General features: G+C 62.6%; 42 protein-coding genes and 1 pseudogene (1 of these 43 running past the window's edge). 15 read left to right on the forward strand and 28 right to left on the reverse strand.

From position 1 onward, the window contains the following. From KY084_RS09620 to KY084_RS09680, 13 genes and pseudogenes are all read right to left on the reverse strand, one after another. Positions 1-174: pseudogene (locus KY084_RS09620) on the reverse strand (IS701 family transposase); the annotation flags it as partial. Positions 175-254: 80 nt separating this feature from the next. After that, positions 255-1,256 carry a LacI family DNA-binding transcriptional regulator gene (locus tag KY084_RS09625; protein ID WP_219238254.1) on the reverse strand — a complete coding sequence of 334 codons (1,002 nt, stop codon included), beginning with the start codon at positions 1,254-1,256 and terminating at the stop codon, positions 255-257. A gap of 9 nt (positions 1,257-1,265) precedes the next feature. Continuing rightward, a complete protein-coding gene (locus KY084_RS09630) occupies positions 1,266-2,588 on the reverse strand; it encodes a sugar MFS transporter (RefSeq protein ID WP_219238255.1) in 1,323 nt (440 codons plus the stop codon). Positions 2,589-2,719: 131 nt separating this feature from the next. Further along, on the reverse strand, positions 2,720-5,233 hold the full coding sequence (locus tag KY084_RS09635) for a glycoside hydrolase family 31 protein (protein ID WP_219238256.1): 2,514 nt from the start codon (positions 5,231-5,233) through the stop codon (positions 2,720-2,722). 67 nt (positions 5,234-5,300) lie between these two features. Next, positions 5,301-7,118, reverse strand: coding sequence for an alpha-amylase family glycosyl hydrolase (locus KY084_RS09640; protein WP_219238257.1), 1,818 nt, complete (start codon positions 7,116-7,118; stop codon positions 5,301-5,303). Beyond that, positions 7,115-8,626 (reverse strand): tryptophan halogenase family protein, encoded by a 1,512-nt coding sequence (locus tag KY084_RS09645; RefSeq protein WP_219238258.1) that lies wholly within the window; start codon positions 8,624-8,626, stop codon positions 7,115-7,117. The genes KY084_RS09640 and KY084_RS09645 overlap by 4 nt, the downstream gene beginning before the upstream one ends. Positions 8,627-8,694: 68 nt before the next feature. Then, a complete protein-coding gene (locus tag KY084_RS09650; protein WP_219238259.1) occupies positions 8,695-11,481 on the reverse strand; it encodes a TonB-dependent receptor in 2,787 nt (928 codons plus the stop codon). A gap of 164 nt (positions 11,482-11,645) precedes the next feature. Continuing rightward, positions 11,646-12,728, reverse strand: coding sequence for a YeiH family protein (locus KY084_RS09655; RefSeq protein ID WP_343227992.1), 1,083 nt, complete (start codon positions 12,726-12,728; stop codon positions 11,646-11,648). 89 nt (positions 12,729-12,817) lie between these two features. Continuing rightward, a complete protein-coding gene (locus KY084_RS09660; RefSeq protein ID WP_219238260.1) occupies positions 12,818-13,705 on the reverse strand; it encodes a LysR family transcriptional regulator in 888 nt (295 codons plus the stop codon). A gap of 61 nt (positions 13,706-13,766) precedes the next feature. After that, the gene (locus KY084_RS09665; protein ID WP_219238261.1) at positions 13,767-14,732 is read right to left on the reverse strand and encodes a glutathione S-transferase family protein; all 966 of its coding nucleotides are present in this window, start codon (positions 14,730-14,732) and stop codon (positions 13,767-13,769) included. A gap of 77 nt (positions 14,733-14,809) precedes the next feature. Further along, positions 14,810-15,571, reverse strand: coding sequence for a MauE/DoxX family redox-associated membrane protein (locus KY084_RS09670; protein ID WP_219238262.1), 762 nt, complete (start codon positions 15,569-15,571; stop codon positions 14,810-14,812). Beyond that, on the reverse strand, positions 15,568-15,840 hold the full coding sequence (locus KY084_RS09675; protein WP_219238263.1) for a metal-sensitive transcriptional regulator: 273 nt from the start codon (positions 15,838-15,840) through the stop codon (positions 15,568-15,570). The genes KY084_RS09670 and KY084_RS09675 overlap by 4 nt, the downstream gene beginning before the upstream one ends. Before the next feature lie 92 nt (positions 15,841-15,932). After that, entirely contained in the window at positions 15,933-17,795 is a 1,863-nt protein-coding gene (locus KY084_RS09680; RefSeq protein WP_246587036.1) for a methyl-accepting chemotaxis protein, read from the reverse strand. Positions 17,796-18,087: 292 nt separating this feature from the next. On the opposite strand from KY084_RS09680, the gene KY084_RS09685 reads away from it, so the two are divergent. The 6 genes from KY084_RS09685 (at position 18,088) to KY084_RS09710 (ending at position 30,210) form a co-directional block, all read left to right on the forward strand. After that, positions 18,088-22,692, forward strand: a complete 4,605-nt coding sequence (locus KY084_RS09685; RefSeq protein ID WP_219238264.1) for a PAS domain S-box protein — start codon at positions 18,088-18,090, stop codon at positions 22,690-22,692. Positions 22,693-22,784: 92 nt separating this feature from the next. Then, positions 22,785-23,396 (forward strand): TetR/AcrR family transcriptional regulator, encoded by a 612-nt coding sequence (locus tag KY084_RS09690; protein WP_219238265.1) that lies wholly within the window; start codon positions 22,785-22,787, stop codon positions 23,394-23,396. A gap of 362 nt (positions 23,397-23,758) precedes the next feature. Further along, the gene (locus KY084_RS09695; RefSeq protein ID WP_246587037.1) at positions 23,759-24,166 is read left to right on the forward strand and encodes a hypothetical protein; all 408 of its coding nucleotides are present in this window, start codon (positions 23,759-23,761) and stop codon (positions 24,164-24,166) included. Next, positions 24,163-25,431 carry an efflux RND transporter periplasmic adaptor subunit gene (locus KY084_RS09700; RefSeq protein ID WP_246587038.1) on the forward strand — a complete coding sequence of 423 codons (1,269 nt, stop codon included), beginning with the start codon at positions 24,163-24,165 and terminating at the stop codon, positions 25,429-25,431. Before KY084_RS09695 ends, KY084_RS09700 begins: the two co-directional genes overlap by 4 nt. Before the next feature lie 162 nt (positions 25,432-25,593). Then, positions 25,594-28,773 carry an efflux RND transporter permease subunit gene (locus KY084_RS09705; RefSeq protein WP_219238266.1) on the forward strand — a complete coding sequence of 1,060 codons (3,180 nt, stop codon included), beginning with the start codon at positions 25,594-25,596 and terminating at the stop codon, positions 28,771-28,773. 12 nt (positions 28,774-28,785) lie between these two features. Further along, on the forward strand, positions 28,786-30,210 hold the full coding sequence (locus KY084_RS09710) for an efflux transporter outer membrane subunit (protein WP_219238267.1): 1,425 nt from the start codon (positions 28,786-28,788) through the stop codon (positions 30,208-30,210). A gap of 366 nt (positions 30,211-30,576) precedes the next feature. Here KY084_RS09710 and KY084_RS09715 read toward each other — a convergent pair whose 3' ends face one another. After that, on the reverse strand, positions 30,577-30,852 hold the full coding sequence (locus KY084_RS09715; protein ID WP_219238268.1) for a DUF3175 domain-containing protein: 276 nt from the start codon (positions 30,850-30,852) through the stop codon (positions 30,577-30,579). Positions 30,853-30,910: 58 nt separating this feature from the next. Then, the gene (locus tag KY084_RS16595; RefSeq protein WP_219238269.1) at positions 30,911-31,453 is read right to left on the reverse strand and encodes a hypothetical protein; all 543 of its coding nucleotides are present in this window, start codon (positions 31,451-31,453) and stop codon (positions 30,911-30,913) included. A gap of 103 nt (positions 31,454-31,556) precedes the next feature. On the opposite strand from KY084_RS16595, the gene KY084_RS09725 reads away from it, so the two are divergent. Continuing rightward, positions 31,557-31,976, forward strand: a complete 420-nt coding sequence (locus KY084_RS09725; RefSeq protein WP_246587039.1) for an alpha/beta fold hydrolase — start codon at positions 31,557-31,559, stop codon at positions 31,974-31,976. Between the two features lie 9 nt (positions 31,977-31,985). Here the strand turns inward: KY084_RS09725 and uvrB are convergent, their stop codons facing one another. Then, on the reverse strand, positions 31,986-34,184 hold the full coding sequence (uvrB, locus tag KY084_RS09730) for an excinuclease ABC subunit UvrB (protein WP_219238378.1): 2,199 nt from the start codon (positions 34,182-34,184) through the stop codon (positions 31,986-31,988). Between the two features lie 60 nt (positions 34,185-34,244). Continuing rightward, the gene (locus tag KY084_RS09735; RefSeq protein WP_219238270.1) at positions 34,245-34,661 is read right to left on the reverse strand and encodes a hypothetical protein; all 417 of its coding nucleotides are present in this window, start codon (positions 34,659-34,661) and stop codon (positions 34,245-34,247) included. A 253-nt stretch (positions 34,662-34,914) separates the two neighbouring features. Here KY084_RS09735 and KY084_RS09740 point away from each other — a divergent pair, with 253 nt between their 5' ends. Beyond that, the gene (locus KY084_RS09740; RefSeq protein ID WP_246587040.1) at positions 34,915-36,207 is read left to right on the forward strand and encodes a chloride channel protein; all 1,293 of its coding nucleotides are present in this window, start codon (positions 34,915-34,917) and stop codon (positions 36,205-36,207) included. Here KY084_RS09740 and KY084_RS09745 read toward each other — a convergent pair whose 3' ends face one another. The 4 genes from KY084_RS09745 to KY084_RS09760 all read right to left on the reverse strand — a co-directional run bounded on the left by KY084_RS09745 (position 36,208) and on the right by KY084_RS09760 (position 40,154). Then, positions 36,208-36,543 carry a hypothetical protein gene (locus tag KY084_RS09745; RefSeq protein ID WP_219238271.1) on the reverse strand — a complete coding sequence of 112 codons (336 nt, stop codon included), beginning with the start codon at positions 36,541-36,543 and terminating at the stop codon, positions 36,208-36,210. It abuts the gene before it with no gap. A gap of 57 nt (positions 36,544-36,600) precedes the next feature. Then, positions 36,601-37,773: an MBL fold metallo-hydrolase gene (locus tag KY084_RS09750; RefSeq protein ID WP_219238272.1), complete on the reverse strand. Its 1,173-nt coding sequence runs from the start codon at positions 37,771-37,773 to the stop codon at positions 36,601-36,603. A gap of 29 nt (positions 37,774-37,802) precedes the next feature. Then, positions 37,803-38,552, reverse strand: a complete 750-nt coding sequence (locus KY084_RS09755; protein ID WP_219238273.1) for an SDR family NAD(P)-dependent oxidoreductase — start codon at positions 38,550-38,552, stop codon at positions 37,803-37,805. A gap of 78 nt (positions 38,553-38,630) precedes the next feature. Beyond that, complete coding sequence (locus tag KY084_RS09760) at positions 38,631-40,154, reverse strand: fumarate hydratase (protein ID WP_219238274.1); 1,524 nt, start codon at positions 40,152-40,154, stop codon at positions 38,631-38,633. Positions 40,155-40,294: 140 nt separating this feature from the next. Between KY084_RS09760 and KY084_RS09765 the strand changes: the two genes are divergently transcribed. Continuing rightward, positions 40,295-42,364: an EAL domain-containing protein gene (locus tag KY084_RS09765; RefSeq protein WP_219238275.1), complete on the forward strand. Its 2,070-nt coding sequence runs from the start codon at positions 40,295-40,297 to the stop codon at positions 42,362-42,364. 8 nt (positions 42,365-42,372) lie between these two features. Here the strand turns inward: KY084_RS09765 and KY084_RS09770 are convergent, their stop codons facing one another. The 3 genes from KY084_RS09770 to KY084_RS09780 are packed head-to-tail and all read right to left on the reverse strand — an operon-like array spanning position 42,373 to position 43,791. Continuing rightward, a complete protein-coding gene (locus KY084_RS09770) occupies positions 42,373-42,690 on the reverse strand; it encodes a winged helix-turn-helix domain-containing protein (RefSeq protein ID WP_343227993.1) in 318 nt (105 codons plus the stop codon). Further along, a complete protein-coding gene (locus KY084_RS09775) occupies positions 42,683-43,312 on the reverse strand; it encodes a hypothetical protein (protein WP_219238276.1) in 630 nt (209 codons plus the stop codon). Before KY084_RS09775 ends, KY084_RS09770 begins: the two co-directional genes overlap by 8 nt. Positions 43,313-43,371: 59 nt before the next feature. Continuing rightward, positions 43,372-43,791 (reverse strand): DUF2141 domain-containing protein, encoded by a 420-nt coding sequence (locus tag KY084_RS09780; RefSeq protein ID WP_219238277.1) that lies wholly within the window; start codon positions 43,789-43,791, stop codon positions 43,372-43,374. Positions 43,792-43,896: 105 nt separating this feature from the next. Between KY084_RS09780 and ligA the strand changes: the two genes are divergently transcribed. The 4 genes from ligA (at position 43,897) to KY084_RS09800 (ending at position 51,648) form a co-directional block, all read left to right on the forward strand. Continuing rightward, on the forward strand, positions 43,897-46,023 hold the full coding sequence (gene ligA, locus KY084_RS09785) for an NAD-dependent DNA ligase LigA (protein ID WP_219238278.1): 2,127 nt from the start codon (positions 43,897-43,899) through the stop codon (positions 46,021-46,023). A gap of 149 nt (positions 46,024-46,172) precedes the next feature. After that, the gene (locus KY084_RS09790) at positions 46,173-49,586 is read left to right on the forward strand and encodes a TonB-dependent receptor (RefSeq protein WP_219238279.1); all 3,414 of its coding nucleotides are present in this window, start codon (positions 46,173-46,175) and stop codon (positions 49,584-49,586) included. A gap of 161 nt (positions 49,587-49,747) precedes the next feature. Next, positions 49,748-50,851, forward strand: coding sequence for a sensor histidine kinase (locus KY084_RS09795; RefSeq protein WP_425516731.1), 1,104 nt, complete (start codon positions 49,748-49,750; stop codon positions 50,849-50,851). Then, positions 50,848-51,648: a LytR/AlgR family response regulator transcription factor gene (locus tag KY084_RS09800; protein ID WP_219238280.1), complete on the forward strand. Its 801-nt coding sequence runs from the start codon at positions 50,848-50,850 to the stop codon at positions 51,646-51,648. The genes KY084_RS09795 and KY084_RS09800 overlap by 4 nt, the downstream gene beginning before the upstream one ends. A 43-nt stretch (positions 51,649-51,691) precedes the next feature. Here KY084_RS09800 and KY084_RS09805 read toward each other — a convergent pair whose 3' ends face one another. Together KY084_RS09805 and KY084_RS09810 are read right to left on the reverse strand one after the other, a co-directional pair. Continuing rightward, positions 51,692-51,988, reverse strand: coding sequence for a DUF3297 family protein (locus KY084_RS09805; RefSeq protein WP_219238281.1), 297 nt, complete (start codon positions 51,986-51,988; stop codon positions 51,692-51,694). 95 nt (positions 51,989-52,083) lie between these two features. Beyond that, positions 52,084-52,440, reverse strand: coding sequence for a hypothetical protein (locus KY084_RS09810; RefSeq protein WP_219238282.1), 357 nt, complete (start codon positions 52,438-52,440; stop codon positions 52,084-52,086). A 209-nt stretch (positions 52,441-52,649) separates the two neighbouring features. Between KY084_RS09810 and KY084_RS09815 the strand changes: the two genes are divergently transcribed. Continuing rightward, positions 52,650-53,060 carry an EVE domain-containing protein gene (locus tag KY084_RS09815; RefSeq protein ID WP_343227994.1) on the forward strand — a complete coding sequence of 137 codons (411 nt, stop codon included), beginning with the start codon at positions 52,650-52,652 and terminating at the stop codon, positions 53,058-53,060. Positions 53,061-53,134: 74 nt separating this feature from the next. On the opposite strand, the gene KY084_RS09820 is transcribed toward KY084_RS09815, so the two are convergent. Then, positions 53,135-54,331, reverse strand: a complete 1,197-nt coding sequence (locus KY084_RS09820; protein ID WP_219238284.1) for an MFS transporter — start codon at positions 54,329-54,331, stop codon at positions 53,135-53,137. Positions 54,332-54,611: 280 nt separating this feature from the next. After that, positions 54,612-56,426: a translational GTPase TypA gene (typA, locus tag KY084_RS09825; protein WP_219238285.1), complete on the reverse strand. Its 1,815-nt coding sequence runs from the start codon at positions 56,424-56,426 to the stop codon at positions 54,612-54,614. A gap of 144 nt (positions 56,427-56,570) precedes the next feature. On the opposite strand from typA, the gene KY084_RS09830 reads away from it, so the two are divergent. After that, positions 56,571-57,671, forward strand: the 5' portion of a protein-coding gene (locus tag KY084_RS09830) for an alkaline phosphatase D family protein (RefSeq protein WP_219238286.1). Its footprint extends 462 nt past the window's final position; only the first 1,101 of its 1,563 coding nucleotides appear in the window; its start codon is at positions 56,571-56,573; the stop codon falls past the right edge of the window.

A 57,671-nucleotide genomic window follows, 5' to 3' on the forward strand; every position in this document is an offset into this window, starting at 1 on the left:
CGTCTTGCGCCGCTCATCACCCAACAGGCCATCAAGGAACAGATTGGCCGATGCCGCTACCCGAGCCTGTGTGAACAGGCTGCCCATCCGCGCCTTCACATCGCGCAAAGACGTTGCCCATAGCTCCAGTGTCGTCTCGATTGATGCGCCCGTCATCCACGGCCCCCTCACCATGGAAACCTATTGATTCAGAGTTCCAATCAATATGCAACTGTAATGTTAGGCAATGGCGGACGCCGATGAAACACGCCGGATCACGCGCTGGTTCGCCGGATCAGGCGGAGCGGAATTTTCACCGACCCCGCATCCCGCCCCTCCATCCGCGCGAACAACCGGTCGAGCAGCGTTTCCGCCGCCACTTTCAGGTCCTGCCGGATCGTGGTGAGCGGCGGAAAGCTGTAAGCGGCGAGCGAAACGTCGTCATAACCGACCACCGCGACATCATCGGGCACCCGGCGACCCAGTTCCTGCATCGCACGCAAGATTCCCATCGCGATCATGTCCGATGCCGCAACGATGCCGTCGACCGGTTCGAGAGATTTAAGCGTTTCGCGAAGCATCGGCGAATTGTGATCCAGCGCCAGCGGCACCGCGATTGTCGGCCCCGCATCCACGCCATGTTCGCGATGCGCCTCCAGATACCCGGCATAGCGCGCCGACAGTTCGGGAATGTCGTGCATCCCGGCAAAGGCGATACGGCGGCGACCCTGCGCAAGCAGATGATCGGTGGCCAGCCTGCCGCCAAGCACATTATCGGTGCCGACGCAGCAATAGCTGCTATCCGGACCCGCCTCCCCCCACACCACAAGCGGCTGATAGTGCTTGCCGATACCTTCGAGCACCGGTTCCTGATTGGACTGGCAAAGCACGATCACGCCATCGACGCTTCCCCCGCGCGACAGGCTGGTGAGCCAGTTTTCATCGGTGGGGGTGACGGCGGAAAGCAGCATATTGTGTTCGCGCTGCGCCAGCCCGTCCATCAGGTTGCCGATCAACGCGGTGTAGAAAGGGTCCGATACGCGCTGGGCGCTTTCATGGCCGAGCGGAATGACGCAGGCGATCGAACGGGTCCGCCCCATGCGCAAATTGCGCGCGGTCTGATTGATGTGAAATCCGTGTTTTTCGGCAAGCCCCCGGATACGCGCGCGCGTCTGCTCGCTGATCCGGGGGCTGTCGGCAAGCGCACGTGAAACCGTGGCGGGAGTGACGCCGGCCAGCGCCGCGATATCCGCCAAGGTTTCGACCGGTTTCGACATCGCCCTGTCCTATGCGCGCGACGCGGCTAGCCCGCCAAGCTCGGGTGCCGGACGACGGGCATAAAGGCCGAAGCTGGTAATCACCAGATAACAAAGCGCAGGCAGCAGCAATGCGAACTGCAGGCCGTTCACATCGGCGAGCAGGCCGGTAAGCGGCGGCACGATAGCCCCGCCGACGATCGCGACGCAGATGATGCCCGATCCTTCGGCGGCGCGCGCGCCGAGCCCTTCGCTTGCCAGGCTGAAAATCGTCGGAAACATGATCGAATTCATCAGTCCGACCGCGAGCAGCGTATAGCCCGCGACGATACCGCTGCTGTTCGCCGAAATGAGCACCAGCGCGATCGCCCCCATGCCGAACGTCGCCAGCACCTTGCCCGGCGAAAAGGCACGAAGGATTGCGGCGCCAAGGAAACGTCCCAACAGCGCACCGCCCCAGTAAAGCGGCACATGCTGCCCCGCCGCCTGCTCACCCAGGCCCAGAACGTCGCTTTGCATCAGATAGTTGACGATGAGCGAGCCGATCGTCACCTCCGCCCCGACATACAGGAATATGCACAGCGCGCCGAACGCGAAGCGCGGGCGGCGCAGAAGCTGGAACGCGGCACCCATCGGTACGCGCGCCTGCCGTTCCTGCAAGCGATTGCGGCGCGTCCACACCACCGCCGCTACGATCAGCAGCGCGATGGCAAGGCCGATATAGGTGTGCACGACGACCTGCGATTCCTGCGCGCGATAGGCGGCAAGCCCGGCGGGCGACAGCGTCGAGCGATCGACATCGGCAAGCGAACCCAGAATCACGATCGAACCGACAAAGGGAAAGATCGTCGTGCCGAGCGAATTGAACGCCTGCGCAAAGGTCAGCCGGCTGTGCGCGGTCCGCGGGTTGCCGAGCAGCGATATCAGCGGATTGGCCACCACCTGAACGATGGTTATCCCCGCCGCCAGCACGAACAATGCCAGCAGGAACACCCCGAAGATGCCCATTTTCGATGCCGGAATGAAGAGCAGACAGCCCGCCGTCATCGTCAGCAGCCCCACCACCGCGCCGCGCATATATCCGACGCGCTGAACGATGCGCGCACCGGGCAGCGAGATGAAGAAATAGGCAGCGAAAAAGGCGGACTGCACCAGCATCGCCTGCGCATAGCCGAGCGTGAACAAATCCTTCAGCTTCGGAATGATCACATCGTTCAGGCTGGTGATGCCGCCAAAGATGAAGAACAGCGCGAAAACGAATATCTGAAGGTCGGGGGCGTTCACCCCCTGTGCCGGAGCATCGTCGCCGGGAACGGCTTCGGTCGAACTCACATTGCCGGTATCAATCTGCATCGCTTCGTTTCTTTCGTTCGGCCCCGACAGGCAGGGCACGGAGGTTTTCGCGCGAAGAAAGCGCAGGCGCCACCGAACCGCGTTGGTCACGACGCGGCTTGGCGGCAGGGATTCGAAATACCGTGTAGCGATCAGCGCGCGGCGATACGAATCTCTCCTCGCGCCTGCGCAGCGGGAATGGAAAAGGTCAGGGTGTGTGCATCGGCATCGGCATTCGCCTGCACCGTGCGCCCGGCGCGGGTCACGCCGCTGCCGCCATCCCAGCCGTGCACGGTCACCGCGATCGTTTTCCACCACGGCGAATAGCTGCCCTGCGGATCGTCGAACGCAATGGTCAGCCCGCCATCGGCAGCGCGCGTACAGCGTACCATCTGGCGGAAATACTGCCCCTTGCGGTAATCCACCGTCACACCGTCATCGGCATATAACGTGCCATGACAGTCATCGCCGGGATACACGTCGAGCGACAGCGGCCCGTCGGGCACCTCGGCCGTGCTCTGGACCACCGGCTGGCGCGGCAGGATCGTGCCCGCCCGTACGAACACCGGCAGATAGTCGAGCCTGGGCGTTTCCTCGACCCGCGAAACACCCTGCTGATCGCCCTGAACATCGCCGGCGGCCAGCTTCGCACGGCTTTCCGGCCCCGCCACCCCGGCGGCAGGCTTTCCGGTCCAGTAATCGTACCAGCCGCCCGCGGGCAGGCACACGTCATAGCTTCGCGGCGATTCCGGATTGGGCGGCGGCGCGATCAACAGATCGGCTCCCATGGTGAACACCATCGACTGGTCGCATGGCGAATTGATCGCTGCCGGATAGTCGTAGAAGACCGGCCGCATGATGGGATCGCCGGTGCGCGCATTCTGTTCGGCCAGCCCATACAGATAGGGCATCAGCCTGTAGCGTTCGTCGACGAACCGCTTGCGGATCGCAAGATGCTTTTCCCCGTCGACCCAGGGTTCGGCACGCGGCGTTCCCTTGGCCGAATGGTCGCGGAACACCGGCATGAACGCGCCGATTTCGAACCAGCGGGTTAGCAGATCGGCACTCGGCCCACCGGCAAAACCGCCCGCATCCGCCGCACTGTATGAAAAGCCTGACAGCCCCAGATTGATGAGCTGGTGTACGGCCAGCTTGAGATGGTCCCAGGTCGAACTGTTGTCGCCCGTCCATGTCACCGAATAGCGCTGCCCGCCGGCATAGCTCGCCCGCGTCATTACGAAAGGACGCATGTCGGGCCGCAGCTTTTTCAGCCCCTCGAACGTAGCGCGCGTATTTTCCATGCCGTAGACATTGTGAATCTCCGCATGGCTGGCGTCGCGGGTCGCGAAATCGTCGCTTTCGATCCGATGGATATTGTCGAGCGGCATGGTCTTGGTGGGCGTATCGAAAATCGCAGGTTCGTTCATGTCGTTCCAGAAACCGGCGATGCCGTCGTTCAGGAACTCCTTGTATAGCCCGCCCCACCACGCACGCGCCTGTTTCGTGGTGAAATCGGGGAACACGGAATCGCCCGGCCATACTGGCGCGACATAGGTCGATCCGTCGGCGTTGCGCACCCAGCGGTCGTTGGTTTGATAGGGCCTGTAACTGCCGTCATCGACCTTCGCGATGTGAAGATCGGTGATCGCGACCAGCTTTATCCCGTCATCGTCCATGTCGCTCGCCAGACCTTTCAGGTCGGGGAAAGTCTGTTTGTTGACGGTGAAGGGGCGGTTACGATCCTGAAAATCGATATCGAGCCAGATGACGTCGGTGGGAATTTGCTCCTTGCGCAGCCGCTCGGCGATGCCGCGCACCTCGTCGGCGCTCATATAGCTGTAGCGCGACTGCTGATAGCCCAGCCCCCATTTGGGCGTCAGCGGCGCCTTGCCCGTAAGGTCGGTGTAGCGGCGAACGACTTCGGCCGTGCTCGGCCCGTTGATGATGTAATAATCAATCGGCCCGTCAGGCCCGCCGAACGCCAGCGTATCGGCATCGCGATGCCCGAAATCGAACCATGTGCGCCAGGTGTTGTCGAGGAAGATGCCGTAGCTTCCGCCCGCCCCGCCGACGCCGATGAAGAAGGGGATCGATTTGTAGATCGGATCGGCGCTGCTCGAAAAACCGAACGCATCGGTATTCCAGTCGACATAGCTGTAACCGCGCCGGTCGAGCTGCCCCGTCTTGTCGCCCATCCCGAAATAATGTTCCGATTGCGGCATCGCCTTGCGCAGGGTGAAGCTGCTGCCGTCCAGCGTGACCGGATCTGCCTTGTCGGCGGTGATGACCTTGCCCTGAAGGTCGGTGACGGTCAGCGCGCCGGTGGCGGGATCGATATGCACGCGCATGGTCTTCGTCGCGAACCCGTCGGCGAGCGGCGATACCCGCACCGACTGCGCGCGCGCATCGGCGGGCACCGCCCAGCTCGCATCCTCGGCGAATTTGCCATCGCGCGCGATCCGCACACGCACAATGTCCTGAGTGAGCGCAGTGACTTGCATCATCAATTCGCCGCGCGCGAATGTCACCCCGTTGGCAAGCGGGCGGAACGCTCCGTCCGCCTGCGCGCTCGCCTGAACCGGCGCGGCCTGAACACATGCGGGCGCAACGACCAGGGCCACCGCCGCGATGCCCGACAGAAATGAAAATTTGCCGCTGATGGTCATGATACCCTCTCTTTGCGCATGAATTATATCGGTTAGCCGTCGATCGGCGTACTTCGCAATTCGCATGTCACTTCGCCGCGCACACCGCATAGCCGAAGGCGGGAAGTTTGGCGCGCACGCTTCCCGGCGCGGCGGATGTCGGCGCACAGTCGCCCGCCAGACCCTGCCAGCGCTGCGAGGCGGTTTCGACATGGACAAGCCGGTCGACGGGTTGGCGCGCGGTGTTGAACAGCAGCAGCACCTCCTTCCCGCTCTCCGGATCGAATCGTGAAATGGCAAGCAGCCCCGGCTTGTCGCCGCGTTCGCGCAACACCTGCCTCCCGCGCCTCAGCGCCGGTGTGGCGGTGCGCAGATGCGCCAGCATCGCGATTTCACGATAAAGCGGGTGCGTCCTGTCGAAATTATCGGTGGCGGTGGTAGCATCGGTGCCGAGCAGATCGTTGTCGTTATAGCTTGCGACCTTGCTTGCGAACATATCTTCGCGCGCGCCCTGATCACCGCCGTCGCCGACAAAGCCTTGTTCATCGCCCGAATAGATGGTCGGTACGCCGCGAAGCGTCAGCAGCATCGCGTTGGCGAGCTTGACGCGCGCCATGACTTCCGCCGAATCCGCATCGGGAAAGTTCTTTTCGATGAACATGGGCAACCGCCCGAAATCGTGATTGCCGGTAAAGGTCGGTAGCGTGACCGCGGTATCGAAACCGTGATCGTACAGCGCATCGCCGTCGAAAAGCTTTTCCCACACGTCAGTGGCACCATCGCTGGCGACCGTGTCAACGATCGCCTGACGAAAGGCGAAATCGAGTACCGCGGGAAGGCCGTAACGGGTGTAGATCGCGATCCCGCCCGGATCGCTCGATAAAAGCGCCACTTCGCCGAACATCGTGAAATTGGGAATACCCTTCGCTCGCGCCCTTTCCTGCATGGCGGGAACGAAGCGTTTCCAGAAGCCCTTGTCGACATGCCGGGCGGTATCGATGCGAAACCCATCGACGCCGTACGTATCGATCCAGCCGCCGAAAATGTCGATCATGCCATCAACCACGCGCGGATTTTCGGTCATCACATCGTCCAGACCCGAAAAATCGCCCATCGTGCTGCTTTCGTCGGCAAATTTGGAATCGCCGCGATTATGATAATAGATTGGATCGTTGAGCCAGGCGGGCACCTTGACCGATTTCTCCGACGCCGCCACGAACGGGGTATAGGCGAAGTCCGGATCGGTCAGCTTCGCAAAGTTTTCGCGCGTCGCAACGCCATCGCCCGCAAAACCGGGATTGATCGGCGTGCCGTCCACCCCGCCTTTCGTACCATAGGGATAGTCGGCGATGCTGCGATAATCGCATGGCCCTGTTCGGCATTCGCGATACTGGATGACATCGGCGGTGTGGTTCACCACGATATCCATATATACTTTCATGCCCCGCGCGTGCGCCGCATCGACCAGCGTCTTGAAATCTGCGTTGCTGCCGAAATGCGGGTCGATCCGGGTGAAGTCGGTGATCCAGTATCCGTGGTAGCCGGCCGATCGATGGCCTTCGCCGCCTTGCACAGCCTTGTTCTTGAATACCGGCGCCACCCAGATCGCGGTGATCCCCATATCCTGCAGATAGCCGAGCCGCCCGATCAGCCCTTTCAGGTCGCCCCCATGATAATAGCCGGTATCGGTCGGATCATAGCCTGTCACATCCCGTTCGCCGCGCAATCCCCCGCGATCGTTCGCGGTATCGCCGTTATCGAACCGATCGGGCAGCACGAAATAAATCACCTCGTCCTGTGGCAGACGGTCACGAAACCCGGTCGCTTCACCATCCCCGCTTTGCGCCTGCGCAGGAGCGGCGAGCGCGCAGCCGAGCGCGAAAAGACTGAGGAACGCGGTTTTCATGACATCTCTCCGGACGGTGTGGCGGGTGCATGGCGGCGCAGATAGTCGGCATGGCCAGGCATGCGCTCGACAAGGCTGGCGACGTGCCGCCGCGCCGCCCCGAGAAACTGATCGAGGTCGGCAATCGGCAGCGCCTGCGCGATCGGATGACAGCCATCGGGCATGATCCCCTGCCCCAGCAGCACCTGAAGCCAGCCGACTTCGGTGAACAATTCATCGCCTTCGCGGAACAGGCGACCATTGGCGCGGAACAGCGCAATGCGCTGCGCGAGTGCATCGGGCAACGCACGTCGGCGATATTCGGCCCAGAAGGGTTCGGGCCGCGCATTGGCGTGATAATGCAGGATCAGGAAGTCGCGAACCGATTCCCATTCGCGTTGCGTCTGGCGATTATATTCCGCGATTTCCGCTGGATTCGGCGTGTCGGCGGGAAACAGCTGGAGCAGCCGAGCGATACCAGACTGGATAAGGTGAATGCTCGTAGATTCGAGCGGTTCGAGGAAACCCGCTGAAAGGCCCAGCGCGACGCAATTGCTGCGCCATGTTGCACACCGCATGCCGGTGGTGAACCGCAGCGGTTTCGGGTCGCCCAGCGCATCGTCATCAAGATTGGCGAGCAGCGTGTCGGCCGCCACGCCATCGTCCTGATAGGCGCTGCACCATACCAGACCGTTGCCGGTCCGGTGCTGCAACGGAATGCGCCATTGCCACCCCGCCTCGCGCGCAGTCGCTCTGGTATAGGGGGTTAGCGGCGTCACGGAAGCGCATTGCACCGCCAGCGCACGGTCGCAGGGAAGCCATTCGCGCCAGTCGTCATAGCCGACCCCAAGCGCCCCCCCAATCAAAAGCGCGCGAAAGCCGGTGCAATCGAGAAAGAAATCGCCTGCGATGTTTCGGCCATCCTCCAGCCGCAGCGATGCGATTGCACCGCTTCCGTCGAGCATGACATCGCCTATCCGTCCTTCGACCCGCCGCACCCCGCGCTTTTCGGCATAATCGCGCAAAAAAGCGGCATAGCGGATCGCGTCAAACTGATAGGCCCAGGCTAGACCGCTGGGGAGGTCGGGCCGACCGGGTTCGGGGGCAAACCGATCCGCAGCAGCAGCCTGCGCCGCAACGCTATAGTCCCACAGGCTGGTGTTCCCGCCGGCTTGCGCGTGGCGCAGCCAGTAGTGGTGAAACGGAACGAGCCCAAGCGCGCGGCCGATCGTGCCGAACGCATGGATGTAGCGGCTGCCCTTCCCCGACCAATCGACAAATTCGATGCCCAGCTTGATCGTGCCGTTCGTGGCGCGCAGCAGATCGCCCTCATCAATTCCCAGATTGCGGTTGAACAGCCGGATTTGCGGAATCGTCGCTTCACCGACGCCGACCGCGCCAATGGCATCCGATTCGACAAGCGTGATCGCCACGCCGCGCGGCAAAAACCGGGCAAAGGCGGCGGCCGCCATCCAGCCGGCGGTGCCGCCCCCGGCGATCACGATATTGGTGTGCGCGCTGTCCGCCATGACCGGATCCCCCCGCGATCGCAGGGCGGGGCAATATTCATGGCATACCCCCGCCCCGTCGTGGCAGATCAGAAGCGGACGCTGGCCCCCGCCAGAAAGCGGCGACCATAGCTTTGATAGTCGATCACTTCCATGTCGTTGGTGCCGTTGATCGTCACGAACGGCTCGTCGGTAAGATTCTGCCCCTGCAGGAACAGCGACACATTCTGGAACGGGCCGGTCTTGAAATCATACCCGATCTGCGCATCGACGATCGTTTCGTCGCGCGCCCGGCGACGGACCCGCTGCGCACCGAAGCCCGACAGTTCGCCGACAAAGCTCGAGCGATAACGCACGCTGCCGCGAACGTTGAGTCCCCATTTTTCAAAGAATATCGTGCCGTTGGCCACCCATTTCGAATAGCCGGGAATATCTTCGGGATCACTGTCGGGATCAGGGCGGATCTTGGTCTTGGTATAGGAAAGACCGCCGGTCGCACCAAACCCGTCCAGCGCGCCGACAAGTTCGCCGAACTGCAACGTTCCGGCAAGTTCTGCACCGTAAATCTTTCCGCCATCGCCGTTAATGGGAATCGTGTTGCGGCCGATCCGCGACACCAGATCATCCTCGCTGATGCCGGTGGGCAGCGGGTAGCCCGAAAAGTCGTAGCTCACCTCCTGGTTGTACACGAAGCTCTTCAGGTCCTTGTAAAAGGTCTGAATTGCAAGATAGCCGGTATTGCCGAAATATTTTTCGACCGTGAAATCGGCGGAGTTCGATCGGATCGGACGCAGATAGGGGTTACCACCGCCACCGGTGAGAATCATCTCCTGCGTGTTATAGCCATAGCCGTTGGCGACGCGCATATCGTCGAGCCGCGGGCGCTGCATCTGGCGAGCAACCGCCAGACGGAATACCCAGTCAGTCGGCAGGCGCAGCGACAGGTTCAGGCTGGGCAAAACATCGACATAATCCGTTCCGCGGGTAATCGGATTGAACTCGCTGCCATTATAGATCAGGCCCGAGGACTTCTGCTCGGTAAACACCGCCTGCACGCCAACATTCCCGGTCAGCCGAGCGGCTCCGATCATCTGATCGATATCGCCCTGAAGATAGGTGGTCATCACATCTTCGCGAACGCGATAGCCCGAAGCGATGACATCATTGCTGTTATTCGCCACCAGCGAATAAACCCCGCCGTCAAGCAGGTCGCGCGGATCATAGCTGAGGATCGGCCCCAGACCCAGATAGGTGATGCTGGTGGGGCTGAGCTGATATTGTTCGGGCAGCGTCTCTTCATTGGCGCCGCTGGCCAGCACAAGGAAATATTGCGTCGGTGTGAGCTGCTTGGTCCGCTTGGTATAGTTCATCCCGAAGCGCACTTTCGAGATCGGACTGCCGAAAGTTTCCTTCTCGACCTCGAGGCGATACTGGCTGATCTCGTCGGTGATCTCGCGATCGTTGTAATAACCCGCCTGCTCGGTGTCGCCACCCCAGCCCAGCGAGTCCGTCAGAAAGATCTGGTTCGGGTCCGAATAATCGAGATTATGGGTAAAGACGGTGCCGGTGCTTCCGGTGGTGAAGCCGATATCGTCGGTCGCGCCATTGCCAGCGCCGTAGCCGGTGCCGCTATAGCTTTCGAGGACGATCTCTTCACGGTCAGTGCGCGAATAGCTTAGATCGGCCTGCGCGGTCCAACCGTTGTCGCCTTCCCATTTGGTATTGTAGCCGAATGAATAGAGCTTCGCCTTGCGCTGGAAACTGTCGTTGCGCACCACGCCTTCGACATTGTTGAACGTGCCGGAAGTCACTAGACCGTTTTCCACCGTGTCGGCGGTGAGCAGCGATGTGCCGTTCGCGCCGTAACCTAGTGGTAGTTCAATGCCGCGCTTGATCTGATCGTCGTTGAAATCGGAATAGAACCCATCGACCGTCATGGTGAGTTGCGGCGTCGGCCGCCATTCCACCGTGCCCTGCAGGCCAAGGCGTTTCAGTACCGTCGACGTGACATAGGATTTGGATCCGCCGATTACATCGTTGCCGTCATCGGTCTGGGCATAGCCCCAGCTGTTGAATTCCTGAATCTGATAGGGTTCGTGCAGATATGCAGCGGCGAACGACACACCAAGCGTGTCGTTGAAGAACTGATCGACATAGGTCGCGTTGACGCGATAGCCCTTGTCATCCGATCCGGCATTCAGCTTGCCGATATCGGCATAGGTGCCGCGCGCGCCGATCGACACGACACTCTTGCCGTATTCGAGCGGGCGGATCGTGCGCAGATCGACCGTGCCCGACAGGCCCTGACCGATCAGCGCGGCGTTGGCGGTTTTGTAGACCAGCACCTGATTGACGACTTCGGAGGGGTATTGGTCATATTCGACCGCGCGATTGTCGCCGGTCGAGGTCTGTTCGCGGCCGTTGAGGAGCGTGGTCGAGAAATCGGGCGAAAAACCGCGAATTGAAATCTGGTTCGACCGGCCGCTCACGCGCTGCGAGGTAAGCCCCGGCAGGCGCGCGATCGATTCAGCGATCGAGGCATCGGGCAGCTTGCCAATATCTTCGGCGGTCACTGATTCGACCACCTGATTGCTCAGCCGCTTTTCGGCCACGGCGCTTTCAAGCGACTGGCGGAAGCCGGTCACCACGATATCGTCGCCGGTCGTTGTGGTTGTCGTCGCAACGCCGTCCTTAGCCGTCTGCGTCTCGGTATCGCCCTGATCCGAATCGCTTTGCGCCGGATCGGTCTGTTCGCTCGCAGTCGAACCGGTTGCGGTCTGCGCCCAGACGGGTGCCGCGATGATAAGCGCGAGCGAGCTTGCCCCGACGAGAAATGCTTGTTTTGCGCGGATATCGGAAGCGAAATCACGCTTCATAAACTTCCTCCCCTTTGGCTCCCCCGCCTGTCGCGAGTGGATTAATCTGTTTATGTCGCCGTGAAGCGACGCCCAGCGCTTTACGTGCAATCGATTACGCATACAATCGATTGCACGAATTTTTTTGATTCGTCACGGGACGTCGTTTTGCGCCTCGCGCCGCATCAGGCGAGGCCAAGCACGTGGATGAGGCCGAGGCTGATACCGCCGAGAACGAGTAGCGACAGCACGACCGCGGCGGTGACCCGGCCCCCGGCATGCGCGACCGTCCGGATATCCACGCCGAGGCCGAGCGCTGCCATCGACACCACGGTGAGCAGCGTCGCGATCCGGTTCGCGGGGGCGAGTGCGGCGTTGGGAATCAGGTCCATCGAACGCAAGGCCACGAGGATGAGAAACCCGCTAATGAACCAGGGCACGAAATGATGGATCGGGGGGTGCCCCCACGCCGGACGCTCTCCAGTCGTGACTTGGGGCAACGGCTCGTCCGGTTCCTCGCGCAGCTTCGCAGCGACGAGCGACAGCATGAGGCAGACCGGGCCGAGCATCAGCACCCGGACGAGCTTGACGAGCGTGCCGATCCGCACCGCCGCCGCCCCGGCGGGCGTGGCCGCCGCAATCACCTGTGGCACGGCATAAACGGTCAAACCGGCAAGCGCGCCATAGGGAATCGCACCAAGATGCAGCGCGAAACCGAGCACCGGAAGTCCCAGCACCACCGCCACACCCAGCACGGCGGTGAACCCGATCGAGGCGGCGACATCATCGCCGTCAGCGCCGATCACCGGCGCGACCGCCGCGATGGCAGAATTGCCGCAGATCGAATTCCCGCACGCGACCAGCAACGCCATGCGCGGCGGCAGACGCAGCAGCCGTCCGATGGCGAAACTGGCCATGAGCGCGATCATCACCACCCCGGCGATACCCAGCAAAAGGCCCGGCCCTGCCGCAAATATCGTAGCGCCGCTGACCGTCGCTCCCAGCAGTACCACTGCAAGCTCCAGCAGGAATTTGGCGCTGAACGCGATCCCCGGAAACCAGCGACGATCGGGCGTCCACAGGCTGCGCAAAAGCGTTCCCGTCACGATTGCGAGTACCAGCGCCTCCAGCCACACCCGACCGAACAGCGCCTCTTCGACCCGCTGGAGCGCGAACGCCACGCCGGTCACGGCGATGCACAAGATCAGTCCCGGCAACAGCTTCGTGCCGTTCATCACGCGGCGAGGGGGCAAGATGGCGTCGGTCACGGTATGGTCTCCTTCACGAAGAAGGAGATGAAGCGTGACAACGCCTTAATCCAACGATCAGATCATATGATTCCGATCACCTGAACCAATCAATCGGTAATCGATCCCGTCTCGACATCCTGGATCACGTTCAGCAACGCGTCGGCTGCCTTGCTTCGATAGCGCTCCTTCTGGCGCAGTCCGAAAAACGGCCGTGCGGGCAGGTCGAGCGGCAGGGCGGTAAGCACTTTCGCATCCAGCGCCGACGTCACGACGAGCCGGGAAAGGACGGCGCAACCGACGCCCGCCCGAACCGCCGCCAGCACCGCCTCGTTCGAAGGCAGCGTCAGCACGATGTTGAGCGCCTGCGGATCGACGCCGCGTTCGCGCAGCGCCGCTTCCAGCGTCGAACGCGTGCCCGACCCCGGTTCGCGCATGATCCATGGCGCAGCACGAAGCCACGCATCGGTAATCGCATCGGCGCCGGACCGACTGACCAGTATCATTTGATCGGATGCGACGGGCCAGTGCGCCAGCGCCGGATCGTCGATATTTCCCTCTATAAAGCCAAGCTCCGCCTCGCCGTCATGCACGGCCCGCGCCGCGCCTTCGCTATTGGCAATGGCGACGGACAGTTCGATTGCCGGATAGCGGCGATGAAAGGCGGCAAGCCGTTCGGGCAGCCAGTAGGCGGCGATCGTCTGGCTGGCGACGAGGCGCAGATGGCCCCGCTTCAGCCCGCCAAATTCGCTTAGCGCGATCTCCGCCTCGGCGGCGCGCGCCAGCACCGTGCGCGCCTCGCCTAGAAAGAACCGGCCCGCTTCTGTCAGTTCGATACCGCGACCCACCCGGCTGAACAGCTTCGCGTCATGGCGCGCCTCCAGCATCGCGATCGCGCCGCTCGCCGCGGATTGGGAAACGCCCAATGCCTCCGCCGCACGCGTGACGTGCTCGCGTTCCGCAACGGCTACGAAGATGCGAAGCTGTTCGAGCGTCATTCGGCCAGCGTAGCGGATTTCACCCGATTGTCATTACCGGCGGGTGAGCGCCGTTATCTGCCTATGGCGCGCTGCCGGGGATCAGGGGATCTGGGCCGCGCGGAACGATGCCGTGCGGGTTAATATGGGTATGGCTTTCATAATAATGGTGGCGGATGTGGTGAAAATTCACCGTCTCCGCCACGCCGTCGAGCGCATATAGCCGACGGGTAAAGGCGGCGAGGTTCGGATACTCCGCAATCTGCCGTATGTTGCATTTGAAGTGTACGTAATAAACGGGATCGAACCGGATCAGCGTGGTCCATAGCCGGATATCGGCCTCGCTCAGCCGGTCGCCGACCAGCCAGCCTTTGCCCGCCAGCCGTTCTTCCAGTTCGTCGAGCATTGCGAACAAGGGCGCCACCGCCGCGTCATAGGCGCGCTGCGTCGTCGCGAAACCCGCCTTGTACACGCCGTTGTTGACCGCATCGTACACGCGCTGGTTCAGCGCATCGATCTCACCGCGATGCGGCGCCGGATACAGGTCGAGATCGTTCGCGCCACACCCGTCGAACGCGCTTCCCAACATGCGCACAAGATCAGCGCTTTCATTGTTCACGATCGTCGCGCGTTGCGTATCCCACAGTAGCGGCACGGTTACATGGCCCGAATAATCGGCCTTGGCGGCGGTGTATATCTGGTGAAGATACGCTGCGTTCATCAGCGGGTCGGGCGTGACGCATTCACCGTTTCGAAACGACCAGCCGCCTTCCTTCATCCGCCAATGAACGACGATCAGTTCGATCGTTTGGGTCAGCCCTTTCAGATGACGAGCGACATTGACACGGTGCGCCCAAGGACAGGCGAGCGAGATATACAGGCGGTATCGGCCCGGTTGCGCCGCGAAGCCGCCCTCGCCGTGCGGACCGGGCGCGCCGTCGGGCGTCACCCAGTTGCGGAAAACGCTTTCGTCGCGTTCGAACGCGCCGCTTTCGCTGTCGTTATGATCCCATTCGTCATGCCATTCGCCGTTCTTCAGATAGCCCATGCCGCCTCCTGTCGCGATGCCGCCAACAGCGAACCAGTCCTGCGGCGCGTTCCCGGACCCAAGCAAATGTGAAGCGGTCAGGTGAAGAGCATCCACAGCCCCATCGCAACCATCATGACATTTTCGGTCAGCGACACAAAGCCGAGCGGCACATTCGATCCGCCGCCGACACAGGCGCATTTCAATTCGCGCTTCTGAACATAGACGGCGTAGAAAACCGACACCGCACCGACACCGCCGATGAATAGCGCGATCGGCACCGAAATCCAGTCGAGCGCATGTGCGATCATCAACACTCCGGCCAGCGCTTCGCCGAATGGGTAGAGATAGGCATAGGGCACCCAGCGCCTGGCAAGCAGGTCATAGCCCAGAAACATCGTCGCAAAGCCGTCGACATCCTGCAATTTCTGTACGGCAAGCAGGCACATCGAAATCGCGATGAAAAGCTCGACCGCCATCGCCGTGACCAGCGCGCCGCTGACAAGCCAGCTTACGCCCAGCGCCATTGCCGCCGCCATGCCAAAAATCGCAAGGACCGGCCGGTAGCTGGTGGCTTTGGGATCCTTTACCGGCTTGTCGAAAAAGCGGCGAAGATCGTCGTAACCGCCGATACGCTCCCCGCCGACAAAGGTTTGCGGCGTTGTCTTTACGTCGTATTTTTCCTTGAAAGCATCGGTTTGCGCGCGCGTTTCAAGATGATGGTCGTCTATCCGATAGCCCTGACTTTTCAACAGATGGAGCGTTTTCAGGCCGAACGGGCAGACATGCTTGTCCATCACCATCCGATACACGCTCGCGATCCTGTCGCCCGTTTTCGCGGCGGCGCTTTTGTCGTTCATCGCTTCACCTTTTCGAACAGATCGACCAGTTCGCCGAACTTGCGCTGTTGTTCGGCAGGGTCGCCGGAGGCGATGGCATCGGCAACGCAATGCGCGGAATGGTCTTTCAGCACCGCGCTTTCGACCTTGCCCAGCGCGGCCTTAACCGCCTGAACCTGGTGAAGAATGTCAATGCAATACCGGTCTTCCTCCAGCATCTGGGCAAGCCCGCGGACTTGCCCCTCGATCCGTTTCAGCCGGTTGACGGTTGCCTTGCGTACTTCGTTCATTCGCCGCTCCAGATACCCTTGGGGGGTATAAATGGAGCGGTGAATGACGAATTACAAGCGCACGATCATTCCCGGTGCGCGTTCAATGGCGATCAGAACGATGCCCAATCGCCATTGTTCGGCGCCTTGAGCGCGGGAAGCGCGGCGGCGGGAAGCGGCTTGATCGTTTTCATATCGGGAAGCGCCTTATCGTCGCGCGTTGCAGAGCCGGCCGGCGAACGCCCCGCCACGCGGAACGCGCCGGCGCGTGCGGAAAGCGTATCGACTTCCTCATCAAGCCTGCGCGCCGCGGCGGACATTTCCTCGACCATCGCGGCATTGCGCTGGGTCGCCCCGTCCATATCCTCGACCGCCGAGGATACTTCCCCTATCGCCGTCGATTGCGCGTGGTTGTCGCTTGCCAGCGCGTCGAGCAGGCCGGTGACGCCCTGCACATCCTTGGTGATGTTGGCCAGCGCATCGTCGACCTTGCGCACCGCATCGACCGCGACTCCCACTTCGGACTGGGTGACGGTCAGTTGTTCGCGAGCGCGCTTCGCCTCTTCCTCCGCACGCATGGCCAGCGCGGAGACGAGGTCGGCGACGACCGCGAAGCCACGGCCCGCCTCGCCCGCCCGGCCGGCCTCGACCGCGGCGTTCATCGCCAATACGCGCGTCTGGAACGCGATCTTGTCCAGTCCCTCGATCACCGTATCGATACCTTCGGCGCTTTCGGCGACCCGGCCCATCGCCTGAACCGCCTGATCGACGACGCTGCGTCCGCTGCCAACGGTGGTCATCGCCTGACCGGCGCGATCGACGGTCTGCGTCGCCGCCGATGCGCTTTGCCGCAGCCGCTGGTTCATCTGGCTGATCGCCGCCGATGTCTGTTCCAGGCTGGCGGCGTTGTTCTGGGTACGCGCGGCAAGATCATCCGACGCGCTTGCAATCTCGATCGAACCGTTGCGAATTTCGGCGGTGCCCGCCACGACGGCGCTGATCAGTTCGCACAGGCTGTCCAGCGCGGCGTTGAAATTGGTGCGCAGTGCGGCATAGTCGGCGGGAAATTCTGCATCGATCTTTGCGGTCAAATCGCCCTGCGCGACGCTGCCCAGATGCGTGCCGAGCGTTTCCACCACCTCTTTCTGTTCGGCGCTCGCGCGAATCTTTTCCGCCTCCGCCTTTTCCTGCGCCTGCGCATTGTCACGGAATACCAGCACGGTTCGCGCCATCTCCCCCACTTCGTCGCCGCGATCGGTGCCCGCTACCTCTACCCGGTTATTGCCGCCGGCCAGATCGCCCATCACGGCGCGAAGCCGCTGTAACGGGCGCGATATGGTTCGGCGCGCGACCGGAATTGCGATGCCCAGCCCAAGCGCGACCGCGATCAGGCTGTAGATCAGCAGCATGCGCGCATCGCGGGTCACCCGCGCTTCGATGGCGGCGGTACGCGCATCCCCGGATTCGACGCGTTTATAGGTGATATCCGAAACCGCGTCTGTGAATTTCTGAAGTTGCGCATCCGCCTGCACCAGCGTCGCGCGCGCCTGCGCGGTGCGGCCCGCATTGGCAAGCACCAGCACCTGTTGCGCAAGCCGGTGGGCTTCGTCGAAATAGCCGCGCAGTTCGGGCACGCTCCGATCGAAGGCGGGATCGGTCTTCAGCGCGTCCGAAAGATTGTTGCCGCCGCGTTCATGCGCTTTTTCAAGCGCCGGTCGCAGCGCCCTGCTCTGCGCCGATCCCGGCTCGAACGCCAGCGATTGCGCGCCGATATATACCAGCTCGATCGCGCGCCGGTTGGCGCGCGCGATATCGGTCGTTCCCGGCAGCGTGTGATCCACCAATTGCCGGTAATCCTGACTGATTCCCGAAGCGGTGCGGTTCCCGATCAATGCGATGCCAACCAGCAGCAGGCCGAGAAAAAGCAGCAGCGCCGCCACCTTGGTCGCAATCTTCATGTTCTGGATATGATTCATTGGTGGGCAACCTCGATATATTGCAGGAATATAGCTTGGCGCCTTTATAGAGGGCTTGCGCCCTTATCGGCGCATAAGCCCACGAAATCTCCGTTCCCCGGCCAGCGTATTGCATGGCGACACCGCGCGATCGCCGTTTACCCTATAATAGCCAAACTGACGCATGATGCCCCGGCGGCGGCAAGGGTGCGGCATGGCGGAGACCAACATCCGCTGTCGCGCGACCCTGGTCCCGCAAGCATGCAATCGCGTCTAAAAATGGAAAACAGGATAGCTCGCAGTAGTCGGATAGATGGCCGTGAAAAAGTTGCTCGACCATAACGCCTTGCGCGGATTTACGAATCTCACCAGCACGACCCCGGGCGGAATCGCCCTGGTGGCGATGCTCTATGCCGTTTCGGGATGGCTGGGATTACAGCTTGCGACCCCGCCTGGCTATGCCACGCTGATCTGGCCCGCATCGGGAATCGCGGTGGCGTCCCTGTTGCTGTGCGGCGCGCGGTTGTGGCCGGGCATTTTCATCGGCTCCTTCGCCGTCAACGCCCTGAACGCAGGGGCCGCCGCCAATGGCATCGACCTGATCGCCTGCCTGAATGCAGCGGTGATCGCCGCCGGTTCCACGGTTCAGTCGCTGGCCGCGCTGTGGCTGGTGCGGCGCCGCTTCGGCGCCTGGCCCGACCTGACCGGCATTCGTTCGCTGATCGATTTCGTCATCCGCAGCGGCCCGCTGCCCTGCCTTATCGCCGCCAGTGTCGGCGTCGCGACCCTTTCATTGACCGGGGTCCTGCCAGCCAGTGCGGCCACGACCAACTGGCTTACCTGGTGGGCGGGCGATGTCTTCGGCATCCTGATCGTCCTGCCGCTTGCGATGCTGGCTCCGTGGCGTAAGCCGCCGGTTCTGTGGTTCGGTCAGCCGGCGGCGCGGTTGAACACGATGATGGTGGTCAGTCTGGTCCTGCTGCTGGGGCTGACCTTCTATTCATGGCATTTCGCCCGCGAACGCATCTACGAACGTAATGCAGCGAATTTCGAGACGCTGGCGAACGACAGCGAACAGGCGCTGTATAACCGGATAACCGCCTATGCGCGCGCACTCGATGCAGGGGCCGCGCTGTTCGAATCGACCGACGACGTCAAACTGCGCGAATGGCGTTCGTTCGTCAAAGTGCTCGACATGGAACGCTCGCTGCCGGGGATCAACGGCATCGGCTTCATCCGTCCGGTGAAGCCGGGTCAGGTAGCCGCGTACAAGGCGCAGGCACGCGCGCTGGGCGTAGGGGAGTTCAACATCCGCCCCACGCCTGGAAAAAGAACGGCATTCGTCATCACTTTTATCGAACCGCTTGCCGACAATCGCGCTGCACTGGGACTGGATATCGGCTTCGAGGCCAACCGCCGCGCCGCCGCGATCAGCGCGCGCGATACCGGGCAGGCGACAATCACAAAACGGATCGACCTGATCCAGGATGAAACGAAAAGCGCCGGCTTCCTGCTGCTTCGCCCGATCTATACGGCGGGCGCGCCGATAAGAACCATCGCCGAGCGGCGGCGCGCATTCAAGGGGTGGATCTACGCGCCGTTCATCGCGCCGCGCTTCATGGCGAATATGACGCCGCAACAGGGCAAGCGCTTCGACATCGAAGTCTATGACGGCATGCAAGCCAAAAAGGGCGAGCTGATCTTCGCAAGCGCGTCCAAGGTGCGCCCCGATGCCGAACATGCGATGACCCGCACCCTTCGCGTCATGGGGCATGTCTGGACCGTGAAATGGCGCAGCACCGTCGATTTCGAACGCAGCACGACGACCTATGAACCGACGATCGTGCTGCTTGCCGGACTGGCGATCACCATGTTGTTCGGAACGCTGCTGGTCTTTCTCACGCGTCAGGAAGCGGCGGTTCGCGCTCAGGTGGAGGCGAAGACACGCGCATTATATGCGCGCGAGCAACAGCATCGATCGATCGTGGAAACCAGCGATTCGGGCATCGTGCTGCTGGATGCCGATCATCGCATCCTGTCGGCCAACGGCGCGGCAGGCCGCATGTTCGGACGCGAGGAAAGCGCGCTGCCCGGCACCGTGCTCGAAACGCTGCTTGGCATCGCGCCGATCGTGGCGGGCGAAAAGACGATCGCGGCGATCGCGGACGGCACCGGTCAGCGCTTCATTGACGTTCAGGCGCAAAAATGGACCGAGGAGGATGGCGACACCCGATTCACCGCCATCCTGACCGATGTCAGCGACATCAAGCTGGCCGAAGCCGCCGCGCGCAAGAGCGAAAACCGGTTCCGTCGTCTGGCCGATATGGCGCCGGTGGGGATCATCGAAAGCGACACCCAGGGCAATGTGATTTTCGTCAACACCGACTGGTGGGAACGCGCAGGCATTTCGCCCAACGAAATGCTGGGCCGCGGATGGGAAAAACTGCTCGCGCCCAACGATGTCGAATTGCTGCGCAACCAGCGCCGTCCCGACGCCCGCCCGGAACATGCCTCGCACACGCTCACCCTGAACGGGCGCGACGGCAAGCAGATCGTCGCCTATACTGTGTTCGCGCCCGAATTCGACGAAACCGGGGAATTTTCAGGCTATGTCGGCGTGGCTCTCGACATGACGGCGCAGCGCAAGGCGAGCGAAGCGCTGAAGGAAAACGAATATCGTTTCCGCCTGCTCGCCGAAAACACCAACGACATGATCGTCCGTATCGGACTCGACCATGCCTGGCTCTACGTCTCCCCTGCGGTCGAGCGCATTCTCGGCTTTCGCGGCGAAGAACTGGTGGGCCGGGTTCAGGACTCCGCGATCCACACCGACGACCGGGCGCGGGTCGACGCGGTGTACCGCAAATTGCTGGCCGGAAAGCCGGGCGCCATCTGCCGCTTCCGTCAGCGGCGCAAGGACGGGAGCTTTTGCTGGATCGAGGCGAATTACCGTCTGGTGCGCGATGCGGAAAGCGGCGAGCCGGTCGAGTTCATCGCCAGCGGCCGCGACATCAGCGCGCGGCGCGAAGAGGAACTGGAAGCGGCCGCCAACCTCGCCCGGCTGGAAGAAAGCAACCGCCTTCTCGAAATGGCGGAAGCGACCGCGAATATCGGGCATTGGAGGATCGACCTGCTCGCCGATACGCTGCACTGGTCCAGCGAGGTTTTTCGCATCCACGGCCTGCCGTTCGATTACGAGCCCTCGCTGGACCTGGCGCTCGACTTCTATCACGAAGACGACCGCGAGCGGGTCAACGCCATTGTCGGACGCGCCATAGAAGAGGGCGAGGACTTCCATTTCCGCGCGCGTCTCGTGCGGCCCGACGGCGACGTCCGCCATGTCCTGTCGGTAGGCCAGGTCGAACTGGCGCCGAGCGGCAAGACCATTGGCATCTTCGGTGTGTTCGAGGATGTGACCGAACAGACATTGACCGAGCAGGAACTGGTTACCGCGCGCGATCAGGCGCAGGCGGCGGTTCAGGCGAAGAGCGCGTTCCTGGCCAATATGAGCCATGAAATCCGCACCCCGATGAACGGCGTGATCGGCTTTACCGACCTCTTGCTGCAAAGCGACCTCAGCGAACAGCAGCACAAGCATGCGCAGATGATTTCCGAATCGGGAAGAGCGATGCTTCGCCTGCTCAACGACATTCTGGACCTGTCCAAGATCGAAGCGGGCCAGATGGTGCTTGCCGAGGATTCGGCCGACCTGGCGCATATCCTTCGCGGCTCGCTGAAGCTTGTTGAGCCACTGGCGCGCAAAAAGGGACTGGCGCTCAACCTTCGTGTCGATCCGGCGCTTCCCGAACGGGTCGTCATCGATGCGCTTCGTATGCGTCAGATATTGCTGAACCTGCTGGGCAATGCGGTGAAGTTCACCGAACAGGGATCGGTATCGCTCGTCGCTCAGCCGAAGGGCGACCTTTTGGAAATCGCGGTTCGCGATACCGGCATCGGCATTCCCGAAGCCAAGCAGAAGATGATTTTCGAACAGTTCGTGCAGGCGGACAGTAGCGTCGCGGGCAAATATGGCGGCACCGGGCTTGGCCTGGCGATCGTCCGTCAGTTGTCGCATCTCATGGGCGGCGATGTGCGGGTGTCGGGCGAAGAAGGGCTGGGCACGACCTTCGTCGTATGCCTGCCGCTGAAGCCCGCCGAGCCGCAGGAACCGAAAGCGGCAGCGCTGATCGCCGAAGCCGGCACGATCGAAAGCCGGATCGGCACCCGCGTGCTGGTCGCCGAGGATCATGACGTCAACCAGATGCTGATGCAGGCGATCGGGGAACGGATGGGCCTGCGCATGGACATCGCGGCGGACGGGGTGGAAGCCGTTTGCATGGCCGAACAGGCCAATGGATCGGGCGACCCCTATCGCATCGTGCTGATGGACATCCAGATGCCCGAAATGGATGGCATGGCGGCCACGCGCGAATTACGCTCCCGCGGCATATCGGCCGCCCGGCTGCCGATCATCGCGCTTACCGCAAACGCCTATGCCGAGGATGTCGAGGCATGTCTGGACGCGGGGATGCAGGCGCATCTGGCGAAACCGGTGTCGATGGAATCGCTGAAACAGGTTATCGACAAATGGTCGGTGGTCCCGGCGGTCAGTGGTGCGGTTTCGCCGAAACCACCGAAAAAGCCCGACCTGCAGACTCGCTATCTGGCGCGGCGCGAGGCGCTGACAAAGGATCTGGCCGACCTGGCGGACAAACCGGAAATCGACGAAAGCCAGGCTACGGCGATCGCCGAACAGCTTCACAAGCTTGCCGGAACCGCCGGATTTTTCGGCGAGGGCGAATTGGGCGAAGCCGCGCGAGAGATGGAAAAGGAACTGCTCGATTGCGCCGGCACCGATGATCGCCGAACGGTCATCGCGCGCGCACTGGCGATGTTGACGCGGGAGGTGAACGCGTAGGGCGAATATCGACGGCGCTCGCTGGCCGCCTCGGCGGGCGAGCACCGCAGCCAGTTGCGGCAAGATGCCCGGACGATTATATACCGACTGTTATGGAAATGAAAATCTGCACGCAGGCGAAAGGCCGTCCGCGAGAATTCGACGTGGACGAGGCGCTGGCTGCTGCGCTGCGCATCTTCTGGAGCAAGGGCTATGAAGGCGCTTCGCTCACCGAACTCACCCATGCGATGGGGATTACCAAGCCCAGCCTGTACGCCGCATTCGGCAATAAGGAGCAGTTGTTTCGCAAGGCGCTCGACCTGTATGAGCGCGAAAAACTCGCCTATACGCGCGCCGCGCTTGATGAACCGACACTTCGCGCGGTTGCCGAACGGTTTTTACGCGGGGCGCTTGCCATGCAATGCAGCGACTGCGAACCGCGCGGTTGTCTGGGCGTGATCAGTTCGGTCGCGTGCGGGGACGAGGCGGAAGCGATCCGCGAGGAAGTAATCGCCCGGCGTGTTTCCTCCCGCCAGGCGATTATCGACCGGTTCGAAAAGGGGAAAGCTGATGGCGACCTGCCCCCCGATGCTGATGCCACGGCGCTGACCAATTATTTGATGACCGTGCTTCAGGGCATGGCGGTTCAGGCAAGCGCGGGGGCAAAACGCGAGGAACTTGAATGCGTTGTCGACATGACGCTGGCCATGTGGCCGGGACGCTGATCTTCGCACTTGCAAAAAATACCGGCCGGTACAAAAATCACTCTTGACGTTGTTCATCCTCGATTTATATACCGCTCGGTACGAAACAAGCTGAGGGGAAGCGCGATGCACCATTGCCCCGACCCGGATTACTACGAATACTGACGGGCGACGCTGCCGACCGGTAGCGATCGCTCTATTGGACTAGGTTGCGCCCGGCCCGCCGGGTGGACCGTCTTTCGACATTTTTGATGCGCACAAGCATCGCTTGCCGCCCGGTGCCGCGGCGGCGAACGGTCTTGCGCGCGCCACTGACGGAACGGTGCCACCGTTCCCGGACGGGAAAAGCGTGTCCGCGCCGCTTCCCGGCAACAGGGAGAAGCATGATGGCGTATCTCGATTTTTCGCAAACCGAAACGGGAACTGCGGCCTTCGCCGGCCAGCCTCGCAAGAGCATCGACGAGAACCCGGCGAAAGCCGCGCTGTCGCCGCTGGAATGGTCCGTCGTCGCGCTGGCGCAGAATGACCGGCTGTCCAGCCTGAAACGACCCGGGCGCATCGCGCTTGCCATGGGGCGGGTATTCCAACCGCGCACCAATCCCGAACTGGCCGATCCGAAGCTGGAGGCGCTTCGCCGCATCGCGGTGATCGCATGGCATCGCGGCTATGCCATCGCTTCCCACGAAATCAATGCATTCATGGCCGCCGGCTTCAGCCTGGCGCAGTATGAACTGGTGCTCGCCAGCATCAGCCGCAGCCGCAATGCACGCAATCAGCGAGCCCTACCATGAATATGCCCGAACGAATCGAACCTCATCAGCAGGTGGACAAGGCCGAGACCGGCCGCGGCACGGGCTGGCGTCGCGGCGCGTTGATCGCCGTGCCGTTGGCGCTTCTCGTCTGGGGCGGGTGGGAACTGACCCACGACGCCGGTCCGGCGCAGGCCGCCCCTCCTCCGCCCACCGTGACCGTCGCGACGCCGCTGGTCCGTCCGATCAACGAATTTGACGATTATGTCGGCCGGTTCGCAGCATCCAAAACGGTCGATGTGCGGCCGCGCGTGTCGGGTGAAATAACCGGCGTGCATTTCAAGGACGGCGCGATCGTGCACAAGGGCGACCTGCTGTTCACCATCGACCGGCGTCCGTTTCAGGCGGCGCTGGCCGAAGCGCAGGCGCGTGTAGCGAGTGCGAAGAGCGACCTTGCGCTCGCCAAGGCCGACCTTTCGCGTGCGCTGAAGCTGGTCGATGTCGATGCGGTGTCGCAAAGCCAGATCGATCAGCTTCGCGCCAAGCAACAGGCGGGACAGGCGGCGCTTGCCGCGGCTGAGGCCGATGTACGGGCACGGTCGCTTGACCTGAGCTTCACCAGCGTTCGCGCACCGATCAGCGGGCGGGTATCGGATCGTAAGGTGGATGCCGGCAATCTGGTCGGCGGCGGCGAGGGCGGGCAGGCGACGCTGCTCACCACGATCAACGCACTCGACCCCATCTATTTCAGCTTCGATGCGTCCGAGGGCCTGTTCCTGAAGACCAAGCGCGCCGCTGACGCAGGGGAAAAGCCCTCCACCGTCGATATCAAGCTGCAGGACGAGAACCAGTATCGCTGGCACGGGCGGCTCGACTTCACCGACAACGGGCTGGACCCGGATTCGGGAACGATCCGCATTCGCGCGGTGGTGAGCAATCCCAAGCTGTTCCTGACGCCCGGCATGTTCGGCGATGCCAAATTGTCGAGCGGCGGCACGAGCAAGGCGCTGCTTATCCCCGATTCGGCGATCACCACCGATCAGGCGCGAAAGCTGGTCATGACCATCGGCAAGGACGGCAAGCCGCAGGCGACGCCGGTCGAACTCGGTCCCGTGGTTCAGGGGCTGCGGGTTATCCGAAGCGGGCTGACCGCCGATACGAAGGTCATCATCAGCGACCCCGAGCTTGCCCAACCGGGTAGTCCGGTGAAGCTGAAAGCGGGCCGGATCACGCCAGTGAACGACGGCCAGTCGCCGCCCGCTGTCGCCGATCCGACTGCCGGCGGGGCGAGCTTCGCCGCGAGCTAGCAGTTAAGCGCAGCGCATTTCATTCCGTTGGTGCTGAGCAGGGTCGAAGCATCGTCCTTCCTTGAAGTCACAGAAGGACGGCCCTTCGACTACGCTCAGGGCAGGCGGAACCTTAAAGATTGATCGGAGCCGCAACGGCTCCGCAGGACAGGAGCGGGCATCATGCGCCTCTCACGTTTCTTCATCACGCGACCGATCTTCGCTGCGGTGATCGCGATCGTCATCACCATCGTCGGCGCCATCGCCTATCTGGGCCTGCCGGTGTCGCAATATCCCGACATCGTTCCGCCCACCGTGACGGTCACCGCCAACTATCCCGGCGCAACCGCGCAGACCGTGGCGGACACGGTCGCGGCACCGATCGAGCAACAGATCAACGGCGTCGACGACATGCTCTACATGTCGTCCGAATCGACCGGCGACGGCAAGCTGACGATCACCGTTACGTTCAAGATCGGAACCGATCTCGATGCGGCGCAGGTGCTGGTGCAGAACCGCGTGGCGATCGCCGAACCCAATTTGCCCGAAGCGGTGCAGCGGCAGGGCGTGGTGACGCAGAAGACGTCGCCCGACTTCCTGATGGTCGTCAATCTGGTGTCGCCGGACAATTCGCTCGATCGCGGCTATATCTCCAACTATGCGCTGACCCGCATCCGCGACCGGCTGACCCGCATTGACGGGGTGGGCGATGTGCGCCTGTTCGGCAGCCGCGATTATGCGATGCGCGTATGGATCGATCCCGGCCGGGCGGCCGCGCTCAACCTGACGGCGGGCGACATCGTCGATGCGCTTCGGTCGCAGAATGTGCAGGTCGCGGCGGGCACGCTGGGCCAACCGCCCTATGATCAGGGCAACGCGTTTCAGGTGAATGTCGAGGCGCAGGGCCGCTTCGCCGATCCCGATCAGTTCGCGAACATCATCATCAAATCGGGCGACAATGGCCAGCAAGTGCGTGTGCGCGACGTCGCCCGCGTCGAACTGGGCGCGGCGGATTATTCGTCGAACACCTATCTGTCGGGCAAGCCCACCGTCATCATGGCGGTGTTCCAGCGCCCCGGATCGAACGCACTCGCCGCCGCGCAGGCGGTAAATGCCGAAATGCAGAGCGTATCGAAAGATTTCCCCAAAGGACTGGAATACAAGGTCATCTATAACCCGACCGAGTTCATTTCGCAGTCGGTCGATGCGGTGATGCACACGCTGTTCGAAGCGGTGATCCTGGTGGTGCTCGTCATCGTCGTGTTCCTTCAGAAATGGCGCGCCGCGATCATCCCGGTGGTGGCGATTCCGGTATCGCTGATCGGAAGCTGCCTGGTGCTTGCCGCGTTCGGCTATTCGCTCAACAACCTGTCGCTGTTCGGCATGGTGCTTGCCATCGGCATCGTGGTCGACGACGCGATCGTCGTAGTTGAAAATGTCGAGCGCAACCTCGAACGCGGGCTTGCGCCGATCGAAGCCGCCAAGACATCGATGGACGAAGTGTCGGCGGCGCTGGTGGCGATCGTGCTGGTGCTGTGCGCGGTGTTCGTGCCGACGCTGTTCATGTCCGGCCTGTCGGGCGCGTTCTATCAGCAGTTCGCGGTAACGATCGCGACCGCCACCGTCATATCGTTGGTGCTGTCGCTCACCCTCTCGCCCGCGCTTGCGGCGCTGCTGCTGCGCGCGCACGACCATCGCGGCGAACGCCACTGGATCGTGCGCCAGCTCCACCATGCCGGCGACAGGTTCAATCGCGGATTCGAACGGATGAGCGAGGGCTATTCGCGGCTCACGCGCACGCTGGTGCTGCGTCCGGTCGCGATGATGCTGACCTATGCCGGGCTGATCGCTGCGACGGCCGGGCTGTTATGGGCGACGCCAACCGGGTTCATCCCTGCGCAGGATCAGGGATATTTCCTGACCGTTATCCAGTTGCCGCCCGGTTCGTCGCTGGAACGCACCGACGCCGTCATGCAGAAGGTGGCGAAGCGCATCCTTCCCATTCCGGGGGTCAAGGGATCGGTGATGCTGGCCGGGTTCGACGGCCCGTCGCAGACGCTCGCGCCCAACGCCGCCGCCGCCTATGTCCCACTGGAAAGCTTCGAAAAGCGTAAGGAACTGGGCGTCAGTTTCCAGGATATCATGGCCGAGGCGCAGAAGCGCACCGCCGACATCAACGAGGCGCGGCTGATGATCGTCCCCCCGCCGCTGATTCAGGGAATCGGCTCCGCCGGCGGCTATCGCATGATGGTAGAGGATCTGGGCGATCAGGGGCCACAGCAACTGGCCAAACAGACGTTCGGGATCATCGGCAAGGCGAACCAGACCGAAGGCCTTCGTCAGGTTTACACCTTCTTCAACACCGCGACGCCGCGGATCTTCGCCGATATCGACCGGCGCAAGGCGGATATGCTGGGCGTCCCACCGGCGCGCGTGTTCGAAGCGCTGTCGGTCTATCTGGGATCGGCCTATATCAACGATTTCAACCTGTTGGGGCGCACCTATCACGTCACGGCACAGGCTGACGCCGCGCATCGCGCGACCGAAGCGGATATCGCCAACCTGAAGACGCGTTCCAATTCCGGCGCGATGGTGCCGATCGGATCGGTGGCGACGTTCGACAGCAAGACGGGGCCGTATCGCGTCACGCGCTACAATCTGCACCCCGCCGTCGCGGTCGATGGCGATACCGCACCGGGATATTCATCGGGCCAGTCGCTGGTGACGATGGAAAAACTCGCCGATCAGACATTGGCCGAAGGATATGGCCATGAATGGACCGGTATCGCGTTCCAGCAAAAGCTGGCGGGCAATACGGCAGCCGTGATCTTCGCGCTTGCGGTGGTGTTCGTGTTCCTGGTGCTTGCCGCGCAATATGAAAGCGTGGTGCTGCCGTTGGCGATCATCCTGATCGTGCCGATGTGCCTGCTCGCCGCCATGCTGGGCGTAAACCTGCGCGGCATGGACAATAATGTGCTGACCCAGATCGGGCTGATCGTGCTGATCGCGCTTGCCGCGAAGAACGCCATTCTGGTGGTGGAATTCGCACGACAGGCGGAGGATGAGGACGGGTTGTCGCCGGTCGATGCGGCAGTGCGCGCCGCGCGCGACCGGCTTCGCCCGATCCTGATGACCAGCTTCGCCTTCATCCTTGGGTCGGTCCCGCTGGTGATCGCAACCGGGGCTGGTGCAGAACTTCGCCAGGCGCTGGGAACCGCGGTGTTCTTCGGGATGCTGGGCGTCACCGGTTTCGGCCTGCTCTTCACGCCGACCTTCTACGTCGTCTGTCGCGCGCTGGGCGACCGGTTGTCGCGCCGCCGTTCGCGGCCCGATGCCGATGCCGCGATACAGCCCGCAGAATAGGAGTATTCTTCCATGTTCCGCACGATGATGACCTCGCTATCCGCGCTGGCGCTCGCCGCCTGCGCGGCGGGGCCGGACTATGTTGCGCCAGTCCCTCCGCAGACGGCGTCCGGCCCCTTCATCGCCGCCGATACCGAAGCGGTGACCGCCCGCCCGGTCGATCCCGACTGGTGGCAACTCTATGACGACCCGGTTCTGAACGGGCTGGTCGAGGACGCGCTTGCCGCCAACACCGATATCCGCGTTGCGGTCGCGAGAATCGCGAAGGCGCGCGCGGGGTTGAAGGCGGCGCGCGCCAACGAACTGCCCTCGACCGACATCGGCGCGAGCGCGACCTATGGCCGGCTTCCCGAAAGCCAGCGCCTGCCCGGATCGGACGCCGAAGACTGGGCGATCGATGCCGGAATTGACGTTGCCTATCAGGTCGATCTGTTCGGCCGCGTATCGCGCGATGTCGAAGCCGCAAAGGGCGATGTCGGCGCTGCGCAGGCCGATGCCGAAGCGGTTCGCGTTGCGGTGGTCGCCGACACGACCCGCGCCTATGCCGATGCAGCGTCATCGGCCGAGCGGCTGGCCGTCGCGCGGCGCATCGTCGACCTGCTCGACCAGTCGCTGACGCTTACCCGCAAACGCCATGACGCCGGGCTTGCCAACGGGCTGGACACCGCGCGCATCGCGGCGCTGCGCAATCAGCGCGCAGCCGATGTCCCCGCGCTCGCCGCGCAACGCGATGCGGCGCTGTTCCGGCTGGCGACGCTGACCGGGCGCGCGCCCGCCGACCTGCCCCCGATCGCGGCGGAACGGCAGACCACCATGGCGCTCGACAAGCCGATCCCGGTCGGCGACGGGCAGTCGCTGCTTGCCCGGCGGCCCGATGTTCGCGCGGCCGAACGGCGATTGGCGGCTGCAACCGCGCGGATCGGAGTGGCGACCGCCGATCTGTATCCCAGCATTTCGCTGGGCGGACAGGTGGGATCGACCAGCACGTCGTTCAGCGACATTTTCGGTGCAGGGCCATTGCGCTGGCTGCTTGGGCCGCTGATCAGCTGGTCCTTTCCCAACCAGAGTGCGGCGCGCGCGCGCATCGCCAGTGCTCGCGCCGACAGTCAGGAAGCGCTTGCCAGCTTCGACGGAACGGTGCTCACCGCGCTGCGCGAAACCGAAACCGCGCTGTCGGCCTATGCCCATGATCTCGAACGGCGGCGCGCCTATCAGGCGGCGTATGACGAGGCGCAGCGCGCCGCGACGATCACCCGCGCACAGCAGCGTGAAGGCGCGGTCAACTCGCTCGACCTCCTTGATGCCGAACGGACGTTCGCCGACGCCCAGGCCGACCTTGCCACGATCGATGCCCGGATTTCGGGCGACCAGATCGATTTGTTCGAAGCGCTGGGCGGCGGCTGGCAGCGTCCATCCGAAAGCGTGGCCGCGCGTTGAGTGCCCGGCGGAAATAAAAAGGGTCGCCGGATCCGCAAACGAATCCGGCGACCCGAAGCATGGTCAGCGGCCGGAAGCTCCAGCCCGGGAGACCATGCGAGCCGCGCGTGAATCGCGTCGCCGGAACGTTGGTCAGGAAAGGATTTTCCCCGCTCCGACGCCGTTCACTTGCCTAGCGGCGCGTCTCCCGAACGAACTGAACCGACCCCATTGCTGAACCATGAGACATCGGATCACCTCCTTTCGCTAGTTGAAAACGTTCGCACCCCTTCACGGTGCACAGCCATGCTGAATCATCGCGATTCGCAGAACAAGTCTTGTATTTATGCGTAAAGCCGGTCAGATTCGTTCGCCTGTGCCCGGCACTCAGTCGCGACCGAATTCGTGGCGCAACGAATTTTTGGCCGCCTCCAGCACGTTTTTCTGCTTCGCATCCAGGTCCTTGCCCGCGCGGTTGATGTAGAAAGTCAGCATCGACATCGCCGCCTGATAGTCCGATCCTTTCTTGCGCTCGCTAGCCTGTGCCGATTTTTTCAGCGATTTCGCAATTGCGTCCGGGTCGTTCCAGGTGAACACGCCCTCTTCCAGATCGAGCGCGTCGGACGTTTCGGTCACGTCTTGCGACCATTTGTCGTTGCTCATCACAGCTCTCCTTATCCTCGTCGCGCGAACGCACGAGAACGAGAAGTGGCTCCGGCGGTCAGCGGCAGTCTTCGGTAACGCGAAGCACCTCTGCCCAAGATGGGATGACGAGCGTGCGCATCGGGGCCATTTCGACGATGAAGCGGCCCCGGCTGAACCCCATTGCGTCGAGGATGCGGTCATTCGCCGCCAGCATCACCGTCATGTACTCGGACGATCCGCGGGTCGGGCTCGCGCTGAGTTGACGCGTTTCGGAACTGGTGCGGATGGTCATCGGCAATGCACGCGGCGCCGCGCCCTGACGCGAGAGGTAGATTCGGCGCTGCTGCCTGTCGCACCGCATGGTGAATACCGCAGCGCTTCCCGCCTGCCCATAGGATGCGATCGATCCGCGCGAATCCTGCTGATATGTCCAGTTCCCCGGCGTCAGCGGCCAATCGCGCCAGTCGCCGGTGGGTTGCGGAACCGGCGTGGGAGCCGGTGTCGGAACGGGCGTCGGGGCCGGTGCCGGGGCAACGGGCGGCGGCTCCGCATTGGGAACACAGGCGGAGGCGGCGATCGCAAGGCCAAGGGCCGAGGCGATATGGTTCAAACGGCGCATGCCGTCAGCTTATGCAGGGCGCGCCGCCGCCCCTCAAGAGCGAAAGCGATGGAATCCGCCCTGTGGATCGGGCAAGTCCTGCCATGGAAAGGGAATTCACGCCATGCCCACCGCATTTTTGCTGCCGTTGCTTCTGGCCGCGCAGCCCGCCGATACGCCTGCCGCAACGCCGCTGGGGGCAGACCTCGAACGCTTCGATTATGGCGCGCCGGTCCATTGGTTCGAAACGCAGGCGCAGGGCGGCACGGTGCGCATGGCATATCTCGACCTCGCACCGCAGGGCCATGCGAACGGCCACACCGGGGTGCTGTTCCACGGCAAGAATTTCTGTTCGGCGACCTGGCTCGACACTGCAAAAGCGCTTGCCGCGCAGGGCTATCGCGTGATCTCGCCCGATCAGATCGGCTTTTGCAAATCGTCCAAACCGGTGGGGTTTCAGTACAGCTTCGCCGCGCTCGCCACGTTGATCGAAGCGCCCGCCCGGTTTCAGCGCGTGCTGCTCGATACGCTGAAGCAGCCCTGAGAGTAGAACCTACCCCTTTCGCCGCGAACCGCCGCCGAACTTCTTCTGCACCTTGCCATAGCGGGTCTTGCGCGTGCCGGGCTTGCCCTCGTTCGACCGGCCCATGACCGGCGCCTTGCGCTCGGCCTCGGGCAAGCCGAGCTCCTCGGCCTCCAGTTCGCGAATCTGGTCGCGAAGCCGCCCCGCCTCCTCGAACTCCAGGTTCGCGGCGGCGTCGCGCATCTTGCCTTCCAGTTCCTCGATATAGGCGCGCAGATTGTGGCCGACCATGTGCGGGCGGTCGTCCTCCAGATCGACTGTCACCTGATCCTTCGACGCGACATGCGCGATGATGTCGCCGATATCGCGGCGGATCGTCTGCGGCGTGATGCCGTGCTCCTTGTTATACGCCTCCTGCTTTTCGCGGCGGCGACCGGTTTCGTTCAGCGCGCGCTCCATGCTGCCGGTCATCCGGTCGGCATAGAGGATCACGCGCCCGTCGACATTGCGCGCGGCGCGCCCGATCGTCTGAATGAGCGAGGTTTCGGACCGCAGAAACCCTTCCTTGTCGGCATCAAGGATCGCGACCAGCCCGCATTCGGGAATGTCCAGCCCCTCACGCAGCAGGTTGATGCCGACAAGTACGTCGTACACGCCCATGCGAAGGTCGCGGATCAGTTCGATACGCTCAAGCGTCTCGACATCCGAATGCATGTAACGGACCTTCACCCCCGCTTCGTGCATATATTCGGTCAGGTCCTCCGCCATGCGCTTGGTCAGCGTGGTGACGAGCGTGCGATATCCCTGTTCCGCGGTTTTCTTCGCCTCCTGTATCAGGTCCTGCACCTGTTCCTCGACCGGCTTGATCTCAACCGGCGGGTCGATCAGCCCGGTGGGGCGGATGACCTGTTCGGCGAATACGCCGCCGGTCTGTTCCATCTCCCAGCCGCCGGGCGTTGCCGACACGCTCACCGTCTGCGGGCGCATCGCGTCCCATTCGTTGAAACGAAGCGGCCGGTTGTCGATGCAGCTCGGCAAGCGGAAGCCATATTCGGCCAGCGTGATCTTTCGCCGGTGGTCGCCGCGCGCCATCGCACCGATCTGCGGCACCGTCTGGTGGCTTTCATCGACGAACAATACGGCATTCTCGGGCAGATATTCGAACAGGGTCGGCGGCGGTTCGCCGGGCAGGCGACCGGTAAGGAAGCGGCTGTAATTCTCAATCCCTGCGCAGCTTCCGGTCGCGGCAATCATCTCAAGATCGAAATTGGTCCGCTGCTCCAGCCGCTGTGCCTCCAGCAATTTTCCTTCGGCCTGCAACTCCTTCAACCGCTCGCCAAGTTCGTGGCGGATCGCGCCCATCGCCTGTTTCAGCGTCGGCCCCGGCGTGACATAATGCGAATTGGCGAAGACGCGGATCTTGTCGAGGCTCGCGATCTTCTGTCCGGTCAACGGATCGAATTCGGTGATCTCCTCGATATCGTCACCGAAAAATCCGACGCGCCAGGCGGTATCTTCATAATGCGAGGGGAAGATTTCCAGACTGTCGCCGCGCACCCGGAAATTACCGCGGGCGAAAGCGGCGTCATTGCGCTTATATTGAAGCGCGACCAGCTTGCGGATGATCTCGCGCTGATCGACGGTATCGCTCTTCTTGATGTCGAAAATCATCGCCGAATAGGTTTCGACCGACCCGATGCCGTACAGGCAGGAAACCGATGCGACGATCAGCACATCATCGCGTTCGAGCAGCGCGCGGGTCGCCGAATGCCGCATCCGGTCGATCGCCTCGTTCGTACTCGATTCCTTTTCGATATAGGTGTCGGAGCGCGGCACATAGGCTTCGGGCTGATAATAGTCATAATAGCTGACGAAATATTCGACGGCATTCTCGGGAAAGAAGCTTTTGAACTCGCCGTAAAGCTGCGCGGCGAGAATTTTGTTCGGGGCAAGGATCAGCGCCGGACGCTGCAACTCCTCGATCACCTTCGCCATGGTGAAGGTCTTGCCCGATCCGGTGACGCCCAGCAGCACCTGATCCTTTTCGCCCTCGCGCGCCGCGCCGACCAGTTCGGCGATCGCCGTCGGCTGATCACCCGCCGGTTCATATTCGCTGACCAGCCTGAAGCGCTTGCCGCCCTCCGCCTTTTCGGGGCGCGCGGGGCGGTGGGGGATGAAGGTATCGCCGGTTTCGGGTTCGTCCAGCGTGGTTCTGATCTGAATGGCCATCACGCGATCATATGGGGTGCTGCCCATGCGATCCCAAGCACGGTGTGCGAAGCGTTCGCCTCAGTCGCTCCGGCGATAGGCGACTCGCCACATGGCAAGCGCGATCGTCGCGGCGATACCGGCGAGGATCAGGCTGGTCGCGAGCGCGCTGATCCAGCGATAGACCAGCGTTTGCGTATCATCGGAAGGCGTTCCCAACAGGCCGAACCCACGCGTTTGTGCGGCGAGAAACAGGAAGAACACGATTCCCGCACCCGTGATCGCCGCGGCAACCGGGCCGCGCGCGCCGATGCGGTGCAGGATCAGCCAGACCGGCCCGGCGCAGGCAGCGATCGCGATCATGCCCATCAATGTTCCCGCAAGCCAGGCGAGAAAGAGCGCACCCAACGCACCCTTTCCGCCATTGGCGACCAGCGCAGCGACGATCAGACCGACCAGCGCGCCGCCGGTCGCAATCGCGAATCCCGAACGTTGCACATCGGTTTGGTAACGCGGCCCTCGCCATGGCATGATTATTAAAGCCCCTGTGCCCCCGCAGCCGATTACCAGTCAAAACACCCGCCGGAAAAGCGAAAAGGCGCTCGCCATCCTCGCCCGGGCGCCGTCGTGCGCGTCTTGCAACGAAAGTTTCGCAAACGACTTTGCCCCAAAGCCATTCGCGCGATAGTAGGGCCGCCATGCGCCGCACCCCGTCCACCCCCAAGCCGTAGATGAAAAGCCCTTCCCGCCCATGAAAAGGCTTACCCGCCGCCGCGCCCGCGCGCTTATTCGCCGCCATGGACCGCAATCGATGGTCTTTCGCAGGCGAGTCGCCATTGGCGGCGGCGCGGTATCGGTGGGCCTCTTCGCGCTGATCTTTGCCAGCGCGGCGGACGAAGCGAGCAGCCTGTTCCTCGATATCGTTCGCGAACATCCCTATTTGCCGCTGCTGCTGACGCCGCTGGGCTTCGTGGCAATCGCCTATGTCACCAAACATGTCGCGCCCGAAGCGCGCGGATCGGGCATTCCGCAGATCATCGCGGCGAAGTCGAATCCATCGGAAGCAGTCAATTCGCTGATGTCGATGCGCACCGCGGCGGTGAAATCGGTGCTGACGCTTGCCGCATTGCTGTGCGGCGCGTCGGTGGGGCGCGAGGGCCCGACGGTTCAGCTCGCCGCCGGCGTGATGGCCGCGTGGCACCGGCTGATGCAGGCGCCGATGCGCGCGTCGATGGTAATCGCCGGGGGCGCGGCGGGCGTGGCGGCGGCGTTCAACACCCCGCTCGCCGGAATCGCCTTCGCGATCGAGGAACTTGCCGCTGCATATGAACAGCGAATGACGCTGCTGGTCATGACCGCCATCCTGATTTCGGGCATGGTCGCACAAGGCGTTGCGGGCGATTATATCTATTTCGGCGTCACCGGCGCATCGATGCCGTTCAAGAGCGCGCTGGTCATCGTGCCGCTGGCGGGCATGGTCGGCGGATTTCTGGGCGGGCTGTTTTCGCGACTGCTGCTGCTCGCCGCACGGGCGGACAATACGCCGATGCTGTGGATGCGCCGGAACCCGATGTATGCCGCAGCGATCTGCGGTGCGATCGTCGCGGTGCTGGGCGTGCTGACCAACCTGACCTGGGGCACCGGCTATGCTCCGGCGCGTGCGATGATCGAAGGCGTGCATGCGCCGTTATGGTTCGGCCTCGCCAAGTTCATCACCACCGCCGCCACCGCGATCGCCGGCCTTCCCGGCGGCATTTTCGCACCCAGCCTCGCCACCGGGGCGGGGTTCGGCAACCTGCTTCGCTGGGTCTTTCCCGGCGAACCGGCAAGCGCGGTGGTGCTGGTCGGCATGACCGCCTATTTCACCGGGGTGGTGCGCGCGCCGCTGACCGCGGTGATCATTATCTCTGAAACCACGGTGAGCCGGGGACTGATGCTGCCGATGCTCGGCGCCGCGCTGATCGCCGACCAGTCGAGCCAGCTGGTTTGCCGCGACCGGCTGTACCACGCGCTGTCGGCGACGTTCACCACGCGCGAGAGCTGATCAACAGCTCGGTTTTGCGGCCGTGCGATATCTCACATTCACTGTCGTCTTGCCGTCATTGCGATCAAGCATGACGAACATCATGAGTTCGGGTTTGTGAACGAACGATAACGGTCGGAAATCCGGTATTGCGGGGTTGCGAGACGTTGTCATCGTAGCGTGCGCAGATTTCCCCTCTGCCTCGTAGAACGCTTCTACCTCATCTTCTGGATCGCGCGTAATGAGGCTATATCGCGTATAACAACGCTCATGCCCGACAGCGGAGATAAATGTCGCATTCGGATAGGGCGCGCCAAATCCGGCGGTAGCTGATGCGGTACTGAGCAGGGCATTCATCGAGCGAGACCTTCCCAGAGATCAGAACATCAGAATAGATATCTATCGCTTATCCAGTCAACGAAGCGCCTTGATTGCCGGGGTGTCGAGGCAATGGAGCAATTCTTCACGATTTGCGGGACTGGCTTGTGGCGGCGCGTCGCCCAAGGGAATCTCAACGCTCTCGCCGATCGGTATCGTGGTGAACGCATCCCCCGTCCCGGCGCATTGCGACACGGCATTCAGCAGTCGCGGCGGCGTCAGATACCCTTCCCGGGAGAGACGGAACGTGCCCCAGTGAATGCCGATCGCGTGCGCGGCATGGAGCCGCTGAAAAATACGCATCGCATCCAGCGGGCCGACATGGCTGCCGCTTTCCATCTGTCCCTCGACGAAGCGGAAGGCGCCGATGGGAATCAACGCCAGCCGGATCGGGCCGTAGGCGGCGGCTTCGCCCGGCCATTTCCCGTCGCCGAAACCGGTATCCCCCGCGAAATACAGGTTGCCGCCGGGCAGGCGGACGACGAATCCCGACCATAGCGCCCGGTTGCGGTCGGAAAACCAGCGGCTGGTCCAGTGATGGCCGCGGGTCACCACCACATCGATCCCCCGCTTCACCGATACCGTGCCGCCCCAGTCGCGCGCGACCGCCTTTGCGCCCGACTGCGCGATTACACTGTCATTGCCGAGCGAAGTAACGATCAGCGGATGATCGCGATTCCACAAGCGTTTCAGCGTCGCCAGATCGAGATGGTCGTAATGGTTGTGGCTGATAAGGACGAGGTCGATTTTCGGCAAATCATCGAACGCGATGCCCGGTTGCGCGACGCGGGTCGGTCCCAGGCCTAGCGGTCCCGCCTTCTCGCTCCACACCGGATCGGTCAGGATGTTCAGGCCCTGCGTCTGCACCAATACGCTGGCATGCCCGACCCAGGTGACGAGCATTTCGTCACCTGCCACCGTCGCCGGGGGCTTTGCCTGTGCGACGTCGACATGGTCGGGCCATTCGGGCCGCCCGTCCCTGCCCAGCAGGTAGCGGACCATGAACGCGACGCGCCCTGCCCTGCTTCTTGCCGGCATGGGAGGTTCAAATTGCCCCGCCTCGCCGGGGTTGAAGAAGCGCTCTCCATCGAAATGGTCGCTCACCGGACCGCGATAATATACTCGGTCAAGGAAGCGCGGCACGATCACCACGGCAAGGCAGGCCGCGATGATGGCGAAAAACACCACAAGGGCGATGATACGGATCATAGGTTTTACCATTCCGGCCGGTCACCCGGTCAGGCCATGGTCAGCCCGCCATCGACGCGATATTCCGATCCCGTCACATAGGCTGCGTCTTCGGAAAGCAGGAAGGTGGCGACGCCCGCAATATCCTCAGGAGTGCCCAGCCGTCCCAGCGGAACAGCCTGGGCGACCTTCTCCTTATAGCTTTTTTCGGCCTCCTCGCTCATCCCGCCGCGTTCGTGAAACCGGCTTTCGGTAAGGCCGGGCGTCACCACATTCACGCGGATGCCGCGCGGCGCGAATTCGGTGGCGAGGCTGCGCGCGGCCTGTCGCACCGCCGCCTTCGACGCCGAATAGACCAGCGTGTCGGCACGACCGCCGCCGACCGTGCCCGAACTGACCAGCAGGATCGCGCCGCCATCCTTCATGCACGGCCCGAGATGCTTCGCCTGAAGCAGCGGTGCGCGCAGGTTGAGGTCGAAATGATCGTCGATTTCGGTCGCATCGATTTCGCCCAAGGGTTTGAATCGTCCGAACCCGGCGTTGAGGAATGCACCGTCCAGTCCCTCCGGCGCGAATTCGCGCACGCACTCGGCCAGCGCCTCGGCCGAATAATGCGCCGACGCATCGTTTTCGATAACCTTCGCCTTGGGGAGCGCGGCCTGCGCCTCTTCGATATGCTTCTGGCTATGCCCGGTCAGGAGCAGCTTCGCGCCTTCCTCCGAAAGCCGTTTCGCCGTGGCCAGGCCAATACCCGAAGTGCCGCCGGTAACAAGAATCTTCCGGCCATCGAAGCGCGCCATATTTGTCTCCAACCTGTAACTGTCGAGAGGCATAGCGTTCGGCAGAGGTGCGAGGTTCCGCTTCGACGGGCCTTTCGCTCACACCTTTTCGAGCAGCTTTTCCTTCGCGATTTTGTCGCGCCATACCAGCGGGGCAAGGTGGTGGACCGACTGCCCCTCGGCATCGACGGCGACCGTTACCGGCATATCCTTCACCTCGAATTCGTAAATCGCCTCCATGCCGAGGTCTTCGAACCCGACGACCTTCGATCCCTTGATCGCGCGCGAGACAAGATAGGCGGCACCGCCGACCGCCATCAGATACGCGCTCTTGTGATCGGCGATCGCGTGAATCGCCATCTCGCCGCGCTCCGCCTTGCCCACCATGGCGAGCAGCCCCTGTTCCAGCATCATGCGCGTGAACTTGTCCATGCGCGTCGCGGTGGTGGGACCGGCCGGGCCGACAATCTCCTCGCCCACCGGATCGACCGGGCCGACATAATAGATGACGCGGTTTCTGAACGACACGGGAAGTTCCTCGCCCGCGTCGAGCATATCTTTGATCCGCTTGTGCGCCGCATCGCGGCCGGTGAGCATCTTGCCCGACAACAGAATGCGGTCGCCGTGCGTCCAGCTGGCCACTTCCTCCGGCGTCAGCGTGTCGAGATTGACGCGCTTCGCCTCGGCAGGCGGCGTCCATTCGACCTTTGGCCAGGCCGACAGGTCGGGCGTCGGCAGATAGCTCGCGCCCGACCCGTCCAGCGTGAAATGCGCGTGGCGGGTGGCGGCGCAATTGGGGATCATCGCCACCGGCTTGTTCGCCGCATGGCACGGTGCGTCCATGATCTTCACATCGAGGATGGTCGAAAGCCCGCCCAGCCCCTGCGCACCGATGCCGAGCGCGTTGACGGCGTCGAAAATGTCGATGCGAAGCTGTTCGATATCGTTCTGCGGCCCCCGCGCCTTCAACGGCCCCATGTCGATCGGGTCCATCAGCGATTGCTTGGCGAGTTTGACGCAATGTTCCGCCGTACCGCCAATGCCGATTCCCAGCATCCCCGGCGGGCACCAGCCGGCGCCCATTTGCGGGATCATCTCAAGCACCCAGTCGACGATATTGTCGGACGGGTTCATCATCTTGAACTTCGACTTCGCCTCGCTGCCGCCGCCCTTCGCCGCGACATCGATGCTGACCGTGTTTCCCGGCACCATTTCCACCGATAGAACCGAAGGCGTATTATCCTTTGTATTGCGGCGGGTGAAAGCGGGGTCGGCGAGCACTGAGGCGCGCAGCTTGTTTTCGGTATTGAGATACGCCTTGCGCACCCCTTCATCGACCACCTGCTGAAGGCTGCGCGACGTATCATCGAGGCGGCAATCCATCCCCCATTTGACGAAAACGTTGACGATGCCCGTATCCTGACAGATCGGCCGGTGGCCCTGTGCGCACATCCGGCTGTTGGTCAGGATCTGCGCGATGGCGTCTTTTGCCGCCGGCGACTTTTCGGCGTCATAGGCTTCGCCTAGCGCGGCGATATAATCCATCGGATGATAATAGGAGATATATTGCAGCGCGTCGGCGATGCTTTCGATCAGGTCGTCGGTACGGATGGTGACGGTCATCGGCTCTCATCGTTCGAAAAAGGGACAGCTTTATGCCGCAATCCATATGCCGGCGCGATGGCGCGGCCAAGCCCTGCCGGTTTCGGCTGCGGGATGGTCCGTAAACGCTTTGTGAAGCGATCGCCCGCTATTCCCCCGGCATGTTCTCGTCCGCGTCCTCGCTTTCCCGCCTGACGGATGTCTTCCGATCGGGTCGCGGCGGTACCGACGAGGCTTGGTCGCGCGAGGCAGAGCGCGCGCTGCTGCTGGTGCGCGAATTCGAAGCGCAGGGGTCGGGCTGGTTCTGGCAGACCGATCGCACGGGCAAGCTCGTCTATCTTTCCGAAAAGGTCGCGCGCCTGTTCGATCATCCCGACCGCCCGGCGCTGGGCAGCGAACTGACCGACCTGTTTCAGATCGACAGCGAAAACCCCGATTCGGCCCGCACGCTCGGATTCCATCTGAACTCGCGTACCGCCTTCGCCAACTATTCGGTTCATGCCATCGGTCAGGCGGGCGAACGCTGGTGGTCGATTTCGGGACGCCCAGTCACCGACGCGATGGGTCGGTTTCTGGGCTTTGCCGGAAATGGCAGCGACCTTAGCGAACAGCGCCGGTCGGAAGCGGAAATCACACGCCTGGCGCTCTTCGATTCGCTGACCGGCCTTGCCAACCGGCAGCGTATGCGCCTGTCGCTCGACCAGATATTGTCCGATCAGCACAGCTATCGCACCACCGCGCTGCTGCTTCTCGATCTCGACCGGTTCAAGGCGGTGAACGACACGCTGGGCCACCAAAGCGGCGACGCGCTGCTCAATCAGGTGGCACAGCGGCTGTCGCGCAGCGTCGGTGACGACGGCCTGGTCGGGCGGCTGGGCGGTGACGAATTTCAGGTGATCCTGCCCAATGAAGGCAATCGCGACCGGATTTCCACGCTCGCGCGCAGGATTATCGATTCGCTCTCACAACCCTATTCGGTGAGCGGATCGGCGATCACGATCGGCTGTTCGATCGGCGCGGCGATCGCGCCCGATGACGGCAGCGATTCGGAAACGCTGATCCGCAACGCCGACCTTGCGCTATACGCCGCAAAGGGCGACGGGCGCGGCGTCCATCGCTTCTACCTGCCGGAAATGCTGGCGGGCGCGCAAAGCCGCAAACAGTTGGAAGACGATCTGCGTGAAGCGTTGCGCGCCGATCAGTTCCATGTCGTCTACCAGCCGGTGGTGAGCACCGAAGCGGCGCAAATTGTCGGCTTCGAAGCGCTGCTGCGCTGGGATCATCCCAAACGGGGCATGATCTCCCCGGTCGAATTCATCCCGATCGCGGAAGATTGCGGCCTGATCGAATCGATCGGGGAATGGGTGCTTCGCACCGCCTGCCGCGATGCCGCCAACTGGCCCGGCAATGTCCGGATGGCGGTGAACGTGTCACCGATCCAGTTCGCCAATCCGGCCCTTCCCGCGCTGGTCACGAACGTGCTTGCATCCACCGGACTTGCACCTGCGCGGCTCGAACTGGAGATAACCGAAAGCGTGTTCGTTGAAGACAGCGACGCCGCCGAACACCGGTTCAGAACGCTCAAAGCGCTGGGCGTGCGATTGGCGCTGGACGATTTCGGAACGGGCTATTCCTCGCTCGGCTATCTGAAAAAAGCGCCGTTCGACAAGATCAAGATCGACCAGAGCTTCGTTCGCGGGGCAGCCGTTCCGGGCAATCGCAACGCCGCGATCATCCGGGCCATCGTCATGCTCGCCGATACGCTTGGTATGGAAACCACGGCCGAAGGACTGGAGGTTCAGGACGAGATCGACCTTATCCGCGATCTCGGCTGCAGCCATATCCAGGGCTATGTCTATGGCAAGCCGATGCGTGCGGAGGAAGCAGCGCGCAGGCTGAAAGAAGGCGGGCCGCTTCAACCCTCGGGCTATCGCATCAGCCGCAGTCCGCGCGTGCGCATGCTGCGCTGGGCGCGGCTTTCGATCGGCGGGGAAGCGGGTGATGTGCGCATCCGCAACATATCGCGCACCGGCGCGATGGTCGACGGGATCGAATTTCCCGATGGGGCCGAAGGCACCGACGTGCTGATCGAACTGCTGGAAAACCGCATGTTTCCGGCCAAGCTGCGCTGGGCCAAGGACGGCAGGGCCGGGTTGCAGTTCGAAGCGAGCTTCGATCTTGCCCAGCTTTCCGCCCAATCCGCCAAGCGCCGCATCGAAAGCGAAGGGTAACGCAACGCTCAATCCGCCGCTCCACCGAACAACATGCGCTGCATCCGATCAAGATACGAAAGCCATGCCACGCGCCCGCTATCGGTCAGATGACAGATAGTCTGCGGCCGCCGGTCGCGAAACCGCTTCTCGATCGCCACATATCCGGCTTCTTCCAGCTTGCGGAGATTGGCGGACAGATTACCGTCGGTCACGCCCGTCTTCTCACGAAGCTGGGTGAAATCGGCGCTTCCCGCACCCGACAGAAAGGCCATTACGGCAAGCCGCACCCTGCCGTGGATCACATCGTCGATCGCGCGATAATCGAGCGGCGCTTCGTCAACCACGCCCGCCCGCCTCTATCCGCACAAGCGTGATTCCCGGCACGACCGACACGATCAGCACACCCAGCGCCGTTACCGGAAACTGCCAGATCGTCCAGCCCAGCACGACCGACAGTAGCGCGAACAGCAGCGACAGCCATATATAAGGCTCCAGCATTCGCTGCGCCGAAGCGACCGCCGCGGTTCGAAGCGCAAGCGCATATACACCAAACATAACCGGGGGCAGCATCGCGAACATGCGATAGAAATCGCCGCCCTGCCCCGCCTGCATCCGCAACGTCGCCGTCACGAATATCGCGATTGCAAGAGTCCCGAGAAACGTTCCGCCGGTACGCCACACCGCACGTTCGATGCGATTTGCCAGATCGTATCCGGCTCCGCGTCCGCGCCCGACAAATCGGCGGGACAGCAACGCCGCCGCACCCGTCAATCCGAACCAGATCAGCGCAAAGCTTATCGGTGGCCAGTCTAGCCAGCCCGCCAACACGGCGCCCTGCAATAACGCCGCCGCCGCGATAACCGCCCCCCACAGGATCAATATCCTGCCGCCGAGCAGCGGAAGCCGCCGCCCCTCTTCCGCCAGTTCGCGCAACCGCGCCAGATCGCGCATCATTTCCTCGGCCATCACCGCCTCCTTTGCACATACTTGCGCATCCGTTGCATCCGAACAGGCGCGCGATGCGACTAGTGGTTGTAGATCATAGTAACGCTGGCGGCGGCTCCGCCCGGCGGCACCACCAGCTTCACCTGGTCAAATTGGGGTGTGCCATGAAGGGCGGTGCCGTTGATCATCGCCCAGCCATCGATCGGCCGGCCGTCTGCCTCCCGGTCGAATTGCTTGTTGCCATTGATATCGTGCCAGACGGCTACCGAATATTCACCCGGAGCGACATTGTTCAGAACTACCTTGTGATCGCCGGAATCGGGACGCGAAAGGATCGTCCCGGCCGCACCTGCCTGTTTCATGAACTGATCGCGCGTCTGCAGTGCGACGTACAGGTCGCCCTGCCCCGCCTTCACTCCGCGCACATCCACCGTCACATCCCCGGCCATGGCCGGAACGGCGGCGCACAAACTTATCGCAGCTATCGCTATACGGATCATATCAACCTCCTTTGTCTGTCGAATCACTTTATATTTTAAAGTTCATTGCATGGCAAATTGAATCGGCCTTGCGAGCGAACGGCACAGCGCATAGCGGATCGGATTATGAGCGAAACGAAGGCGATGGACGAAGCGACGGCAGCGGCGGAGCTGGAACGGCTGGCGCGCGAAATCGCGCATCACAACCGGCTGTATCACGCCGAAGACGCGCCGGAGCTATCCGACGCCGATTACGACGCGCTGATCCGCCGCAATGCCGCCATCGAAGCCGCCTTCCCTCATCTGAAGCGCGCAGATTCGCCGTCGCTTCAAGTGGGTGCGGCGCCGGCCTCGCACCTGTCCAAGGTCGCCCATGCCCGGCCGATGATGAGCCTAGACAACGCCTTTTCAGATGAAGAGGTGATGGAATTCGTCGCGCGGGTCCGGCGCTTCCTCAGCCTATCCGAAGACGAAGCCGTGGCGCTGACCGCCGAACCGAAAATCGACGGGCTGTCCTGTTCGCTACGGTACGAAAGCGGCGCACTGGTCCGCGCGCTGACCCGCGGCGACGGACAGGTGGGAGAGGATGTCACCGCCAATGTACGCACCATCGCTGATATCCCACAGCGCCTTCCCGGCAGCGCTCCGGCCATTTTCGAAGTGCGCGGCGAAGTATATATGGCAAAGGCCGATTTCGCGGCGCTGAACGATCGCCTGCGCAAGGCGGCGGCTGACCCCGAAAAGGCGCGCCAGTTCGCCAATCCGCGCAACGCCGCGGCCGGATCGCTGCGTCAGAAGGACGCGGCGGTCACTGCCGAACGGCCGCTGCGCTTCCTCGCCCATGGCTGGGGCGAGGTTAGCGATCTGCCCGGCGAAACCCAGACGGAAATGGTCGGCGCGATCCGCGACATGGGCTTTCCGGTCGCGGACAGCTTCACCCGCACCGAAGGCACGGCAGCGGCGCTTGACGTGTATCGCGCGATCGAGGCGGCGCGCGCCGACCTTCCCTTCGATATCGACGGGGTGGTTTACAAGGTCGACCGGCTCGACTGGCAGCAGCGGCTGGGCCAGGTGGCGCGCGCGCCGCGCTGGGCGCTGGCGCACAAATTCCCCGCCGAACGGGCGCAGACCACGCTCAACGATATCGACATTCAGGTCGGGCGGACCGGCAAGCTGACCCCGGTGGCGCGGCTGGAGCCGGTGACGGTGGGCGGCGTCGTTGTCACCAACGCGACCCTGCATAATGCCGACGAGATCGAGCGGCTGGATGTCCATCCCGGTGACCGCGTGGTGGTGCAACGCGCAGGCGATGTCATTCCGCAGATCGTCGAGAATCTGTCGCGCGATCCGGAGCGGGCGCCATGGCCCTTCCCGCGGCAGTGCCCCGAATGCGGCAGCGCAGCCGAGCGCGATCCCGGAGAGGTCGACTGGCGCTGTTCAGGGGGACTCATCTGCCCCGCCCAACGGGTCGAGCGCCTGCGTCATTTCGTGTCGCGCCACGCGCTCGATATCGAGGGGCTGGGCACGACCAATATCGAGACGTTTTTCCGCGATTCGCTGATCCGCACCCCCGCCGATATCTTCCGTCTCAGCGAGGATATGCTCGTCGCGCGCGATCGCTGGGCGGAAACGTCGGCGCGCAACCTGATTCAGGCGATCGAGGCGAGACGCGATCCACCGCTCGATCGCTTTCTGTTTGCGCTGGGCATTCGCCATGTCGGCGCGATCACCGCGCGCGACCTTGCCCGCCGCTGGACAAGCTGGAACGCGTTCCATGCAATGGTCGGGCGAATGGAGGAAAAGCGCGCCGAACTGTATCGCGCGACCGGCGAAAGCGAGGACAAGTTCCTCGCGCGCATGGGCAAGGAAATGGCAGCGATCGCCGAAACCGGCGGCGTCGGCCCCGAAGTCGCGCTGGCGCTGGCCGATTTCTTCGCCGAACCGCACAATCGCGAAGCCATCGCCGACCTGCTCGATCAGGTAACGCCGTCCGACGTGGTTCACGAAACCCGCGAATCGGAAGTGAGCGGCATGACGATCGTGTTCACCGGCACGCTGGAAACCATGTCGCGCGACGAAGCCAAGGCGCAGGCCGAAGCGCTGGGGGCGAGGAGCGCCGGATCGGTGTCGTCGAAGACGGGGCTGGTCGTCGCCGGCCCGGGTGCCGGATCAAAGCTGAACAAGGCCCGAGAGCTGGGAATCCGTGTTATAGACGAAGCGGAATGGGCGCGGATCGTCACCGCAGCACAGTGATGCTTTTTTGCAACGCAGCATGATTCTTTCGCGATAACGCGCTGAAGGCTGGAACTGTCACCGAAGCTACATAAAAGAAACGCATCAGCCGCCTCCGACGGCGAAGACGCCGCGTGCTGATCAGGGCACTACTCCAAAAGGGATGAATCATGCGCAACCATCTTTTTGCAGGCGCCGCAATTGCAGCGTTCTGCCTTCCTGCAGCGCCTGCAATGGCGCAGCAGATCACCACCGGCATCGAAGGCACCGTTCAGGACGAATCGGGAACGCCGATCGCGAACGCTACCGTTACCGTCACTGACACGCGCACCGACAATGTCCGCACGCTGACCACAGGCGCGAACGGCAATTTCTCGCTGGGCAACCTGACGCCGGGCGGCCCCTATACCGTCATGGCAAGCGCGCCGGGCTATGAAGGCCAGACGGTCAACGGCCTCACCACCTCGCTTCAGGGCAATACCAGCCTGGCGTTCAACCTGACCTCCGGCGCGGGCGACATCGTCGTTACCGCGGCGCGCGCCAACGTAACCCAGCTCGCGGTCGGCCCCGGCACCTCGTTCGGCACCGAAGCCCTTGAGCAGCTGCCCAGCTTCAATCGCGACGTGCGCGACGTCATCCGTATCGATCCGCGCGTCAGCCTAGACCGCGAAGACGCTTCGACTGGCGGCGACGGTCAGGACCATATCTCGTGCCTGGGCGGCAATGATCGCGGCAACGCGTTTACGGTCGACGGCATCAGCCAGGGCGATATTTACGGCCTGAACGGCACTGGTTTCGCATCGCGCTCCTCGACCCCGATCCCGTACGACGCTATTCGCGAGGTTCAGGTGCAGTTCGCGCCCTATGACGTCGAATATGGCCAGTTCACCGGCTGCGCGATCAATGCAATCACCAAATCGGGCACCAACCAGTTTCACGGTTCGGGCTTTTTCGAATATTCGGACAACAGCCTGCGCGGCGACAAGGTGCAGGGACAAGACGTTGCTCCGGTTGAAGAGCAGAAGAACTGGGGCGTGTCGCTGGGCGGCCCGATCATCAAGGACCACCTTTTCTTCTTCGGCGCCTATTCGCATCAGGAAACCGGGAACGCGTTCGATTATGGTCCGACCGGATCTGGCGCTGCCAATGAACTGGCCGGCGTAACGGTAGACGATTTCAATCGCGTCAGCGACATTCTCTCGAACACATATGGCATTGACACCGGCGGACTGGCGACGAACCTGCCTTATGAAAACGAGCGTTATTTTGGACGCCTCGACTGGCACATCAGCGATGCACAGCGCCTTGAGCTGACCTATCAGCATCTGGAAGAAAATTCGGTCAAGGACGGCGATTACTATACCGGAACCGGTCCGACCATCGCCGGATATAACAACTTCTACAACAGCGGCACCAATTCGGATTATTATTCGGCCCGCCTGTATTCGGACTGGACCGACAATTTCTCGACCGAATTGCGCTTCTCGCACTCCAAGGTCCGCGATCTTCAGGACCCTGTAGGCGGCGGGGAAGCCCAGAGCGACAATCCGATCCCGCGCATCGTCGTCGGCGTGACTCAGGATGATGGGACCAACGGCCTGATCGTTGCCGGTCCCGACGTGTACCGCACCGCCAACGACCTGCGCACCAAGCTGGACCAGGGCGCGTTCATCGCAAAGCTGAATCAGGGCAATCACAAGCTGAAATTCGGCGCCGAGATCAACCAGGCGAGCATCTTCAACCTCTTCGTTTCCGATGCCACCGGCACGCTGTATTTCACCAGCATCGACGATCTGGCGAACGGCATCCTTTCCGACGGCACCCGGACCAGCAGCCTGTACGCCTCCACCGTCACGGCGGGCAACGCCGTGGGTGCGACCGGGAACTTCTCGGCCACCGGCGACGTCAACAGCGCCGCGGCGGCGTTCACGCGCACGATCTTCTCGGTCTATGCGCAGGACGACTGGAAGGTGAACGACCGGCTCGGCATCGTGGCGGGCGCGCGCGTCGACTGGTATGACGGCGGCCGGCCCGGCAACAATCCCAACTTTATCGACCGCTACGGCTACAGCAATGCGATCGGCTTCAGCAATCTGGATCCGTCGGTAATGCCGCGCGTGGCCGCGACCTATGATCTGGGCGATTTCGCGATATTCTCGCAGCCGCGTCTGCGCCTCGGCGCCGGCATGTTCTCCGGCGGCGATCCGCTGGTATGGTTCGCCAACGCGTTCCAGAACAACGGCTATGGCTATGCACAGGGCACGACCCTGTCCTCCGCCTGCCCCGACGGCCCGATCAGCGTGCTGGACAACGGTACGTTCACCGGCGTTCCCTCCTGCATCGCCTCGCAGGGGATCAGCAGTGCGTCGCAAGGTCTGGGCGATACCCAATCAACCGATCCCAACATCAAGATGCCGTCGGTTCTTCGCCTGAATGCGGGCTGGGAATCGGGTCTGGATTTCGCGTCGAGCGGCTTCTTCAGCAACTGGCAGCTCAAGCTCGATTACATCTACAGCCGCTACACGAACCCGCTTGCTCTGGTTGACCTGTCGCTTACGCCGGACATCAGGGCGGGGCTGAACGGATATACGGTCGATGGTCGTCCGATCTATGCGGCGATCGATCCGACGGTCGATGGCTGTAACGCGGTCTATCAGGGTTCGAACCCGGCTCCGCAATGGGCCAATGTTACCGAAGCGTGCTTCAATACCAGCCGCGACGACGAAATCATGCTGACCAATTCGAAAGGGTATACCAGTCAGATCGCGTCGTTCCTGCTGCAAAAGCATTTCGACGGCGGCGTTTTCACGCCGGGCGGTTCGATCAACTTCTCGATCGGCTATGCCTATACCGATGCGCATGACCGCCGCACCTTTGGCAGTTCGCAGGCGACGTCGAACTTCAACAACACCGCGACGTTCGACCTGCAGAACCCCGAAGAAGCGACCAGCGCCTATTCCAGCAAACACAACATCACGCTGGACCTGCGCTTCGCCGAGGAATTCGTCAGCGATCTGAAAACCCGCCTGGGCATCAGCTTCGTTGCACGCTCGGGCCGTCCGTTCAGCCTGACCTTTGACGGCAGCTATTTCAGCAACGGCGAAGCAGGCAATGACAGCGCGCTGCTGTACGTGCCGAACGGCGTCGACGATGCCAATCTGTCGCCCGAATCCGATCCGGATGCGGTGGCCGAACTGGTCGACTTCACTCAGTCGCTCGACTGCGCGAAGGGCTATGCCGGTCGCACGATCGCTCGCAATACCTGCACCAACGACTGGTATTACGATATGGATCTCACCTTCTCGCAGGATCTGCCCGGGCCGGGTCGCTTCTTCGGGGTGGACGACAAGATTCGCCTCTATGCCACGATCGACAACTTCCTGAACCTGCTCGACAGCGACTGGAACGCCCAGCATCGCCGCTCATACACCGGGTTCCAGGATGTCGCCTCGATCGACGGCGTGGACGATCAGGGCCGCTACATCATCTCCGAAGCGAACACCGATAATTATTACAAGGACGAATTCATCAATACTTCGTCGTCTGTGTGGCGCCTGAAAGTGGGCGTAAGCTACAACTTCTAAAATCATCCGATCATTGGAAGCGAAACGCCGCCGTCCCCCCAAAGGGGGCGGCGGTTTTTTGTTGGTGGGATGCGGTGGAAAGCCACGTGCCCTTTGCCCTTGCCGCGCAGGCGCTATATTCGCGGATCGACCCTGTCGTTCGATTTACCCGAAAGCACCGCGTGGCCGTAACCAGACCCTCCATCCTCTCGCGCCCCTTTTTCGAGGATAAGAGCCGCGCCTTCTGGATGCTTCAGGCGGCGGGATGGGGCGGCTATCTGGTGCTGCGCACCGTTTCGAGCATTTCGAACACCTTTTCGTTCAAAACCGTCATCGCGGTGCTGGTCGAAGCGATCGTCGGCTATTGCCTGACGCTGCTGCTGTCGGCGCTGTACGGATATTACCGGCGCCTGCCGCGCATTTCGGGCGTGGTGGTGACGCTGGCGACGCTGGGCGCTGCAACCGCAATGTATGCGGTCATCGACGCCTTTACCTTTTCGTTCATCCGCAATGCGACGCCGGGCCTGACGATCAATCTGGTCCTTGGCACGGTGTTTTTGAATTTCGTGGTGCTGGCCGGCTGGTCGGCGCTGTATTTCGGGATCAACTTCTACCTGATCGTCGAGGAACAGAATACGCAGCTAAAACTGCTGGAGACGCAGGCGTCGAGCGCGCAGCTCGCGATGCTGCGCTATCAGCTTAATCCGCACTTCCTGTTCAACACGCTGAACTCGATCTCCACACTGGTGCTGCTGAAAGAGACCGAGCGCGCCAATGCGATGCTCGCGCGCCTGTCGAACTTTCTGCGCTATACGCTTGCCAACGAACCGACCGCGCACGTCACGCTGGCGCAGGAGGTCGAGACGCTGAAACTGTATCTCGAAATCGAAAAGATGCGGTTCGGGGATCGGCTGCGGCCCGATTTCAATATCGATCCGCGCGTGGTGAAGGCGCGCCTGCCCTCGCTCCTGCTGCAGCCGCTGGTCGAAAATGCGATCAAATATGCCGTCACACCGCAGGAGGAGGGCGCCGATATCGCGGTTTCCGCGCGGCTTGCCGGAGACAGGGTGCGGGTCGTCGTGGCGGACACCGGACCGGGATTGACCAAAGGGCCGCGCAGGCCGAACCTTTCGACGGGCGTGGGTCTTGCCAATATTCGCGAGCGATTGCTTCAGGCGTTCGGCCCCGACCATCGATTCGAGACCAGATCGAACCCCGGCGGGGGCTTTCGCGTTGAGATCGAGATACCGTTCCAGATTGAGGAACCCAACCGCGAGGCAGCATGACCATCCGCACCATATTAGTCGACGACGAACCGCTCGCCATTCAGGGCCTTGAGCTTCGTCTGAAGGCGCATGAAGACGTCGAAATCATCGAAAAGTGCCAGAATGGGCGCGAGGCGATCCGCGCGATCAAGACGCAGAAACCCGATCTGGTCTTTCTCGACATCCAGATGCCGGGATTTGACGGCTTTTCGGTCGTTCAGGGGCTGATGGAGGTCGAACCGCCGCTGGTCGTCTTCGTCACCGCCTATTCCGACCACGCCATTCGCGCGTTCGAGGCGCAGGCGGTCGATTATCTCCTCAAACCCGTCGAGGAAGGGCGGCTGGCCGACACGCTGGAACGCGTTCGCCAGCGCCTGACCGACCGGCGTGGTCAGGCGGAGGTCGAAAAGCTGAAGGAAGTTTTGGCCGAAGTCGCGCCGCAGGCGGCGGAGGAATATTCGGACGGCGGCGACACCATGGCTGCCAGCCGCTATGAAAAGCTGATCAACATCAAGGATCGCGGCCAGATTTTCCGCGTCGATGTCGATACGATCGAGCGGATCGACGCCGCCGGCGACTATATGTGCATCTACACCGGCGATAACACGCTGATCCTGCGCGAAACGATGAAGGACCTCGAAAAGCGTCTCGACCCGCGCCGGTTTCAGCGCGTTCACCGGTCAACCATCGTCAACCTCGATCTGGTGCGGCAGGTAAAGCCGCATACCAACGGTGAATGCTTTCTGGTGCTCGATTCGGGCGCGCAGGTGAAGGTGAGCCGAAGCTATCGCGACGTCGTCGCCCGCTTCGTGCATTGAACTGGATTGAGAGGGGCGGTTTCGGGGCCGCCCCTTTGCCGCATTAGGCTTCGTCGATTTCGTCCTGAGGGCCGGTGGCGCCGGGTTCGCCCTGCTCGGCCTCGGCATCCTGATACCAGGCTTCGACGGGGCCGGTAAGCTTGATCGTCAGCGGCTGGCCATGGCGATCGACCTTCTTGCCCAGCTGCACGCGAATCCAGCCTTCGGAAATCGAATATTCCTCGACATCGCGGCGTTCGCTTCCCTTGAAGCGGATACCGATGCCGCGTTTGAGCACCGTCTGGTCGAAATGCGGGCTGCGCGGGTTGATCGAAAGGCGGTCGGGAGGCGTATCAGTCATGCCGCGAGGCTGTGCCGCACTATGCCGCGCGGGAAAAGGGGTTTCATGGCGGCGGGATGAAAAAAGGGGACGGATCGATCCGCCCCCTTCTCAAGTCACCGGCAATAGCGAACCGCAACGGAACGATGCCGATACGGGTCCCATTCGCGATGGACGCTGCAATAGCGCGGCGCGCGGTAATAACCGCGGCCCCGATACGCATCGGCCGGGTAATAATCGCGGTCGCGATAATAGCCGCGGTCATAGCGACGATCGTTGTTCGACGAAGCGATGGCCGCGCCGATCGCAAGGCCGGCGATCCCGGCGACGATGGCGGTGCCTGCACCGTTGTCATGATGATAATGGTGATAGCTGTGGCGATAGCGTTGCGCCTGCGCCGGCATGGCGGCGGCGGTCATCGCGGTAGCGCCCAGTGCAAGGCCAAGCGCCGCTTTTCTGGTAAAGGTGATCATGGTCGCTCCTCTCAATAGTCGAGCGCCGCACCCATGTTTTTTCCGCAAAAACATGGAAAAGGATGCCCGATGATGAAAAACGGTATAGCAGGCCTGTTGTGAACCGACCCGGAACCGGGCGTTCAGCAAAGGTTTAGCCTGGGGTGACGGGCAAAACGACAATAAAGGCGTCCCGTACGCGTACAGGATATGCGATGGCCCATTGGCTGATGAAATCGGAACCGGACGAATATGGCTGGGACGATCTGGTTCGCGACGGCCGCACCGAATGGACCGGGGTACGAAACCACGCTGCGGCGAAAAACCTGCGCGCGATGACGTGCGGCGATCGCGCCTTTTTCTATCACAGCGCCTGCGCGGTGCCCGCCATTGCCGGAATCATGGAAGTATCGCGCGAATGGCGGGCGGATGGCGAGGACGGAAAATGGGCTTCGGTGGAAGTCAACCCCGTCGCGCCGCTACCGCGCGCGGTCCCGCTGAAAAAGTTGAAGGAAGAAGCCGCGCTTCGCGACATGGCGACGCTGAAACAGGGGCGCCTGTCGGTAAGCCCGGTGAGCGAGGCCGAATGGACGCACATCTGCGCGCTGGCCGCCATGGGCGATGCGAAAGAGCAGACCTGATCATACCGGGCTGTGACCGTGTAGGACAGCGCAATGGGTGATGGGAGTATTCGGTAAAGACAGCTTGCGCGGCCCTATGCCGGTAGCGGTGTCGCCGCCTGCCGCCGCGCGTCGAGGGCGGCGACCAGCCAGACCAGCAGTCCGCCTGCGCCCAACGCCGCGCCGACCAGCCCCGACGATGCCCAGCCGAAACCCGCTGCAATCGCCATTCCGGCAAGCCATGGCCCTAGCGCATTGGCGGTGTTGAACGCCGAATGGTTGAGCGCGGCGGCGAGCGATTGCGCATCGCCTGCAACGTCCATCAGTCGCGTCTGAAGGATCGCGCCGAGCGCACCGACAATTCCGATCAAAAACACAATCGCGCCCATCGCCCAGCTATTATGCGCAGCGATCGGATAGAGCAGCGTCACCGCGATTGCCCAGATCAGCACCCCCGCCGCCGTGGGCATGAGCGCACGATCGGCGAAATAGGGTATAAACAGGTTGCCGATCGTCATCCCCGCGCCGAAGATCGCGAGATAGACCGGGATCAGCGCGGCACTAACGCCCGTCACCTCGACCAGCGTGGAGGCGAGATAGGTGTAGACGGCGAACATCCCGCCGAACCCGACCGCGCCTATGCCAAGCGTCAGCCAGACCTGGCGGCGCTTGAGCGCATCGAGTTCGCTGAGCGGGCTGACATCCCGATCGGGCAGCTGGCGCGGGGCGAATATCCGGATCAGCGCGATCGTCGCCAGCGCGAGCGCGGCAACCACGACGAACCCCCAGCGCCAGCCGACCCATTGCCCCAGCGCGTTGGCGAACGGCACGCCCGCGATCGTCGCGATCGTCAGGCCAAGCATCACGCGCGATACCGCCCAGGTGCGCCGCTCGGCCGGAACCAGCGATGCCGCCATCAGCGACGCGATGCCGAAATAGGCGCCATGCGGAACGCCGCTGATAAACCGGACGAGCATCATCATCGAATAGCTCGACGCGAGCGCACTCAACGCATTGCCGATCGCGAAAAGGGCCATCAGTCCGATCAGCAGCAAACGCCGTTCGACCCGTGCCGACACAACCGCGAGCAGCGGCGCGCCAACCACCACGCCAAGCGCATAGGCGCTGATGACATGGCTAGCGGTCGGCGCGTCAATGCCGAGATCGCTCGCGAAATAAGGAAGCAGGCTCATCGTCGCGAATTCGGTCGTCCCGATCGCGAACCCACCCATTGCGAGCGCCAGCAATACCAGCCCCGGATGCGTGGCGCGCGGCGCATCTCGCTGTGTCATATAATATTCCTTGAATGCTGCGGCGCAGCACAAGATAGACAGCATACGGCGCGCCGCAAGGCGACAGGGGAAAATCCCGGCTGTTGCTGATGCTTTTTGCGTTCGGTTCGTCACCTTTGCGGCACGCGGCGCTGGATTGCTTCACCCGCTTTGCGGGTTCGCAATGACGTCCGGCGCGGACGGGAAGGGTTTGTTTGCGCCACGCCGCTCGATCGCAATAAAGAAAAAAGGCGGCCGCGCCGGGCGACCGCCTTTTTTGTTTCGACGCTGGGTACCGTCCTCAGGCGGCCTGGCTGCGCTTTGCCCGTTTGCGTTCATGCGGATCGAGATGGCGCTTGCGCAGCCGGATGGTCTTGGGCGTTACCTCGACCAGTTCGTCATCGTCGATATAGGCGATCGCCTGTTCCAGCGTCATCTTGCGCGGCGGGGTCAGGCGAATCGCGTCGTCCTTGCCCGACGAACGGATGTTAGTGAGCTGCTTCGCCTTCATCGGATTGACCTCAAGGTCGTCCGTCTTGGCGTTTTCGCCCACGATCATACCTTCGTACAGCGCTTCGCCCTGCCCGACGAACAGGATGCCGCGATCTTCAAGGCTGTTGAGTGAATAGGCATTCGCCTCGCCCGTGCCGTTGGAGATCAGCACGCCGTTCTTGCGGCCTTCGATCTGGCCCTTGTACGGCCCGTATTTTTCGAACAACCGGTTCATGATGCCGGTGCCGCGCGTGTCGGACAGGAATTCGCCGTGATAGCCGATCAGGCCGCGGCTGGGCGCGGAGAAGGTGATCCGCGTCTTGCCGCCGCCCGACGGGCGCATATCGGTCATTTCGGCCTTGCGCAGGTTCATCTTCTCAACGACCGTGCCCGAAAATTCCTCATCCACGTCGATCACGACGGTTTCATACGGTTCCTCGCGGCCGGTCTCACCCTCGCGGAACAGCACGCGGGGGCGGCTGATGCCCAGTTCGAACCCTTCGCGGCGCATGGTTTCGATCAGCACGCCAAGCTGCAATTCACCGCGCCCGGCGACTTCGAAACTGTCCTTGTCCTCGGCCTCGGTCACCTTGATCGCGACGTTCGATTCGGCTTCGCGCAGCAGGCGGTCGCGGATCATGCGGCTCGTCACCTTGCTGCCCTCGCGCCCGGCCATCGGCGAATCGTTGACGGCGAAGCGCATCGACAGCGTCGGCGGATCGATCGGCTGCGCCTGAATCGGTTCGCTGACCGAGGTATCGGCGATGGTGTTGGCAACGGTCGCGACCTCAAGCCCCGCCATCGAAATGATGTCGCCCGCCTTCGCCTCATCCACCGGAACGCGTTCCAGACCACGGAACGCCATGATCTTGGTCGCGCGCCCGGTTTCGACGGTCTTGCCGTCGCGATCGAGCGCGTGGATCGGCTGGTTCAGCTTCACCGTGCCGGTTTCGACGCGGCCGGTCAGGATACGGCCGACGAAATTGTCGCGGTCGAGCAGCGTCACGAGGAATTTGAACGGCGCGTCGACATCGACATCGGGCGCGGGAACGTGACCGACGATCTTTTCGAACAGCGGCTGCAACGTGCCTTCGCGCGCATCGGGGTCTTCGCTGGCGTAGCCGTTGCGGCCCGAGGCGTAGAGCACCGGAAAATCGAGCTGCTCGTCGTTTGCATCGAGGCTGACGAACAGGTCGAACACCTCGTCCAGCACTTCCTGAATCCGCGAATCTGCGCGATCGACCTTGTTGACGACGACGATCGGCTTCAGCCCCAGCGCCAGCGCCTTGCCAGTGACGAACTTCGTCTGCGGCATAGCCCCTTCGGACGAATCGACCAGCAGGATCACACCATCGACCATGCTGAGGATACGCTCCACCTCACCGCCGAAATCGGCGTGGCCGGGCGTATCGACGATGTTGATCCGCGTGCCTTCCCACTCGACCGAGGTGCACTTGGCCAGAATGGTGATCCCGCGTTCCTTTTCGAGATCGTTCGAATCCATCGCGCGTTCGTCGATGCGCTGATTGTCGCGAAAGGTGCCGGACTGGCGGAAAAGCTGGTCGACGAGCGTGGTTTTGCCGTGATCGACGTGGGCGATGATCGCCACGTTGCGAAGAGTCATGTAAATTTTCCCGGAAAGGAGGTTTGCGCGCGCTTAGCGGAAATTGTCGGTCCCGAAAAGGGCGCTGCTATCGAAAAATCCTTGCGGCGCGGATCGTGCGCTTGCTGTAGCATTGGTGCAACCCAACCTTATTAGCGGCGGATCATGGCTATCTTCACTTCTTCGCGCAGACATTTTGTCGGCGGCCTTGTCGCCGCTCCCTTTATTTTGCCCGCGGCAGGCCGGGCGCAGCTGCCCTTTGCCGACTACCCCTTCACGCTGGGCGTGGCGGCAGGCGACGCACAGGCCGACGGGTTCGTCATCTGGACACGGCTCGCCCCCGATCCGCTCGACCCGCACGGCGGGATGCCGATGGCGGAAGTCCCGGTGGACTGGGAAGTGGCGGAGGACGAACATTTCCGCACCATCGCGGCGAAGGGCACCGAAAAGGCGTGGCCCGAACTTGCCCATTCGGTGCATGTCGAGGTGACGGGACTGAAACCCGGACGCCCCTATTGGTATCGGTTCCGCTGCGCGGGCGAGCGCACCTTTGCAGGGCGGGCAACCACCCTGCCCGCGCCGGGAAGCCGGGTCGATCGGGTCCGCTTCGCCGCGATCGGATGCCAGCATTTCGAGGCCGGATATTACACCGCGTATCGCCATGCGGCGGAGGACGCGCCCGATTTCATGTTCCATTACGGCGATTATATCTATGAATATTCGCCCGGATTCGTGCTTGATGCGTTCGATCGTCCGATCGAGGCGGTGCGCCGCTATGCGACGCGCGAACCCTTTTCGCTCGACGATTACCGCGTCCGCTATGCCCAGACCACGACCGATGCCGATTTGCAGGCGGCACGCGCGGCCGCGCCCTGGTATTGCACCTATGACGATCATGAGGTGCAGAATAACTGGGTGAGCGAATGGGCGCAGGACGGCACGCCGCCCGAAACCTTCCTGCTGCGCCGCCGCGCGGCATTTCAGGCATGGTATGAACATATGCCGGTGCGCCGCTCCTCCTTTCCCGATGCGCAAGGCGTGGCGCATATGCGCCGCCGGGTCGATATCGGCGATCTGATCCGGCTGCACATGCCCAACACCCGCCTGTACCGCAGCGATCAACCCTGCGGCGACGGGTTCAAGCCGCTATGTGCGGAGGCAAGCGCCGCGACGCAGCAGGTGCTGGGCAAGGCGCAAGAAAGCTGGCTCGAAGAAGGCTTCACCTCCAGCAGCCAGCATTGGCAGGGAGTGGCCCAGCAGGTGATG

It is taken from the genome of Stakelama flava (assembly GCF_019351405.1).
Taxonomy (GTDB): Bacteria; Pseudomonadota; Alphaproteobacteria; order Sphingomonadales; family Sphingomonadaceae; genus Sphingomonas; species Sphingomonas flava_A.

Excerpts from the sequence above, each read along its gene's own strand:
- KY084_RS09775 (WP_219238276.1), bottom strand. The coding sequence starts at position 43,312 with ATGGCCGAGGAAATGATGCGCGATCTGGCGCGGTTGCGCGAACTGGCG.
- KY084_RS09760 (WP_219238274.1), bottom strand. The coding sequence starts at position 40,154 with ATGACCGTCACCATCCGTACCGACGACCTGATCGAAAGCATCGCCGAC.
- KY084_RS09645 (WP_219238258.1), bottom strand. The coding sequence starts at position 8,626 with ATGGCGGACAGCGCGCACACCAATATCGTGATCGCCGGGGGCGGCACC.
- KY084_RS09690 (WP_219238265.1), top strand. The coding sequence starts at position 22,785 with ATGGAAATGAAAATCTGCACGCAGGCGAAAGGCCGTCCGCGAGAATTC.
- KY084_RS09715 (WP_219238268.1), bottom strand. The coding sequence starts at position 30,852 with ATGAGCAACGACAAATGGTCGCAAGACGTGACCGAAACGTCCGACGCG.
- KY084_RS09755 (WP_219238273.1), bottom strand. The coding sequence starts at position 38,552 with ATGGCGCGCTTCGATGGCCGGAAGATTCTTGTTACCGGCGGCACTTCG.
- KY084_RS09705 (WP_219238266.1), top strand. The coding sequence starts at position 25,594 with ATGCGCCTCTCACGTTTCTTCATCACGCGACCGATCTTCGCTGCGGTG.
- KY084_RS09805 (WP_219238281.1), bottom strand. The coding sequence starts at position 51,988 with ATGACTGATACGCCTCCCGACCGCCTTTCGATCAACCCGCGCAGCCCG.
- KY084_RS09625 (WP_219238254.1), bottom strand. The coding sequence starts at position 1,256 with ATGTCGAAACCGGTCGAAACCTTGGCGGATATCGCGGCGCTGGCCGGC.
- KY084_RS09685 (WP_219238264.1), top strand. The coding sequence starts at position 18,088 with ATGGCCGTGAAAAAGTTGCTCGACCATAACGCCTTGCGCGGATTTACG.
- KY084_RS09680 (WP_246587036.1), bottom strand. The coding sequence starts at position 17,795 with ATGAATCATATCCAGAACATGAAGATTGCGACCAAGGTGGCGGCGCTG.
- KY084_RS09815 (WP_343227994.1), top strand. The coding sequence starts at position 52,650 with ATGAAATCGGAACCGGACGAATATGGCTGGGACGATCTGGTTCGCGAC.
- KY084_RS09630 (WP_219238255.1), bottom strand. The coding sequence starts at position 2,588 with ATGCAGATTGATACCGGCAATGTGAGTTCGACCGAAGCCGTTCCCGGC.
- KY084_RS09675 (WP_219238263.1), bottom strand. The coding sequence starts at position 15,840 with ATGAACGAAGTACGCAAGGCAACCGTCAACCGGCTGAAACGGATCGAG.
- typA (WP_219238285.1), bottom strand. The coding sequence starts at position 56,426 with ATGACTCTTCGCAACGTGGCGATCATCGCCCACGTCGATCACGGCAAA.
- KY084_RS09700 (WP_246587038.1), top strand. The coding sequence starts at position 24,163 with ATGAATATGCCCGAACGAATCGAACCTCATCAGCAGGTGGACAAGGCC.
- KY084_RS09670 (WP_219238262.1), bottom strand. The coding sequence starts at position 15,571 with ATGAACGACAAAAGCGCCGCCGCGAAAACGGGCGACAGGATCGCGAGC.
- KY084_RS09765 (WP_219238275.1), top strand. The coding sequence starts at position 40,295 with ATGTTCTCGTCCGCGTCCTCGCTTTCCCGCCTGACGGATGTCTTCCGA.
- KY084_RS09650 (WP_219238259.1), bottom strand. The coding sequence starts at position 11,481 with ATGAAGCGTGATTTCGCTTCCGATATCCGCGCAAAACAAGCATTTCTC.
- KY084_RS09740 (WP_246587040.1), top strand. The coding sequence starts at position 34,915 with ATGAAAAGGCTTACCCGCCGCCGCGCCCGCGCGCTTATTCGCCGCCAT.
- KY084_RS09790 (WP_219238279.1), top strand. The coding sequence starts at position 46,173 with ATGCGCAACCATCTTTTTGCAGGCGCCGCAATTGCAGCGTTCTGCCTT.
- KY084_RS09710 (WP_219238267.1), top strand. The coding sequence starts at position 28,786 with ATGTTCCGCACGATGATGACCTCGCTATCCGCGCTGGCGCTCGCCGCC.
- KY084_RS09695 (WP_246587037.1), top strand. The coding sequence starts at position 23,759 with ATGATGGCGTATCTCGATTTTTCGCAAACCGAAACGGGAACTGCGGCC.
- KY084_RS09635 (WP_219238256.1), bottom strand. The coding sequence starts at position 5,233 with ATGACCATCAGCGGCAAATTTTCATTTCTGTCGGGCATCGCGGCGGTG.
- KY084_RS09745 (WP_219238271.1), bottom strand. The coding sequence starts at position 36,543 with ATGAATGCCCTGCTCAGTACCGCATCAGCTACCGCCGGATTTGGCGCG.
- KY084_RS09800 (WP_219238280.1), top strand. The coding sequence starts at position 50,848 with ATGACCATCCGCACCATATTAGTCGACGACGAACCGCTCGCCATTCAG.
- ligA (WP_219238278.1), top strand. The coding sequence starts at position 43,897 with ATGAGCGAAACGAAGGCGATGGACGAAGCGACGGCAGCGGCGGAGCTG.
- KY084_RS09640 (WP_219238257.1), bottom strand. The coding sequence starts at position 7,118 with ATGAAAACCGCGTTCCTCAGTCTTTTCGCGCTCGGCTGCGCGCTCGCC.
- KY084_RS16595 (WP_219238269.1), bottom strand. The coding sequence starts at position 31,453 with ATGCGCCGTTTGAACCATATCGCCTCGGCCCTTGGCCTTGCGATCGCC.
- KY084_RS09665 (WP_219238261.1), bottom strand. The coding sequence starts at position 14,732 with ATGGGCTATCTGAAGAACGGCGAATGGCATGACGAATGGGATCATAAC.
- uvrB (WP_219238378.1), bottom strand. The coding sequence starts at position 34,184 with ATGGCCATTCAGATCAGAACCACGCTGGACGAACCCGAAACCGGCGAT.
- KY084_RS09820 (WP_219238284.1), bottom strand. The coding sequence starts at position 54,331 with ATGACACAGCGAGATGCGCCGCGCGCCACGCATCCGGGGCTGGTATTG.
- KY084_RS09810 (WP_219238282.1), bottom strand. The coding sequence starts at position 52,440 with ATGATCACCTTTACCAGAAAAGCGGCGCTTGGCCTTGCACTGGGCGCT.
- KY084_RS09660 (WP_219238260.1), bottom strand. The coding sequence starts at position 13,705 with ATGACGCTCGAACAGCTTCGCATCTTCGTAGCCGTTGCGGAACGCGAG.
- KY084_RS09725 (WP_246587039.1), top strand. The coding sequence starts at position 31,557 with ATGCCCACCGCATTTTTGCTGCCGTTGCTTCTGGCCGCGCAGCCCGCC.
- KY084_RS09750 (WP_219238272.1), bottom strand. The coding sequence starts at position 37,773 with ATGATCCGTATCATCGCCCTTGTGGTGTTTTTCGCCATCATCGCGGCC.
- KY084_RS09780 (WP_219238277.1), bottom strand. The coding sequence starts at position 43,791 with ATGATCCGTATAGCGATAGCTGCGATAAGTTTGTGCGCCGCCGTTCCG.